Here is a 57671-nt window from a genome sequence, read left to right as displayed (position 1 = left end):
TTTCTATATTGATCCAATATATATCCATAAAAAACTCACGCATTGACAGCGTGAGTTGAAAGATTACGAAAAAATACTCTTTCTACCTCGGCAACCTGATTAAGCGTAAGCCGTTGCTGTCTTTGGTATATATTGAGAACAATCCAATTTTAAACAAATTCTATCTGTTTGTCAAGACTAAGCGCCTACTTTAACGCCCGGACCCATCGTTGATGAGATCGTACAGTTCTTAACAAATGCACCCTTTACAGCTGCCGGGCGAGCACGCAGGATCGTATCGTTGATTGCTTTGAAGTTTTCAACCAGCTTTTCTTCATCGAAAGAAACCTTTCCGATCAGCAGGTTGATATTACCTTCCTTGTCAACACGATATTCTACCTTACCTTTTTTGATGTCTTCAACTGCTTTCTTGACATCCATCGTTACCGTTCCGGTCTTAGGGTTTGGCATCAAGCCTTTAGGACCTAAAAGACGTCCTAACTTACCAAGCTCTCCCATCATTGATGGAATTGCTACCAACACATCAAATTCGAACCATCCCTTAGAGATCTGTTCGATCATTTCTTTACCGCCTACATAATCAGCTCCGGCATCCTTTGCTTCCTGTTCCTGTGGTCCGGTAGCAATAACACAAACACGCTGTGTACGACCTGTTCCGTTTGGCAATACCATTGCTCCACGGATCTGCTGATCAGCATGACGAGGATCTACATTTAAGTTATAAGATACTTCTACTGAAGCATCGAATTTTTCAAAGCTTGCTTTCTTTACCAAAGCTACTGCTTCTTCAATCGTATAAGTCTTGCTGCGGTCAACTAATTTAGCAGCTTCTGAATATTTCTTTCCTACTTTTGCCATTTTACTTTACCGAGCCTTTCTTATTCCATACCTTCTACTTTAACACCCATATTACGAGCAGTACCAGCAATGATTCTCATTGCAGCCTCGATTGAATTGGCGTTCAAGTCCGGCATCTTGTATTCAGCAATTTCTCTTACCTGATCAGCTGTGATCGTACCCACAGTCTGTTTCTGGTTTGATGCAGCTTTGCTGATCTTTGCAGCCTTCTTGATCAAGATGGCAGCTGGTGTTGTTTTCAACACAAAATCAAAACTCTTGTCTTCGTACGCAGTAATGATTACTGGCACCATATCTCCCGCACGATCTCTGGTTGCATCATTAAATGCACTACAGAACTGAGGCATATTGATTCCGGCACTTGCTAAAGCCGGTCCCGGTTTAGCCCCTCCTGCTGGGAATTGCAACTTCGCAACTTTTACAATTTTCTTTTTACTCACAAGACACACCTCCTATATTTGTTGTCTTATGCAGTGGTACGAATGGTTGCGCATTCTTCCACGCATTACAAAAGAGCACATACGTGCTCCATTACTTTACACTATAAAAGCCTTTAAATCAAGTGTTTTTTTCACTTTTTAAATTATTGGCGCACAAAACCATAACTTTCTAACAGATTTTGTATATCCTCATAGCTGTCATAATCAACATAGGTTCTGTCACGCTTGGCTGATTCGCCCTTCAACGTAATATCTACGATATATGGATAATAGATATGAGGCTCGCTGTAAATCTGTACAGTGACTTCACCATTTTCATAAAGACCACGGTCATGAAGACATATTTCCTGTCCCGCATAATCATCATCACTGAGTCCATTATCATATTTTTTGATTTCAGAGAGAAGCACTTCATACATCTCTGCATCCTTCAAGTAAGCCTGCTCTGCCTGATACTCTGACACCGCCTCTTTTAAAGAGGTACCCAGCTTATTCACAGCCACGCTCGCAGTAACATCCCCTGTCTTTCCGCCACAGCCTGCAAGCATCAAAATAGTAAGCATTATCATTCCCGTTTTTCTCATTTACATCTCTCCTTTACTGATATTATCATTATAAGTCCATCTGATATCAAAAACAAGAAGATATACGAAATAGTAAGCATTTCTTACGCTTTATATATTTCATACCTCCATTTTTACTGAATATAAAAAAACTGTATGGATATGAATCTTCCATATCCATACAGCTAACCCTTAAAATTCCAGCTTTTCCAAGTCTGAATAACTGATATCCGTCGGAATTTCACGTCCGAACAGGATCAGCAATACCTTGGCCGTCTGATTTTCATCATCAAGCGATTCTACCGTCCCTTCACTGCCATTAAATGATCCTGATAAGATCTTGACACGGTCACCCACTTTAAAATCGATCTGAACACGCTTTTCCTTGATGCCCAGACGCCTCAGGATCGCTTCAATTTCAGCTTCCGCTACCGGGAAAGGCTTTGCTCCGCCACCGCTTGATCCGATAAATCCGGTAACGCCCGGCGTATTACGCACGACATACCATGCTTCATCAGTCATGATCATTTCCACAAACAAATATCCCGGGAAAAGATTATATGTCTTTTCAACTTCTTTTCCGTTCTTGTATTCAATTTCAGTTTCTTCCGCAACAACGATCTGGAATAGCGCATCCTGCAATCCCATCGTTTCAATACGCCTTTCAAGATTTTCCTTTACCTTATTTTCATGACCGGCGTAAGTATTGACAACATACCACTGTTTCTTCTCTTCTGCCATTGTACTCACCTAAATTCCCATTGTTCTGAAAAACCATGCGGCAACAAAATCACATAAAACAAAGAACGCCGCAAAAGCTCCCGTAAATAAAATAACCGTAAGTGAAGAACGCGTTAACTCACCGGCAGTCGGCCAGTGTACCTTTTTCATTTCCTCAATAATTCCTTTTATACTGAACCATCTCATAAGTGCCCTCCTATTTTGTTTCCCTATGAATTGTATGACAATTACATTTCGGACAAAATTTTTTCAGTTCCATACGCTTCGTATGTGTATTTTTATTTTTATAAGTCGTATAGTTACGGGATAAACACTGTGTACAAGTCAAAATGATTTTTTCTTGCATACCCTCACCTCGCTAACTGCCTATTTACTTTATCACAATACTTTTTTTTAGTCAATGTAACTCAACAAAAGTTTTTGCATCTTCTTACACACATAGCTCACTCTTTTATTATTAACAGCCATGATCTGGCCGATTTCCCGCTGATTATATCCTTCCAGCTTCATCCTGACGATCATGAATTCATCATCGCGCAACTCACTTCTCAGATAAGCCAGCAGATTTTTCTCATGATACCATTTCATCAAGGCATCCCCTTCAAACTCATGATTTATATTCGGAAAAGTATCGACGTAATAAATTCCCTCCTCTTCCTTGACCTTACTGTCAAGGCGAAGTGCTTTCGACATGCTGGAATTTGCCTGACTACGACGTGAACGAATATACTTTCTGATGCACATTTCCATACATTTCTGTGCAAACACAGAAAACGAACATCTCCCATCATCACAATATCGATAAATGGCATGATAAAACTCAAGCATCGACAGCTGACGCATTTCATCAAGCTCATCACTGATTTCACAGACATAAGCATATTTTTCAACTGTCTTTTTCACAGTAAAATAGATCGTTTTCTCATATTTCTCCATCAGCAGCTGCAAAGCCTCATCATCATTCTGATAGATATAATAAAGTAATTCATAATCGTTCATAGTCCCTCCCGAGTTCGTCAGCTAACGGGGATGGCGTTTTGAATAAATTTCATAAAGAAGGATTCCACAAGCAACAGAAGCGTTCAGCGATGTAACCGAACCTGTCATCGGCAACGCAACCATGTAATCACAGTTCTTTTTAACTAAAGATGAAATACCAAAGCCTTCGCTTCCAATGACCAGCAAAAGCGGCACATCACACTGCATATCCCGATAATCGATGGCCTTTTCCATATCTGCCCCTACGACCCAGAAACCTTTTTCTTTTAAAGCCTGGATCGAACGTGCAAGATTGGTCACACTGGCCACCTTGACAGTATCGATGGCACCGGTCGAGGTCTTTGCTACAGTCGCATTTAGCTGTACGCTGCGATTTTTACCAATGATGACACCATCAGCACCTACACAATCACAGGTTCTCAGGATCGCTCCAAGATTTTGGGGATCTTCCAACCCATCCAGCATGACCAGAAGCGGCTGCTTTGAATCAGGGATGGCTGCGAGCAGCTCTTCCAGCGTATAGGTCTTATACTCTTCGACACTTGCGGCAATTCCTTGATGATAGGTCGTTTTCAAAAGCTGATCCAACTTTCTTTTAGGAATCGTTCTGATCACCGTCTGTTTTTTCAAGGCCAAACTCTCCAGTTCCTTATCCTTAAAGCCCTCTGCCAAAAGAATCTCATAGATTTTTCTATCGTCCTTCAATAGCTGACGAACGACATTTTTTCCATACATATATTGTGCCATATTATTGCTCTCCCTGCTCAACAACTTCGTTCCACAGTTTTTCCAGTTTTCCACACTGCCCGCTCAGATAATAATAACCAACGATCGCTTCAAATCCGGTAGCCATGCGATACGTGATCATATCCGCATTTTTCGCAATCGTTTTTGTCTGAGCATTTCTGCCGCGCTTGATAATTTCCAGCTCTTCTTCATCAAAGAAATTCTTCTCGATCAAAACATTCAGATAATGCGCCTGCGCTTTGGCGCTGACATAATGAGAGGTCATCTTCTGAAGATCATTTGGCTTTTGATAGCCTGCCCGAACGAGCCTTTCCCTGACCCAAAGAGTCATGACCGCATCACCGATAAAAGCCAATGTAGTGCCATTATAAGGAACGATTTCCATTATAAGACCCCTTTTTCCATCAGCTTCTGACGATAGCCGTCTGCCTTTTCAAAATCTTTGACAGCCTTAGCTTCATTCCATTTCTGATACAATTCGTAACTTTCTTCATCCAGCACCGTACGTTCGATACGAATGCCAAGGACATGCATCATTCCTTCAAGAGCTGCCACCAGCTTCGATACGGTATCATAATCGATCTCACGGACACGCAAGGCGCTATTCAACTGCTTTACCGTTTCAAAAACAACACTAAAGGCATTCGGAGTATTTAAATCATCGTTCATTTCATCAAGGAAAGAATTCCACAATTTTTCATCCTTTTCAGCTTTAAAATCTTTGTGAGCCAATTGCATTTTTACACAAGCCTGCTTGTAAGAATTCATCACTTTATTCAATTCGTTACGAGCACTTTCTATGACTTCATCATTAAAATTCAACGGTGCACGATAATGTGCCGATAAGAAAGCCCATCTCAAGACATTGCCGCCAATCTCTTTAACCATATCCTTGATCAGAAGCGTATTGCCTAAAGACTTGGACATTTTTACACCATCCAGATTCAGCATGCCGTTATGCAGCCAATAATTCGCAATGTGTGTATGAAAACAAGCTTCACTCTGTGCAATCTCATTTTCATGATGCGGAAACTTCAGATCCATACCGCCACCATGAATATCAATACGATGACTCTTAAATTCCTTATTGATCATGACCACACATTCTGTATGCCATCCCGGACGTCCTTTTGACCAAGGTGAATCCCAGTTGATACCCTCATCTGTCTTTTTCCACAATGTAAAATCCAACGGATTCTCCTTTAAGGAATTTTCATCAATTCTGGCACCTACCATCAGATCATCGATCCGCTGCTTGCTTAAAGCACCATAATGTTCAACAGCATTAACTCTGAAATAAACATCTCCATCAACGACATAAGCTGCTTTTTTATCTACCAGATCCGCAATAAAAGCAATGATCTCATCCATCGTTTCCGTTACCTTCGGTGTGATATCCGGGATATCCGCATTTAAGCTGCGGCGGTCCTCATTATATCCCTCAATGTATTTCTCCGTCAGCTCCGCTTCACTAATACCTTCTTCTTTTGCCCTTTTTATGATCTTATCATCCACATCCGTGAAATTTGAAACATAGGTAACATCATAACCTAATGCTTCAAAGGTCTTCTTCAGCGTATCATAAACAATGATCGGCCGCCCATTACCGATATGCGGGCGGTTATACACCGTAGGTCCGCACACATACATACTGACCTTCCCTTCTTCAATAGGAATAAATTTTTCCATCTTATTGGTATAGCTGTTAAATAATTTCATCTTTTTCCCTCCTGATAATAAAAAAAGCATCTCTTAAAGACGCTTGATCACGCGGTTCCACTTTAATTGAATATATCCACTCATTTATGTTAACGCCATCCACGTACTTGATTAAAGTCCCTAGAAGGTGCATTTCATCCACTCCTAACAGCTTTTTCCACCCTTCAAGCCTCTCTGAAGTTATTTTATGGATGCTCTTTCCTTCATCACCGGTTTTACTTAATCTTTATACCACAACTCCTATAAAATGTAAACAGAATTACACACGATTCTGTCCCATGAAATTTCTTTTTTCAAATTTATTGACGGGCATACTTTGATCTTTCCTTATTTTCATCTCCACCAAAATAAGATTGTTATTCAAGGAAGCATTCGCTTTTAACAAGACCTTGGCTTCATGGGTGGCAGAGAGAGGGATATAGTCACTGAGATGAAACTGCTTTTTAAGAAGCTGATGAAGCCCGCTGTTCTCGAACACCTTATGAAGAACATGGGCAGGCTTCAGATCAGGAAATTTACGGTTATAGAAACGGTTGGGAAGAGAAAAGGCTTTCAAGATGTCTCCTTGATAGAAAAAAGAGTATTCACACAGATATTAATGACTATCATAACATAAATCACACTTAACTTTTTTCATTCTCTTTCATTTTCTTCCTGTCCATCAAAATTGAAATTTCCTAATATATAAAAAAACCGGGTTGTGTTGCCCCGGTTTTTGTCTTTTATCTTTAATTAAGCTAATTCAGAGAAGTATTTGATTGTTCTAACCATCTGGCTAGTGTATGAATTTTCGTTATCATACCAAGAAACAACCTGAACCTGAGTCGTTCCGTTATCCATAGGCTTAACCATTGTCTGAGTAGCATCGAACAATGAACCATAAGTGATACCGATGATATCGCTAGATACCAACTGTTCTTCAGTATAACCGAAAGATTCGTTGCTTGCAGCCTTCATAGCAGCATTTACCTGATCAACAGTTACATTTCCTTCAACAACAGCAACTAAGATCGTAGTTGAACCTGTAGGAACTGGAACACGCTGAGCAGAACCGATCAACTTACCGTTCAATTCAGGAATAACCAAACCGATAGCCTTAGCAGCACCAGTAGAGTTAGGAACGATGTTCACAGCAGCAGCTCTTGAACGTCTTAAATCACCTTTTCTCTGAGGTCCATCAAGAGTCATCTGATCACCTGTGTAAGCATGAACAGTAGTCATGATACCTGACTGGATAGGAGCTAAATCATTCAATGCTTTAGCCATAGGAGCCAGGCAGTTAGTTGTACAAGAAGCAGCTGAGATGACTGTATCTTCCGGCTTCAATACTGTGTGGTTAACGTTGTAAACAACTGTAGGAAGATCGTTTCCTGCAGGAGCAGAAATAACAACCTTACGAGCACCTGCTTTGATATGAGCAGAAGCTTTTTCCTTAGAAGTATAGAATCCTGTACATTCCAATACAACATCTACTCCTAATTTGCCCCAAGGCAGGTTAGATGCATCAGCTTCCTTGTAGATTTCGATTTCCTTGCCATCTACAGTGATTGAAGATTCACCAGCACTAACCTTGTCAGCTAATGCATATCTTCCCTGAGCTGAATCGTATTTTAATAAGTGAGCAAGCATTTTAGGGCTTGTTAAGTCGTTGATCGCAACAACTTCATAACCTTCTGCACCAAACATCTGTCTGAATGCAAGACGTCCAATACGTCCAAAACCATTAATTGCAACTTTAACTGTCATTTTTTTAAAGTCCTCCTTCTAAACAAACATATTATACAATTTTTAATAGAAAAGTCAATTGAGAAATCTTTCACTTATCCACTTTTTCATGCACCGATATGAACAAAGAGCGAATATAAGCGCATACATTCATCAAAAGACAAACAAACCAATGATTTCCATATATTTATCTTAATATTTTTCATTCATGAACCGTGGTTTTTTTGTCAGTAAATAAGCCTCCTTGCTTGTCTTTACACGAGCGTTATAAAGCTTATTAAAAAGAGGAAAATTGTTGCAGCGGACCATGACGGCACACCTTTTTCTCGGAATCGCCAATGGAAAGAGCTTTTCAATATGCTCGGCCTCGCTCAGCTCCAATATGATCAGATCATTCAGCCCCAAAGCAGCCCTGCACAAACGCAAAAAAGCATTGCTTCCAAGATAGATGATCTCTTTTACCTTCACTTGTTTTTTCTCTGTGGAAAAGCGGATATATCCCATTGGCTTGGCACGATGCCGAACGATCAATATCCTCTCATTCATGCTGTTGGCTTCCTTTATCATCACTTCAAAATCATGCAGCGAACGCACTTTATAACCATCAAAATGTTTCATGAATTCATCATAGACTTCCTTGAGCTCAAAAGCCTGTGCATCTTCAAACACATCGTTCTGACTGACATTTTCAAAATGACGTTCATTTAACTCATAATAGCGATGCTGCGTTCCTTCCTGAAAACCATAATTTTCCCAAAACTTATAAGAGGTAGCTTCCACAAAGGTAAATAAAGCCTTCTTTTCACATTCATCGATCACACTTTTTAAACATTCATCCAATGATGAAGTTTTCCGATAATCGGGATGAACGGCAACATGAGATAAAAATGTACTCTTTAAAAGGCGGTTATGAAACATGATATTCATATCACGCATAAAAACACTGGCGACAAGCTTTTCATCCTTTTCACATAAGATCGTTTTCCCATCATTCATGCCATAATTAAAAAAGCAGTTGATCGTTTCACTGTTTTTTATAGAAAAACTGCTTTGCCAGAGATTATAAATGGCGCTCTTATCTTTTTCACTAGCCTCTTTGATCATCTTTCTCACCTATTTTTCTACTGTTTCCGTATATTCGACATCAATGACATCACTTTTGATCTTTCCTCTTGTCTGATAATTTCGAGGTTCATAATCATCTTCATAACTTCTCGAAGAATAATAGCTTGTCGTATGATCCAGACGTCTTTTTCTTTTGAAATAGCTGATGACCATCAGAACTACAACAATCGGAAGAATGATCGGAAGCAGATTTATAAAAAACGCGATGACTGCTAAAATAATGGCTCCATATATAATAATCGTAATAAAATCTCTCATTCTCATCACCTGCATCAATTATACATGAAACTTTGAAAATTGTATATTACATTTTTGACACAAAGCTTACAGCTTTATCGCCAGAAAAGCACATAAAATGCATAAGAGAAACAATCCCGAAAGAACCCATAACGAAGAATTTTCTCTTTCAGGCTTTTCATTTTGTGCGATCACAATGACTTCATCTTTTTGAAGCTTATGTAAATAGCCTTCAAATTCCACATTTACTCTTGCCACTCCTTCATTGATCAGCTTTGACTGGAGAAGAACTTCATCAACATAGATATAATAGGCATTATCCATCGTCATTTCTTCTTCCAATTGAATGATTTCTGCTTTTTTTAGATATTCACAGGCTTGTTGACGCCCGCTTTCGTCATAAAAAAGCACATTAAAAAAATCAGTCTGAATCTGTGTTTCTTCATTCATGAATACCAGCTGTGTTTCATCACATCTGGCAAGACTTACATTTACCCATAATAAAAGACTCATCCACATAAGATCACCTTAGTTATCTTGAGCCTTTTTATCATTTTAATTCTCTTGTTTTCGATATGTTGCGGCAATCTCAGCCATCTTATTCAAACGGTGACGCATTCCCGACTTCGATATCGTTTCCAAATATTCCTGTTCATAGTATTCACAAAGCTCATTCAGACTGGCTTCAGGATGTTTTTTTCGAAGCAGGGCCGCCTGTTTGATCTTTGTCGGTAAAAATTCCAATGCTCCATAATTTTCTAAGTATTCGATATCCTCATACTGTTTTTTTCCGGCTGCCAGCGATTTCATTTCATTGGCAAAATCACAATTATCCAATCGTGTCAATGAATTCATGAAATCACGCTGGATACGAACATCTTCAAACTCAAAGACCGAATTGGTCGCTTCGATACATTTCAAAAAATCCGCAATTTTTTCACTCGATTTTAAATAAACGACTTGTTGATTTCTTCGAGTGATGATCTTGGCCGGAAGATAAAAGCGCTCCATCAGTCTTTGGATAAACTTTGCCAGCTTTTCATCACCGGTAGCAATCTCTAAATGATAGTTAGTCTTATTAGGCGAATTAACGCTTCCTCCTGCCAGAAAAGCCCCGGCCAGAAAAGCCCTTGCACAACAGTCTTTACCGACCATCTTGGCACTAGGATGGCTTCTGAGCCCGTTTTTATCCATGATCTCAAGATCATTCAGGATCATCTGCGTATTATCAAAGATACGCAAGACATAAATATTGTTTTTCTTCAGATTCATCTTCTTCATGACCGAAAGCTCACTATGGATCTGATAGCGATCCTTCAACAGCTTTAATATTTTCTTAGCCGTAGGAGCACTTTCGCTTTGAATCGTCAGATACATTCCTTGTGCATTGATGTTCAGCGTCGAACACATTTTGATCAAAGCACTGCATTGAGCCTTGGCACAGCACTCCTTCAGCTCATTGGCAGCAACCTCACTTTTTACCGAAGCCGTAAAAGACATCGAATCAACTCTCTTTCAACAATTTAATCGCAAAATCACGGATCTTGATCGGATCATGACGGATAAAATTACCCTTCACATCCAAAAGATCCTCCATGATAATATGATAATCATGCTTATCCTGCTTGAGTTTCACCGGATAAGACCCTTTATTCTCATATTTTTTCAAAAGCTCTTCACTTGCATGATTGGGTGCAACGATCACATTCGGAACGATTCCCTTAAACGTATGCTTCTCCAACGCATCGACATGGTCCTCTACCGAATAATAATCCGTTTCCCCCGGCTGGCTCATGGCATTGCACATATAATACCGCTTTGCCTTTGACTTTTTGATCGCATCACAAATACCATCAATGATCAGACATGGGATGACGCTCGTATAAAGCGATCCGATACCGATAAAAATCACATCTGCCTGAATGATGGCCTCCATCGCTTCAGGATTGGCCTCAACCTTTTCATCATAAAAAACATCAAGGATACGGTTATCAAAATTCGGAATATTGCTTTCACCACGTACTACCGTACCATCGCTCATCCTCGCAAACAGCGTGATCACCTGCGTCGTGGCAGGAAGGATCGTTCCCTTCACATTCAAGATCTTGCTGATTTCACTGATGGCATCCATAAAGCTGCCTTCTTTTTCTGTCAATGCCGTCAATATCAGATTACCTAAGTTATGGCCACCGACATCATCCTCTCCTTCAAAACGATATTCCATCAGATGGGTAAAAAGAGTTTCCTCCTTTGCCAAGGCACACATGACATTCCGAATATCTCCCATGGCAGGAATATGAAACTGCCGTCTTAGCCTCCCGGTACTTCCCCCATCATCAGCTACCGTCACGATGGTCGTTATATTGATATCCGCTACTTGTTTCAAGCCCTTTAAAATGACCGACTGTCCGCTTCCGCCGCCAATTACTACTACATTTTTCATAGATTATTCCCTGATTTCCCGATGCGACTTGTAACAGTTCCATTTTTTGGAATAATGATCAAACAAATAATTCGTAATCGTCACCGAACGATGCTGGCCGCCCGTACAGCCAATTCCCACTGTCAGATGATTCTTGCCTTCTTTTTCATATTCAGGAAGAACATAATCCAGAAATTCAGTAATATGTCGAATACATTCCTGAGTAGCATCAAACTTCATGACATAGTTATACACCGGCGGATCATTTCCTGTCAGATTCTTTAATTCATCCACATAAAACGGATTCGGCAAAAAACGGACATCAAACAAAAGATCACTATCCATAGGAATCCCATTCTTATATCCAAAAGAAACAAATGAAATGCTGAAAGACGGCTTTTCACCCAGCTTCAAATAATCTTCGATCTGATTCTTTAACTGTGAAACCGGCAGATAAGTCGTATCAATTCGATAAATGCTGGCTCTTTCTTTGATAGCATTAAAGTATTCTCTTTCTGATTCAATGGCTTCCTCTAAAGTATTGGCCATATGATTGACCAAAAAAGGATGCTGACGACGAGTAAACTTATAACGCTTTAAAAGCTTATCATTACTGGCATCTAAGAACAAGACCCTTACATTCATGCCGATATTTTCAAAATAGACTAAAAACTTTGTATAATCCAAGGCTGTCGTGGCAAGTGCCACATTGTGATAACGAACATCACTTTTGCCTTTCAACAATTTTCCAAGCTCATGAATCAGCTCAACAGGAAACTGGTCGATGCAATGATAGCCCATATCCTCCAAAACAGACATCGCTGTTGTTTTACCTGCACCTGACATTCCCGTTATCAGTACGATATTCACATCTTCCATAGGCTCACCCTCTTTTCATATAGTTTAGCACATTTTAAGAAATGAGAAAAGAAGAATAGGAAAACAGCTAACAGCCATAAAATGACTATTTATGATGCTTTACAGTCAGCTTTCAGGTATTTTATCTTGATTCAAGTTATAATGGAGATGAAAGATGAGGCTTATATGAAAAAAACATTATATCGTCTTGAAATCTATTATAAGCAGCATGCTACTGAAAGTGAGCGTGAATTTCTGCTTTTCGTCCTCAATCATACCCGTGAAGCAATCGAAATGGATATACACACATTAGCAAAACAAAATTATTGCAGTGCTTCAACGATCGTACGTGTGTGCAAGAAAAATGGCTTTAAAGGCTTTCGGGAATTAAAGCTGGCATTGATGAACGACCTTCAGTTTAATGAAGAGCTGATGCAAAGCAAAATCGAAGATCTGACAAGCACATTAAGGGTCATACCTCTTGTGCTTAATGAGAACATACGTTCCATTCAAAATACATATGCTCTTTTAGATATGGATGAATTAGAAATCATCATTCATCTCTTAGTAAATTCTTCTTTCATCAGTTTATTCGGCATTGGCGCAAGCTTTTTGGTCGCAAAGGATTTCCAGCAGAAATTTGAGCGTATCAGCAAGAGAACCTTTCTCTATGAAGATATTCATTTACAGCTGGTTCATTCTACGAATTTTGAAAAGAAAGATCTGGGAATCATCTTTTCTTATTCGGGGCTGACCAAGGAAATGATTGAAATTGCTCATAATATAAAAGAAAGAGGCGGTATTTTGATTGCTGTTACCAAATATGGAACCAGCAAGCTGCTCTCTTTGAGTGATTATAATTTATATGTGCCTGACAGTGAGGCTTCATTGCGTATCAGTGCGAGCTCCAGCAGGATTTCACAGCTGTGTATCGTTGATATTCTTTATCATGCCTATCTGACAAAAATGCATGATAGCTCAATGGATAAGATCATTTCTACGAATCAATTATTGGAAAAATCTGGAACTTAGTATTAATTTGATGTCAATATATGGTACTTTGTTTCATAATCCTTGTCGTTTATTGTAAATGTAAGCGTTTATGTTTATAGTGAGGTCAGGAGGTAAAGCGGATGATTGATTTATCAAAGATGGTAACTGAACAGACAAATCCTAATACGAAGAATTTCAGTTCTATGAGTATTCAGGAAGCTATCAAAATCATGAATCAAGAGGACTACAATGCCGTAAGATGTATTGAAAGCCAATATGACATGATTGCGCAGGTCATTGCACTGACCAGTGAAGCACTTGAAAGCAATGGCCGCATCATTTATATGGGTGCAGGCACCAGTGGCCGCTTAGGGGTCTTGGACGCTGTGGAATGTCCGCCGACATTTAATGTTGACACGAATACCGTGATCGGTTTGATTGCCGGCGGGGATGCAGCTTTTGTAAAGGCTGTTGAAGGCGCTGAGGATTCTGAAGAGCTGGGTGAAGAAGAATTACGTAACATACAGCTGTCTGAGAAAGATGTCGTAATCGGCATTGCTGCCAGTGGTCGTACACCTTATGTCATTGGAGGATTAAAATACGCGCAAAGCGTACATGCGGCAACATGTGCGATCGTATGTAATCCACATAGTGAAATTTCAAAGATTACCCCATTAACAGTTGAAATCGTAACAGGACCGGAAGTATTGACGGGTTCCACCCGTTTAAAAGCTGCAACTGCTACTAAAATGGTACTGAACATGATTTCAACGATCAGTATGATCCGTATCGGTAAAATCTATCAGAATTATATGGTAGATGTAAAGATGAGCAATGAAAAGCTGTTCTCACGCGGCACAAACATTGTTTGCAGCGTTACTTGCTGCTCAAAAGAAACAGCGTTACATGCGCTAAAGGAATCTAAAGGAAATGTCCGCCTTGCAATCGCTATGATTTTGCTTGACTGTGACTCTTCGCAGGCTAAGGAAGCCTTAATGAAAGTGAACGGACGTATTCAGGATTTAATTGACGAGGAGGAATAAATATGTCAAACTTGGATCTTGCGAAAAGACTTGTGGAATTACTTGGCGGCAAGGAAAATGTCGTCAAAGCAGCAAATTGCATGACTCGTTTGAGAGTTGTATGCAAAGATGTATCAAAAATAGATGCCGAGGGGATCAAAAATACCGAAGGTGTTTTAGGACTTGTGATCGATCATGACAGCTATCAGATCGTATTAGGCCCGGGAAAAGCAAAAAAGATCACGGATATCTGTATTCAGGAACTGGGTCTTCCAAAAGAGAGCGGTGATTGGCAGGAAAATAAATCAGCCATTAAAAGCACTCAAAAAAGTAATAAGCTTAAAGATGTCATAAAACTGATTGCGGAAATCTTTATTCCGCTGATTCCGGCTGTTATTGCTGCCGGCTTATTTAACGGTTTTGCTTCTCTGATCGGTCAGCTGATGAGTGATGGTATGCTTTCCGGAGATATCTTCAGAATGATCCAACTGATCTTCTCACTCTTTGGAACTGCCTTTTTGGGTTATTTTGCCATCTTCACAGGTATTCGTTCCGCTGAAGTCTTTGGAGCAACACCGGCACTTGGCGGTATGATCGGTGGTATGAGCATCGGAGCCGCTTTGATCGATATCTCTACGATGTTAGGATTATATAATGAAGCAGTCCCTTTGGAATCTGTATTAACAACAGGTAAAGGCGGTATCATTGGCGTTATTTTCGGTGTATGGATCTTATCGATCATCGAGAAAAATATCCGCAAACGTGTACCGGATGTCTTAGATCTTATCATTACACCATTTACAAGTCTGTTGATTGCCGGTGTTATCTTCATCTTTGTGATCATGCCTTTGGCAGGCTTTGTCAGTGATGGCCTCGTTTCAGTTTTAAGCATCATCATCAACTCAACGAATCCATTCATCCGTATCATCAGTGGCTTTATCTTATCAGCGATCTTCCTGCCGATGGTATTGCTTGGCTTGCATCATGGCCTGATCCCGATATACGCCGTACAGCTTGAAGCAATGGGTGGCGTATCATTATTCCCAGTGCTTGCCATGGCAGGTGCCGGTCAGGTTGGAGCTGCTATTGCTATCTATATGGTGGCCAGAAAAGTTGGCAACAAACGTTTGCAGGGAATCATCACAGGTGCTCTTCCAGCAGGTTTCTTAGGTGTTGGAGAACCATTGATCTACGGTGTTACATTACCGATGTTTAAACCGTTTATCACAGCAGGCTTAGGTGCAGGTTTTGGAGGCGCTTATATCATGTTTACACAGGTGCTTGCCAATGCATGGGGTCCTAGCGGCATGGTAGCCATACCTCTGATGCAGGGAACAAGCGGTATGATGAATTACTTTATCGGTCTTGTCATCTCATATGCAGCAGGCTTTATTATCACTAAAATGGTCATTAAAGACAGTGACGTACTAAGCGTTTAATATAAGTCAATGATATTTATAAACATGTGTAAAATCCTAATAAGATCTTATACATGTTTTTTTACTATTTTAGATAATGATATATTTTAGTTAAAACGGATATAATTCTCTTTACTACAAAGTTTAAAACATTTATTATAAGTTTATATCGGAGGTTTTTATGAAAGACATTAGAGGAATAATATTTGATGTAGATGATACATTATATTCACATAAGCTAAACAGGGTACCTGAACTTACAAAATATACAATAAAAAAATTAAAAGAAAATGGATATATTTTAGGCGTGTGCACGTCACGTTTTCCAAGGGAGTTTTCTTCTTTACCTGAACATATTTTTGATGACTTTGATATGATCATCGCAGGAACAGGATCTATTTATATCAGAAATGGAAAAGTCTTACACATTGAAAAAATTGATGAATCTGATGCAAAGACGTATATAGATTATCTTGATCAGCAAGAGAACCTGTATTATTTATGGACACCTGTGGAAGGTAACCCCCATTTTTCCAGTGAACCGAGTGAAAGAATAAAAAAACATCATTTAGACTGGGACGGTGAATGCCCAACTGTTCAAAAATGGAACGGAGAAACATTATGTACTATTGTCTACTATGACGCAAATGAAAAACAGACACAAGAAATTATCGATCTGGTTGGTGAAAACAGTTTAGAAACCTGGGGTAATAATGGCCATATGAATCCTAAAAATATTGATAAAGCATATGGTATTAAATATTTCAGTAAATATTATGGTTTAGATTTAAATGAAATTCTTTGCTTCGGAGATGGCCAAAATGATATTAGCATGCTTAAGACTGCCGGAATGGGCGTAGCCGTAGGAAATGGCAACGATGAATTAAAAAAATATGCCGATTTTGTTTGTGATCCAATTGAAAATGCCGGCATTTATACTTTCTGTGCAGATCATAACTTAATCGATCCGATTGATTCAACCATATTCTTTTTTGATATTGATGGCACTACTTTTAGAAATGATATTCAGGCATCACCTGAATCCACGATATCCACCATTCATATGTTGAGAAAAAAAGGAAAAAAATGTTGCATCTGTACAAGCAGAAGCAGTGATGAAATGATTCATTTGCCTGAAGATTATCTGAATATGTTCGATGCGATTATCCGTTTGGCCGGCGGACATATAACAATAGATGGCAACGATTTTTATCAAGAAATAAATCATGATGAAGTCTGTCAGGCAGTAAAATATTTGGATAAAAATCATATTCCCTATCGTTTTGTAACTATTGATGAAAAAAGCTACCTTTATAATTCTACTGAGTTTGTACGTGGATTATTTAGATATCAGTATGGCATGGTCCCACCAGAAAAAAAATATGAAAATGAAAAAGTCATTCATCTTCAATATTATCCTTTTGAAGAATCCCAAAATGATGATTTGAATAAAATATTTACAAATTCATTAATAACTCATTTAAAAATTTCTCATGAAGTTACACAGGGAAATATTGATAAGGGAAACGCCATCCTAAAAGTAGCAGAATATTATGGTCATGATCGTGAAAACACTGTGGCTTTTGGCGATGGTGAAAATGATATCACAATGTTAAAAAAGGCTCAAATTGGGATTGCAATGGGTAATGCGTGTCAACAGTGCCTGAATATTGCTGATTATGTAACGGATAGGATTGAAGATGATGGATTATATAATGCTTGTAGACATTTTAAGTGGATCGAATCATAATCACATCGGATTATGGTTCAATTAATACCCTATTTCATCATATGATTCAAACTTTTCCTCTAACTGGTCTGGTCATGATGCCAGATCTTTTTTAGACTCCCTGCCCTCATCATAAAAATCCAATTATCTGTATATCTTAAAATAAAGGATTGTCTGTTAGAATAGCAGTCAATCCTTTATTTATTTTTATTCACAGTGTTCAGCTTTTTTACTTCAATAGATTTTGTGAGGTCTTTTTAAAACTGATCATCTCTTACAATGACAATCGTATTTGAATGAAGCCATAAAAAGCTTGCAGGAAGCTGAGTTGAAATTTCTAAAAAAGACCATGTATCGCAAGATGCTTTACATAGTCATTTTCTTAATCTCTATCAATTGACTTCTCTTTTTCAAAACCATGAGGATATCGCTTTGCAAGCTTATCAAGATTCATCTGAAAGATACTCTCCAAATCATAATCAAGCGCATAAGCTGTTTCCGCAAGATACCAGGCTACATCTCCCAGCTCTTTCGCTAAATTTTCCCGATCAAGCTTATGTCCCTGCGCCAGATGCTTTTTGACGATATCGATCGCTTCTCCTGACTCACCACAAAGACCCATGACTCCATTGATCAGGATTTCTGATTTAGAAAGCGATGGATTCAAAGTACGCAGGGCCTTTTTTTGATAATCATTTACCTTCATCATGCTTTTTAATGTAATGAAAGGCACTTTGTGCGGCAATTGCACCATCACCAGCTGCTGTTACGACCTGACGAATCGTTTTCTTACGTACATCACCTGCCGCAAAGATACCATCAGCAGCTGTTGCCATTTCTTCATCTGTGATGATATAGCCATGCTCATCACAAATACCGAGATCCTTTGCATAAGCTGTGACCGGATCAGCACCTACATATGGGAATACCGCACTTGTTTCCATGACATATTCCTCATTTGTCAACACATTTTTAACCTTGATGCCATTCACTTTTTTACCGTCATCCAAAATTTCCAAAGGAATGATCTTTTTCATGATCTCAATTTTATCATTGGCATAGGCTTCATCCTGAATATTCTGATCTGCCCGCAGTTCATTTCTTACCAACACATTTACTTTGCTGGCAAATTGCGTTAGATAAGAAGCCTCTTCCAATGCACTATTACCGCCGCCGATGACAGTAATCACTTTATTTTTAAAGAATGCACCATCACAAATGGCACAATAGGAAACACCACGGCCAACATTTCTTTCTTCACCCGGAATATTCAGCTTTCGCTCCAAGGTTCCAGTTGCAAGAATCAATGCCTTGCCTGTAATTTTGCTGCCATCTGTACAAATGACGCTCTCCCCTTCTATCCTGCTCACTTCACAAGCAATATATTCAGCTCCTAAGTGAGTCGCATGATTCAATAGATTCATAGCCAATGTCGTTCCTTCCATTGACTCAATGCCCGGATAATTTTCGATATGTGCTGTCTTTACCAGCTTTCCTCCCGGTGCATAAGATTCAAGCACCGCTACCGATAAACCACTTCTTGCACCATAGATGGCAGCACTTAGTCCTGCCGGACCTCCGCCTACCACAACAAGGTCGAATTGTCGCTCCATTCTCTTTCCTCCTTTAACAGTTCACAAAACTGTTTCCATTCTGTAATAATTGCGCAAGGATGCAACTTCTCGATTGCCTCTTTCCTTTCCTCGTCAAAAACAACGCCTACTGAGAAAGCTGACATGTTTTTAGCGGCCATGATATCACTTGGAGCATCCCCACAATATATGAGGTCATCATGACCTTTATTTAAAAGGGCACATCCCTTCAATAAGCCATCCGGATCAGGTTTCGCCTTTTCCATCTGTTCCTTACATACCACAACTTCAAAATAACCATCGATACCGCAATATTTTAATCCATGCTTCACCGTTGCTTCTACCTTATTCGAAACAACACCGATCGGATAACCGTTTTCTTTACAATAGTCCAGCATTTCCACAACTCCCGGCAATACCTTGACCATCTCATCATGATGGGCACTATTATACTCACGATATTCCTGTGCATATTGTTCGATCGTCGCATGATCAGCTTGCGGATAAAGCTCCTTCAAAGTAACCTCCAACGGTGGTCCCGGTAAGTTTTTATATTCCATGGGACTTAATTCTCTTTCTAATGGATGAAGATCTATCACATGCTTATAGCTGGCTGTTATCAAAGGTATCGTATCAATCAAGGTACCATCTGCATCAAATAAGATGACCGGCTTTTCTTTCTTAAACGGATAAAAGTTCTTAAAGACACGATCATATACACCTAAAAGACCTAAAAGACCAATCACCATCAACGCAACAGAAACAAGCTGAGCCGTCTTTAATGGCCCTACCATCAGTGAATCTGTCCTGAATCCCTCAATAAAGAAACGAACCATTCCTTCCCACATAAAATAAGCATACATGAGATCACCACGTTTTTTTCGTCCATAACGGTTAAAAACAAAGCGAATCAAGATATATCCGATCAGATTGCCAATTCCTTCATAAAGAAAGGTAGGCATTCGATATGCTCCATTGATATGCATGCCTTCTTTGATAAAATCAGGAAGCCAGTTCAAGCTTTCAGCACTTACGATCGGACCAAAGGCTTCTTGATTCACAAAATTGCCCCATCTGCCAATCATTTGCCCGATCAGGACGTTCGGAAATATCGCATCGCCAAAACGCAGAAGATGAATCTTATTTTTTCGGCAATAATAAATCGAAAATATGACAGCAGCGGCTACACCGCCATGAAAGGCAAGACCGCCCTCCCAAATATATAATATTGAAATCGGATCATTGATATAACGCTTCCACTCAAACGCACAATACCAAAGACGTGACCCGATATAAGCAATCGGCAAAAGATAGAAAAGGAAATCCTCAATTTTATCTTTATCCACCTTCATCTTCAATAACGTATGACGTGACAGATAATATGCAACGATAAATCCAAGAATGCTTAACAGTGCATACCATGTGATTGACAGAGGACCTATTTCAAGAAAGATCTGTCTTGTTGGAAAAAAGCTCATGATTCATTTCCTCCGTTCTTATTCATCTCAATATAGCGAAGAATCCTTTCCTCAAACTCTTTAGCGCTGTCCTGTCCCATACTGCTGAGCAGATAGTTCGTCACCGCTGACTCGATGATTGCCGCCATCGAACGTCCCTCTTTGACCGGAAGCTCCAGCTTTGGAATAGAAACACCCAAAATATCCTTAAATTTCTTTTTTTCTATACCGACCCGGTCATAATCCTTTTCAACCTGCCAAGGCTCTAAATGAATATTCAGATCGATCTTCGTCTTATCTAATACGCTGCTGATACCAAACATCTTGGATACATTGATGATCCCTACACCACGTATTTCCAGCATTTCCTTTAAGACCTCCGGTGACTGGCCGATAATTTCCTGATGGATCAAAAAACAATCCACCCGATCATCCGCAATCAGCAAATGACCCTTTTTGATCAATTCAAGCGCTATTTCACTTTTTCCCATACCGCTCTCTCCTGTAAGCAGTACGCCTTTTCCATATATTTGTACCAAGACCCCGTGAAGTGATGTCATAGGAGCCATCTTCTCATCCAGAAAGGTAACCGCATCAATGACGACACGATATGTTTCTTCCTTCGTACACAGCACCGGAAATTTTTTCCGCTGCGCTATTTCACGCAAAAGATCCGGACACTGTGCACCATGAGTAATGATGATACAAGGCGTTTCATCCTGGGTCAGATACTCAAAGCTCGTATATTGGGCCTCATGGCTCATTCCCTGGATATAACCCATTTCCTTATTACCTAAAATAACTATCCGCTCACGCTGAGAATGAAGATAATAGCCCGTCAGCTCCAGCCCGGGACGATTGGTATCCGCAACAACGATCTCTCTTTGCAAAGAGAGCTCATCACCGGTTACTTGAATGTAATTCAAATGCTCTTTTAAATCTTTTACAGTAACGCCCATCTTATCCCTCCATGACTTTCTTCAGATACTGGCCTGTATAGCTTTTCTCGCAGGCCATGACTTCATCAACGCTTCCGCTGACGACCAGCTGACCGCCTTCGTCGCCGCCCTCCGGACCGAGATCAATAATGTAATCCGCACATTTGATGACATCCAGATTATGTTCGATAACAACGACCGTATCGCCATTATCAACGATACGCATCAATACTTCCATCAATTTTTTCACATCATGTGTATGCAGACCGGTCGTCGGCTCATCCAGTACAAACAACGTCTTGCCGGTCGCCTTCCGCTGAAGCTCGCTCGCCAGCTTGACACGCTGTGCTTCACCGCCCGAAAGCGTCGTTGCGCTCTGTCCCAGCTTGACATAACCTAGCCCGACATCCTGCAGCGTTTGCAGACGATGAGCAATCTTTGGAACATTTTTGAAAAATTCGACACTTTCCTCAACGCTCATCTCCAATACATCATAAATGTTTTTTCCCTTATATGTAACAGCCAGTGTTTCTTCGTTATAACGTTTTCCCTCACACACATCACAAGGAACATAGACATCAGGAAGAAAATGCATCGAAATCCTTAAGATACCATCTCCCTGACAGGCCTCACAGCGGCCACCCTTGACATTAAAAGAAAATCTTCCTTTATCATAGCCACGCATCTTCGCATCATTGGTCTGTGCAAACAATTCACGAATATCATCAAATACACCAGTATAAGTGGCCGGATTGGAACGCGGCGTACGACCGATCGGATCCTGTGAAATATCAATGATCTTATCAATGTTTTTCAAACCTTTGATCTTCTTACATGCACCGGGTTCAACACGTGTTCTTCCCAATGCCGCCTGAACACCCTTTGTTAAGACTTCATTGACCAGTGAGCTCTTTCCGCTGCCACTCACCCCGGTAACGACACAAAGCGTACCCAAAGGTATCTTCACATCAATATTCTTCAGATTATTTTGTGTAGCACCTACGATCTCCAAATATTTTCCATTGCCTTTGCGACGTTTTTCAGGAATCGGGATTGACCATCGCTTGGAAAGATAATTACCGGTGATCGAATTCTCATTCTGCATGATTTCCTGAGGTGTACCACAAGCAACCAATTGACCGCCATGAACACCGGCATAAGGTCCGATATCAATGATATAGTCACTTTCCATCATCGTTTCTTCATCATGTTCTACCACGATCAATGAATTTCCTAAATCACGCATGGCCTTCAGCGACTCGATCAAGCGTGCATTATCTCTTTGATGCAGACCAATGCTCGGTTCATCCAAAACATAAAGGACGCCCGACAGATGACTTCCGATCTGAGTTGCCAGGCGAATACGCTGTGCTTCACCACCTGAAAGCGTTCCGGCCAGACGATCCAGCGTCAGGTAATTCAAGCCGACATTGCTTAAAAACTGGCAGCGTTCCCGGATTTCCTTTAAGATCAGCTTGCTGATTTCCTGCTGCTTCGGAGTCAGCTCCAAATGATCCATAAATTCCAAGGCCTGCTTGATCGACATCTGGGTCCATTCATAAATATTCTTGCCACCGACCCGGACGCTCAGCGCCTGACGGTTCAGACGTTTGCCGCCACAGGTCGGACATGTAGATTCACTTAAAAAACTGCCATACCACTCTCTTGAAAACGAAGACGTCGTTTCCGCATATCTTCTTTCGATCAATTTACAAACACCTTCAATATACTCGGTTTTATTGTAGCTGTTGCCATTTTTAGAAGTGATCGTATAAGAAATCGGTTCATCAGCACCTTCACAAATGATCCTCATTTCCCTTTTGGTCATCTGATTCAACGGCTTATCGATATCAATATGATAATGATCCAGCAAGGCCTTAAATCTCAGCCATTCAATATTCTCTTTCACAATGATGTTTTTATAGTAAGCAATACCTCCCTGACGAATCGTCTTCGTCTTATCAGGCATCAGATAATTCAGATTTACCTTTTGAGTAATACCTAATCCCTTACAAGTTTCACAAGCTCCCAAAGGGGCATTAAACGAGAAAAGACGTGGCTCCAATGTAGGCACGCTGAATCCGCATATCTTACAGCTGAAATTCTCAGAAAAAAGGATCTCTTCATTGTTGTAGCACACTAATGCCATCCCTTTTCCAAGCTTCAATGCATTTTCCAAAGAATCATTCAGACGTGAACGATCATCAGACTTCACGATACGATCTACCACAACATCGATCGTATGCTTGATATTCTTATCCAAAAGCTGGACATCTTCAATATATTTGATTTCGCCATCAACACGAACACGCACATATCCCTCAGAACGCAGCGACTCTAAAAGTTCCTTATGCGTTCCTTTCTTATTCCTCACTACCGGCGCACAGATCATGATCCTTGTCTTATCTTCGATTTCCATGATACGGTCCACCATCTGCTTGATCGTCTGTCCCTCGATCGGCTCATTGTGATCCGGACAATACGGAACACCGATACGTGCATACAAAAGACGCAGATAATCATAGATCTCCGTTACCGTTCCTACCGTACTTCGCGGATTGTTATGCGTCGTCTTCTGATCAATTGAAATAGCCGGCGACAATCCTTCGATACTATCAACATCCGGTTTTTCACTATTACCTAAAAACTGACGGGCATAAGCACTTAAGCTTTCCATATATCTGCGCTGTCCTTCAGCATAGATCGTATCAAAAGCAAGCGACGTCTTGCCGCTGCCGCTGACACCTGTCATGATCACAAACTTATTACGCGGAATCTCAACATCTATATTTTTCAGATTATTCTCTCTGGCACCCTTTATAACGATCTTATCATTTGACATAGCTTCCTCCAAATTCCTTCTTATTATACCCCAGTTTATCCGGCATTGAAATAAATTTGATTCACGATCAAAGCGTTCATACCGAAACAAATTTACTGAAAGCTCACAAGAAACATCATTATTATATCATAATTACGATATAAAAATATATTTATTTATATAAAATATCATTTTAACACAGTTTATGATATGAAATCGGTAAAAATCACATATTCATCAAAATGATATCAGCCTTCACCCTCACCAACGATTCCTTAACATTTCTAAGCTGCAATATAAACAAATCAAAAACATCCCTTCTCATAACGGATGAAAGATCGGCTTCATCTTCTCAAATGTCGCAAACTCCTTAAAACCTATTTCCCTGACAATCTCTTTAACCTCTTCAATTTTAAAACCAACATGCTCTTCTTTATGCGTATCACTGCCAAAAGTCAGGATCCTGCCGCCTAAATCATGATACATCTGCAAGATTTTTTTAGAAGGTGTCAAATCAGAAAGATGATATCTGAGGCATGAAGTATTCACTTCAATGCCTTTGCCATCCGCAATCGCTTTTTTTAATATCGCCATCAAAATCTCTTCGACCTGATCATCGTCATATTCCCCATAAGGATCATCCCGCTTGATCGCATCCAGATGTCCCAAAACGCTGTAATCCGTATATAACTGCATACATTGGTAAACTTCCTGATAATAAGCTTCATTGATCTCCTTCTGGCTCTTACCCTTTTGAAACTGCTGATTCCAAAATTCAAGATCCTGTATCTGATGACAGGACAGAAGGATAAAATCAAAATCATAGTCATCAAAATCCTTTTGGAAAAGTGGTACGGTATGTGTCTGTACACCAAACTCAGCTCCCCATTTTAAAACGATCCGATCCTGATACTTGCTGCGGCATTCCTCATATTTCAAACGGTATTCACGTAAAGGACAATCCTGATGCGCCTGAATATTGTGATCGACATGATCTGTAAAACAAATTTCCCGGATTCCTTTTTTAATGGCATAACGGATCTCATCTTCCATATCAAACTGTGAATCCGGGCTAAATGAAGTATGCATATGATAATCTGCAAGCATATCGATTCCTCCTATTTGTACATTTTATACTCAATATCAGCACTTTTCAATTCAATCATTTTTATTTTTCATATGATTTGCATATCTTTTACACCTTCACTGTTTATTATTATCACAAGGAGTGGTATGATACTGAAATGGAGGACATATGAAGAAAAAATATATTTTATTCAAGCTGTTTTATTCAACCTTATATCTAAGTGCCTTTACCTTTGGCGGGGGCTATGTCATCGTGACCCTCATGAAGCAGAAATTTGTGGATGAACTGCATTGGATCGAAGAAAATGAAATGCTTGATCTGGTGGCCATTGCCCAAAGTGCTCCCGGACCCATCGCTATCAACGGTGCCATTTCTGTCGGCTATAAGATTGCCGGCTTTCAGGGAGCCGCCGTTGCTGTTTTAGGCTGTGCCTTACCACCGCTGATCATTCTATCAATCATTTCTTTTTTCTATCAGATGTTCATCGAAAACCAGCTGATACAATTGATGCTCTTTGGTATGCAGGCCGGTGTCGGGGCTCTCATTGCCAGTGTCGTGATCGACATGATCCTAGGAATGGAGAAAACAACTCTTTCTTATGTGATCCTGATCTTAGCTTTTATCGCTAATTACTTTTTTGATATAAATGTCGCCTATATCATCCTCTTCTGTATCCTGTTAGGCCTCATACTTAGCAGAAAGGAGAAAAAAGCATGATCTATCTGCAACTGATCCTCAGCTTTCTTCAGGTAGGACTGTTTTCCTTTGGCGGTGGTTATGCTTCTATCGCCCTGATCGAAGAACAAGTCGTTTCTGTCCATCATTGGTTAAGTTTACAGGAATTTAACGATCTGATTACCATATCACAGATGACGCCCGGCCCGGTAGCCCTCAATTCCGCTACCTTTGTCGGCACCAAAATCGCCGGTATCCCGGGTGCTATCATCGCAACAGCCGCCTGCATCCTGCCAAGCTGCATCATCGTAGGTCTGATCTCTTATTTCTATTTCAAATATAAGAATCTTTCAATCATCCAGACGATCCTCAAAACACTGCGTCCTGCTGTTATCGCTTTAATTGCCTGTGCCGGTCTTTTGATGATCACCTCCAGCTTCTTCCCTGACGGGATAACATTTAAAATCACTTCCCTTATTAATTTTTGTCTTGCCTTATTCCTTTTGCGGAAATTTAAGTGGAATCCGATCCTTGTCATGCTCATCAGCGGATTATTTGAAGTCGGCACTTATTATCTTCTCTAACATAAAAGCCTCATTCCGAGGCTTTTATTTACTATTTTCAATATATTCATCAATTTCCTGTTCGATAATTTCAAAATGAACCGTACCGGCATCCAGCAGTGCCTGGTTAAATGAAAGAACATCAAAGTTATCCCCTAAAGCATCTTCTGCCTTTTCCCTTAAAGCATAGACCTCATACGTTCCCAAAGAATAAGGCGCATACATCGCCGGCCGCAACACAGCATCCTCATAAAGATCCTGCGCAATATCAGATACCAAACCTATGCTATCTAAATAATCAGCAATATCATCACTCTGCCAACCGTTATAATTTACCTGCAAACCGATATATTCATTCAACATTCGATTTAGATAACTATATAAACGCATGTATTCCTGAAAATCTTCAGAACCGATATGACCGATCCGATAAGCATCCATGCCCACATATTCGGCCCATCCTTCACTGCTTCCCAAATTATCCAACAGATAATAAATTTTAGGCTGCCCATTCTGTACAGCATAATTATTCTGATAAAGATGTCCCGGGAATCCTTCATGTGCCAAGGTTGAAAATAAATCAACCAGATCCGTATTTGAAGGATTTACTTTAATGACATTTTGATCCGGTGCATCAATCGGCGGTATGACATAATAAGCCGAAACAAGATTATTTGCGACAGAAGCATCTAAATAATCTACACGATATTCTACCTGTTCGATTGCCGGGAATTCCTCATCTAAACAACCCTCCAGATAATGTACGAGATCCACCGCATTATCGGCAGGCAATTCCACATTTTCTAATTCCGCATCAATATCCGTACGAAACATGATATTGATCCAGTTGTAGATCGTATCCTCTATTTCTTCTTCAACGATTTTGATCCACTCATCAACACTGCGCTCTTTACCTACCTGTGTTTTCAAAAGATATTCAAAATATGCTTTGCCTGTTTCTCTTTCTGCCAATGACCCCTGATTCTCAGCTTCCGGAAGCTGTTCATATAAGGTGATGATATTTTCATAAGCCGGCTTTACATCATTAGCGACAGCTTCTGCCACCTGGGCTTCATAATCGCTCTTCTGCGCTTCGCTCAATTCTTCCAGCTGCATTACTTCATCATGAAAATACTTTTCGATTTCTTCACTTTCTAAAAAGTTCCTGCACTGTTCAAGGATCGCTTCCTTTTCACTTTCTTTCTGGATATAGCCTTCATCCGCCATCTGTTGAGTTGCTTCAATGCCTTCACCGATATAACGATCGACATCTTCCAATAAAACGATAAAATCCTCAACATCTTCCTCATTCGAAATACGATATTCCGTCAGATTCGTAATCAGGTTATCATTGACCTTATTTTCACCAAAACAGAATCCATATTCCATATAATAATTTTCATATTCAACATTATATTCCAATTGAATTTCCAATAAGCGATAAATTTTCTGCTGGTCATCCGTCAGCTTTTCCTTCTCAAATTCATGAAGCTTATCCAGATCATCTTTTGAATCCTCAATCGACTGCTTCGTGGATTCCAATGTCAAGCTTCCCCAATCAACCTCAGGCTTTTCATATCCGCCTGCTTCAGAATCTGCCAGCATATAATGAAAAGTCAGAAAATCAGCCTCGATCTCATCTTTGAACAGCTCATCAAGATATGAATCAAACTGAGCCTGTACCTCAGGATCTTCTTTATTTTCTTCTGTCCTGTTGCATGCGAAAAGCGTTACGCTCGTACACAACACCAAAATAATTTGTAGTAATTTTTTCATATGTCACCTCACTTTTTTATTATACATAATCATAGTAAAAAAAGTAAGGTCCTTTTATTTGAAATAACTACCTTTCCAAGTTGCTCAATTTTCCATGTGCAAGCATGAGCTGTCTTTTAGTCAATCGGTTAATCAGGTAACGATCATGGGAAACGATCAGCAATGTCCCCTTAAATTCTTCAAGAATAGTTTCAATGATCTCAATGCTCGAAAAATCCAAATGGTTCGTAGGCTCATCAAAAATAATAAAATTAACATGATGAGCCAATATCAGTGCCAGCTTCAAGCGTACCCTTTCACCACCGCTGAGATTTTGAAGCCTTTTTGCCATATCCTCAGCATCAAAACCAAATTTATGTAAATAACGCCGGGCCTGTTCCTCATGCATAGCTGCTTCATAACAAAAATGATTCAAAAGACGCTGTTTTTCATCATCAAAACGGATGATTTGCGGCAAATATCCGATATCAACATCATTTCCCAATCGAATACTCCCTTCATCCGCTTGCAGTTGTCCCATCAGAATACGTATCAATGTACTCTTGCCACTGCCATTACTTCCACACAAAGCAATTCTATCCTGCCAGTAAACAGAAAGATCAATATGTTCCAAAAGCATTTGATCACCATACCTTTTACATAAATCTTCAATGACCAAAACCTCTTTGCTGCTTCTTTGACATGCCGGCAAGGCAATCTTCATTTTCCGATTTGCATGCTTTGGATCTTGCAGTCTTTCAATCTGTGACAGCTTTTTTTCCAATTGCTTCGCCTTCTTATAAAAGCTTTCATTATCCCCTTCATACGCCCATTGGCGATAGCGCCGTATGGCATTCTTCAATTTCAAAATCTGCTTCTGCTGTTCTTCATAATCATGCTTCAGACGTTCAAAACGCAAAGCTTTTTCTTTTTTATAATCATCATAATTTCCCAAATACATTATCATTTCACCATGCTCGATCTCATAGATCTTCGATATCGTATGATTCAGGAAAAGACGGTCATGGGAAACGATGACCACTGTTTTTCGAAGCGAACTGATATATTTCTCCAGCCACTCGATTCCTGCCACATCTAAATGATTCGTCGGTTCATCCAACAATAATACATCCGATTCTTGGATAAGCAGGTAAGCTAAATTGACACGCATCTTCTCTCCACCGCTCAATACGTTATAATCATGGTCAATAAGATGGGCAATCCGTAGCCCCTGTGCCATCTGATCCACCTTGTAAAGCAGATCATAGCCGCCAGCCATCTCAAAACTTGCGCATAAATTGCCATATTTTTTCAATAAATCATCTAAAAGCAGGGCATTATCAGGATCGGAAATTTTCATTTCCATGCGATGCATCTGATCCTTCATTTCCAAAAGATCACGGTGGCTGCTCATCAAATAATCATGAACGCTTCCCTCATAATCTTTAAAATTCTGTTCCAAATAACTGATCTTTGTATGTTTTGTTATGATGATCTGACCTTGCTGATATTTCTCTTTTCCGGCCAATAGTTTAAGAAACGTACTTTTTCCACATCCGTTTTCTCCTACGATTCCTATATGTTCACCATCATTTATTTTTAACGTGATATCATCCAATAAGATATCATCACTATATTTTTTAGTTATTCCATTAATATGTATCGTCATTTACTTTCTCCTCCCATATGAAGCGGGAAAAAGAAAAAGTCCGGCAGAGCCGGACTCATATCATACATATGACAAAAGTGCAATTCTGCTTTATCTGTTTTCCCGCATTTTGGACGCACTCGTCCCATCAGAAAGAAAAACAGTGAAAACAATGGTACGACAAAAAGCATCCTGTTTCTTGATACGATCATAAATCTTTGTCATACCTAGCATTGTCCTTCGCCTCCTTTAATGTTATGCAGCCATAACATTCATCTTCATTATTTATACCATATCTTTCATTGACATGCAAGATTCATAGAATTTTCATTACCCGTTTATCTATACAACAAACGATACGATCAGCACATAAGCAATAAGCGTCACGATCATATAAAGTGAAAGGTAGGTTGATAAAAAGCTCTCATCCGTTTCATCCTTAAATAAGGGCTGTACTTGAAGCTGATTCGCAAAACCTGTCGGACATGAAAAATATACCAAAACAGCTATCATAAAATATCTATTTTCCATCAAATGAGGAAATAAGAAGAAAATACCCAAGACGATCATAACGCTTGTCACGATACGAATAAGAGATAATCGTAAGATAGGCATCAACATTGAAAATTTTAAGCTTAGCTCATACCCCATTGAAAATAAAATCAATCCTGTCAAAGAAACGGTTGCCATCGAAACCGTATCTGTATAAATCGTTAAGACATTGATTTTATCCAATAATGAATATACACCCATGAAGTTTAATATAAGACCGAAAACCAGTGCCAAGACAAAGGAATTTGTTAATATTTTCTTTATAATTTCTGATGAAGAAGCGTTTTTGGCTGACTCTTTTGATACAAGTATCGGAATCAGCACAAAGCCAATGATGATACCAGCCATATCAAAAGTAATCGTATTGATGGCATATCCCTCGCCTACGATTGATGTATATAGAGGCAAAGCTACACTGCCGCCTTCCACTGTCCATAACATATAGGGTACTATTTTGGAATAGCGTTCACTGATCCATTTGCTGCATAATTTACCTATCACAAAAGCAGCGCACCATGCCAATAATGCATATAAAATCACTAAAAACAATGATGGCTGGATATCAGAGGTAAAAATTGCATTAAATACGACGATAGGCAAAACAATACTGAATAATACCTTCTTTACCCCTTCTTTTTGATCAGGACTGATCCAATGATACCTTCTCGATAAAAATCCCAGTAAAAGCATAAAAAATACAGGGATTATAGTTTCCAACACTTTCATGACATACCTCCTTTTTAAATAATATGGGGTACCCTCACATCAGGAAACCCCATTGATTCATTCACAGACTATTTTTATAAATCTGTATCAGTTCTTCTTTGCTGAGCTTGTGATATCCGGCATCATTGATCGGCGTATTATCAGCTAACTCTTCGATCATATCCTCGCTGATGCCTACCTTTTTGATGCTCATCGCAACGCCTAATTCAATCATCCAATCTTTTAAACGATTTAAACCTTCCTCAGCAATTTGCTCATTTGTTTTATTGCCTGGATCAACACCCCAGACATTTACGGCAAACCGAGCAAATTTAGGCGGATAATATTTAGCCATCAAACGATAATATGGAATGGAAATACATGATAATGTCATCCCATGAGTAGCATCCGTAAAAGCAGCAATTGCCTGACCCATCATATGGACCTCCCAATCACCTGTTTTTCCCATCGCAATCAAATTATTCAAGGCCCATGTGGCCGCCCACATCAGATTCGAACGTGCTTCATAATTTGTAAGATCACCCTTAGCAACCTTTGCATTTCGAATTACCGATCGCATCAGACCTTCTGCGATATCATCTGATACATTATCATCTTCATTGGAAAAATATTGTTCCATGATATGTGACATAATATCAAAAGTACCGGAAGCAAACTGATAATAAGATACAGAATATGTATATTCCGGATTCATGATCGCAAACTTAGGATAGGCATCCTTTCCAAATTTGTAACCGATCTTTTGTTTCGTTTCATGATTGGTTATCGTACCATTATCATTCATTTCTGAACCAGTGCCCACCATCGTTAAGATACAGCCAACCGGAATCACTTGATTCGTACACTCTTCCCTTCCAATATAAAACTTCTCCCAAGGATCACCGTTACAGTAAGCACTGCCGGCAACGGCCTTAGCATAATCAATTACCGATCCGCCACCCACAGCCAACAGCAAATCCGTCTTATTCTCTTTGACAACTTCAATACCTTCATAAACCTTCTGAATCGTAGGATTCGGCATGACACCGCTTATCTCACTAATTGATTTACCCGCCTGTTTCAAAATTGCAACGACTTCATCATACAAACCTATTTTTTTAATAGAATTTTTGCCATAGACCAGAGTTACATTTTGTCCATAGTTTTTTAATTCCGGTAACAGATGTTGAATCGCTTCTTTACCAAAATATATTTTCGTTGGATTAAAATATTCAAAATTACCTAACATAATTGCTCCCTTCTATTCTAAATAGAGGATGATCTTCATATCATCATTTAAATTAATAGACATTAAAACCCAATTCCTTTAATTGCTTTTCATAACAATCCTGAACCTCATTAAATGACATATACTCCCTATGCTGATATGGTAATGAACCTTCATACCAAGGGCCGACGACTTCTGCCTGTCCAACTTTTTCAAAGCGTGGATAACCCAGAAAGCCTTTTGTTCCCCACTTGCCTGTCATATGAATTTCTTTTCCGGCAAAACGGAACACAATTTCTTTATAGATACAAGTAGAATCATTTAGATATGGGATGCGATAAAAGTCTGCTTCAACCTCAACTTCATCAGCATACACCGGCTCTTCACCTTCCAGATGATAATAGGCCCATACCTTTCCATCAGCAATGATATCAATGACAGCTTCTTCCATACGGCCATCTTCCCGGATACCGATCAATTCATTATTCATATTGACGCTGCCATATTCCATAGAAAAACCAACATTTTTTTCCTTTTGAATCGTATAAGAATGAGAGCATCGGCCAACACCATGAATAGGTTTTCCTTCAAATTCTCCTGTAAATTTTGCCGCCTGATAAATCACACATGCATTAGGCCATGCATTAAAATGATCGATAACTGCCATAGGATAATATTCAAAATTCAACTGTAATATATCCGATTCCTTAACAAACGCATGATCGGTATAATATACAATCTCCATCTTACCATCCAAGGAACTACATCCATAAGCCGGTGGATCATCTGCTATCTTATGATAAGGAACGATCGCATCGTTCTTGCACGGAGCAGCCAACTGATAGGTATACCCCCCTTTTTGATAATCCAAGGGTCCATCTCCCAATTTAGAAATACCCACGAATCTATTTTTGTCCGGATCTAAATGGCGATAATAAAAGTAAGGCTGATCATCTACAAAAAACTGGCAGAATACAGGATTTAACGATAAGGAGCAATATCCATCACGTTCATTATGAAAGACATCCGGTTCCATCTTTAGATAATCCTCTTTAAAGGATGTAAATTCTGTATAAGGCGGGTATGTGGCATTACTTTTAAATACGATCTTATTTGCCATTAGGAAAGATCATCCCCATTCGTTTTGATTACCTTCTGATACCAATAAAAGCTATCCTTTCTGAAACGATCAAACGAACCATTTCCATAATCATCTGAATCAACATAAACAAAGCCATATCTTTTCTTCATTTCACCTGTTCCTGCTGATGTCAGATCAATACAGCCCCACATCGTATAACCAATCAAATCAACACCATCTTCAATTGCATCGCTCATGGCTTTGATATGTTCACGAAGATAGGCAATTCGGTATGGATCATGCACCGTACCATCTTCTTCAAGCTTATCATAAGCACCGATACCATTTTCAACGACCATAATCGGGATATTATATCTTCCATATAATACATTTAATAAATAACGCAAGCCGGTAGGATCAATGGCCCAGCCCCAGTCATTGCTTTTCAGGTATGGATTTTTTACACCGCCTAACATACTTTCAGATTTCTGTACGGAATCATCTGAGGTTAATACTAATGTCTGATAATAGGATAATGAAAAGAAATCAACTGTACCCTCTTTTAAAATCTGTCTGTCTTCTTCTGTAATATCAAGCGTCACTCCGCGATCCTGCCAATATTTTTCGGCAAAGAACGGATATTCTCCACGCACCTGAACATCTCCGCAATAATAAGTATCTGATTGCCAGTTTCTTTCTGCTTTAAAAACATCCTCCGGATTACATGAATACGGATAGGCAGGATTCATTGCAATCATATTGCCAATCTTAAATTCAGGATTAATCTCATGACCAATTTTTACTGCCCATGCTCCGGCAACAAGCTGGTTATGAAGTCCCTGAAGACGAACCTGAGGATCATCGACCTGATGTACATAATCTTTGGTTCCTTCATTTCTGACACCTAATACGAGATAATTGCCAATTCCATTATCCCAAGTAGCAAGATTGATTTCATTAAATGTCAGCCAATATTTTACCTTGTCCTTATATCTTGTAAATACCGTCGTAGCAAAACGTTTGAAACAATCAATAGCTCTACGATCCGCAAAACCGTTAAATTCATTCGTCATTGCAAGCGGGATTTCATAATGAGATAAAGTTACCAGTGGTTCAATTCCATACTTGCGACATTCATCAAATACCGCATCATAGAATTTCAAACCTTCTTCATTTGGTTCACTTTCCATACCTGTCGGATAGATTCTTGTCCATGCAATCGACATTCTATATACTTTAAAACCCATTTCAGCCATCAGGGCAATATCTTCTTTATAATGATGATAGAAATCACTTGCAACTCGATTTGGATAATACAGGCCTTCTTCTGTATCCTTGGTTATTCTTCTCGGCTGGGTATGAGAACCATTGGAAAAGACATCATCAATGCTTAATCCTTTTCCACCTACATCATAAGCTCCCTCAAACTGATTAGCGGCAGTAGCACCGCCCCATAAAAAATCTTTTGGAAATTTTGACATTTTTCTTCTCCTCTTCTTTTTTATAACAAAGGGATATCTGATATTTATGAATCATAAGCAGGTATCCCTTAACAAGCTCTAAACCTTCATCAATAATTTCTTATTATGCTTCAGCCTTTTCAGCTGCGTTTTCCTTTTCAAGCAATTGTCTGTCATATGCCTGAACGAATGGCAGCCAGATCAGCGCATTAACAACGAGCATAACGATATGGCAGATCACAGCGGCTACAGGAGTCGTACTTGCTAAAGCTGAATTTAACAGCGGTGGTGTCGTCCAAGGAAGAACCAAACCACTGAATCTTCCAACCAAACCTGTGGCAATCGCAACATACCAGCATGTTACATTCCAGAAGGTCGACAAGACCATCGGAATGATCATCAATGGATTAAACATACAAGGAAAACCAAATAGAATTGGTTCACCGATACCAAAGATTGCCGGAATAAAGCCTACTTTGGAAACCTGTTTGATTTGTTTTGATTTACAGAAGAACAATCCTAACAGACAAGGAATCAATAAGGATGCCTGTCCTCCTGGATCCATGATCATATGAAATTCGAAATCGATGATATTCGGAAGTGCTTCACCTGCCTGCAAAGCAGATAAATTCTCAGCACTAGCTACTAACGTTAATGGTGAAACAATCCCCATGATCGTATTCGCATGCAAGCCCGGCCATAAGATTGCAGATGCTAAACAACAGATAATTACATAACCACCATACGATAAACCAATATTAGCTAGTGGAACTTGTAACATAGCATAAACAAATCCGGCAAAAGTTGCATAAGAAGTACTACTGAAAGCTGCATCGATCATACCTGCAATCACACATAAAATAATCGCAGGCACCAATACGGCAAAACCTTCTTCAACAAACTTCGGAACACTGTTTGGCATTTTTATCATCACATTATGTTTTACAAGAAATTTAACACCAGCAGGTACTAAACACCCTACTAACATTGCTGTGATCAAATTAGAGGTTCCCACCGCATTCGCACTGATATTTCCATCTGTCAATGGAGAAACAATGAAAAATATAGCTGCAGTAATAGGAATAGTTGCAATATTTTGTTTTAAATCAATTCTATTTCCATAAAAATATGACAATAAAAGAACTGTCCATAATGAATATGCTCCTGATGTTAAAGTATTAATTTTGGTCAAAACACTCACTAATTCGGGAACCGAATTGATCCATGATTGCCAGGGACCAATATCAATACTTAAGAACATCGTAGCAAATGAACCAATAATGATCAAAGGCATCGTTGCCTGCATTGTTTCAGCAATAGCAGCAATCACATTATTTGCCTGTAATTTTTCTCCGATTGGAACAAGCCATTTTGATATTCCATCTGTTAGTGAATCCAGAAAACCTTTCTTTTTTACATCTGTAGACATTTTTACCTCCTTTTCAAGCTTTCACTTCGTTTAAAATCAGATTCAAGACATTTTCCCCATTCATCATGCCATAGTCCAAAGGTTCAATGACAATGATCGGCGTCTTTTTATCATCTAACAATTTTACGATTACATCTTTTTGATAACGCAGCTGCGGTCCTAATAAGATTACATCTGCATTTCCAACAACATTTTTCGCATCAGCAATGGAATACGCATTAATGACCATTTCAATATTTCTTGTATCCGCAGCCTTCCTGATGTTTTCTGCAAGCATACCCGTGCTTGCTCCAAATTGACAAAGTAATACTACATTTAGCATTTTTTAATCTCCTCTTTTAATTCAACAAACAATTCAGCCATGGTGATCAAAGTTTCCGCTACTGATAAATGATTTGATGCATGTACTACTAAAAGATTGATTTTAAGATTCTCATCTCTAGCTCCCAAAGCAATCAGATCCGTATGGTATCGATGTGCTTTTAAGGCCGACTCTTTTGCTTTTTCCAATTTTTCGGCAGCTTCATTAAACTTGAATTCTCTGGCTAATCCCACGCACTCCATCGCCAAGCTTTGGGCGTCCCCTGCATACGCGATAATATTTGCGGCAATTTGATTGATATCCAAATCATTACCTCCTTTCTAACCAAGCTAGCTTTTCTTTACGCTTACATTGTACATATTTCCTCATAAATATTCTTTCCACGCATTTGCACAAGGGTGTGCAAATCAATGCATTTTTATAAAAATAAACATATACTATAATAACTATGTCAAAAGAGGTGCGATTAATATGGAAAAGAAGTATGAGATCTTAAAATACCTTCTCAATCAGACCACCCCTGTAAGCAGCAGCGTCATACAGGAAGTTTTTGGCATCTCCAGAAGAAGCATCATAAACTATACAAAGCAATTAAATGAAGAATTCGGAAATATCATAAAATCATCTAATTTGGGCTATGAGATCATCAACAAAGAAAAGGTTTCTACCATATTTAATGACATTTCAGACACTTCATTCTTTGACAGCTATGAAAAAAGAAGCAAATATATTCTAGAAAAGCTTCTTTTAAATAAAGAAGATGTAACCATTGAAGATTTTATGAATGATCTCTATATTTCTGAATCTACCTTTAATAAAGATTTAGCACGTTTACGAGCAGAATTGAAAAACAGTGATCTCTATATCAATACTAAAAACGGACGGCTTTTTATCGTAGGTGAAGTTAGAAAAAAACATAAATATCTTTTATCGTTACTTAATAAAGAATTGGAGGATTCGATGTTTTCAATCGTTTCTCTACAAAATTTCTTTGAAAAAGCAGATATTCAGAAAATAAGATCGGTCATCTTAAATAATTTAGAAAAAAATGATTATAAGCTTGATGACTACTCGATCCTAAACTATGTCCTTCATCTTGCCATTTGTATTGAAACAAGTCAAACGAACAATCCTATATCATTTTCCAGATCTGTCGATCTGCCTTTTGATACTCATTTTCAAAAGATCATCGTATCTATATATGAAGATCTGAAAAAGGAATATCCTGATTCTAACTTTACCTTGGATCAGATATTCGATGCTTCTGTTTTAATGTCGACACGGGCTACTTCGTCTAAAATGACAAATCTGACATTGGATGAAATTGATAATTATGTCGGTAAAGAAATTAAAGATTTGCTTATAACGATTATTCATAACGTATATAGCAATTACGGCATTGACCTTAATAACGATGATTTTATCGTAAGATTTGCTTTTCATATCAAAAATCTTCTGATTCGCCTTCATGAAAATATGCAAATCAGCTCAAACAACTTTATCAGCATAAAAAATGATTATCCGTTTCTTTATATGATTGCTGTTTACATATCTTCGCTCATATCACAAACAGCACATTGCGATTTACCCGAAAATGAAATATCTTATATTGCCCTTCATTTAGGTGTGCTTATGGAAACAGAAAGGCAGAACATTCAACATGTGAATTGTGAAATTGTTATTTACGATTATCATGATTTAGGTAAAAACATATTTGATAAGATATCTGCCAATGTGAATAATATTCATCTTACCGATATCGTATCTTCATATGAAGACATTGATGAATCAACCGATTTGATCCTAACTACTTTAGAAACAAATCCTGCTATTCACATCCGTCAGGTTCATATCAATGTCTTACCAACAAAAAAAGATATTGAAAATGTTGCTAATGCTGTAAGAAAAATTCAAGAAGAGCTTCAAGAAGAAGAATTTGCGAAAAAAATCAAACGATTCTTTAAAGAAGAACTAATGTTTTTCAATACAGATTTTTCATCCGGCAATCATGCCATCAGCTACATATGTGATGAAATGGAGAAGCTTGGTTATGTCAACTCTGATTTTAAAGAAGATATATACAGACATGAAAAAGAATTACCCACAGAATATAACAATATCGCCATTCCTCACCCTTTAAGTGACAGTGATGTTCATATCCATCAATCTGCCATTGCTGTCTGGATCAATAAGAAGCCCGTTAAATGGGTGAATAATGAAGTGAATTTTATATTCATGATTTCTCTTCGCTCAGAAGATCGATCGTTATTTTTAGATATTTTTAATGTTATTACAACTGCTATGACAAATAAAAAGATAACGGAAGAACTGCTTGATTGTAATAACTTTGCTGATTTTATACGTTTAATCTATAAATAAACGTTGTTTACATAAATAAAAACCCTGTAATATAGGATCACTTCCTAATTACAGGGTTCATTTTAAACATTTTTATTTTACATGAATTTCCATCCAATTGGTAATTTCTTCTAATCTTCTTAACCGATGCTCTGGTTTACCGCTTCTTGATAATTCATGGTTTTCACCTATAAATCCACAAATTCTCGTTTCAACACCTTTCCATTTAAGTGCTGAAAACAATTGAATGGCTTCTGGAAATGGGCAGCGATAATCTTCTGTTGATTGAATAAATAAGGTTGGCGTTACTGCATTTTCTACATATTTTAATGGCGAACGATCCCAGAACAATTCAATTGCTTCGGCATTCAAATCAATACCATTTTCATAAGTAGTATCATAAGAATAATCTGAGTAATAAAAATCAGCGACTCTGTTTGAAATAGAGCGTTGCGATACAGCCGCTTTAAATCGATCCGTATGCGTAATGATCCAATTCGTCATATATCCTCCATAAGAACCACCCGTCACACATAATCGATCCTTATCAATCTGTGGATAAACCTCAATCGCACGATCAACAAACATCATCAGATCATCATAGTCAGTGGCACCGTAATGCTTCAGATAATCTGCAAATTCATCACCCCTGCCATCAGAACAATGCGGATTACAAAAAATCACAAAATAACCTTTTGATGCCCATAGCTGCATTTCATGATAAAACACTTCACCATAAGCTGTCTTAGGCCCACCATGAATATCCAAGATCATCGGATATTTCTTATCAGGATCAAAATCAATCGGTTTTAATACCCATCCGCGGATTTCATGAAGATTAAAACAAGAGATTCTCTTTGGCCTTGCGATATATCTATCTTTCAGGACTTCTTCATTGATATTGGTTAACTGAATGACCTCATCCTTTTTCACTTGATAGATTTCCTGTAGTTTCATATCCTTCATAGCAATGATATACAAGCGATCATCAATAAAGGTAAAATCATCAACAGAACCTTCAAAGTTTGTCATATAAGTAAATTCTTTTCCATCAAAACGATTCAAAACAGACCGCTCATCAACAGTATTTAAAATGTATAAATCACCATTCAAGGTCAAACTGTTTTTACACTGGCCATAACGGCAATCACTGCCAATCGAATTATAAAACATCCATTCACTCTCATATACACATTTCAACTGGCCATCTTTAACTTCATAAAAAGACTTACCTGAAATACATGTTTTCTCAGAAGCCAAAGCATGTAATTTTCCTTTGATCATAACTATTTTACTAATAAATAATGATTCATTTTTATAAATACAAGATAACTCTTTTGTATGAATATCATATTGGTAAATGGAAGACCACATTTTCTTCATTGACTGATAATCATTCGCCAATAAAAAGATTTTTCCACCATCTATCAGAACTTGTTCCACATCCATTGTACATGGTGTAATTCTGGTGATTGAATGATCTTTCTTATCTATTAAGAATCCATTGTTACGACTTCCATTAATGAATCCGGCCCCATTATAGAAAAACGGATATTCATCAAGCACAAGATAATCCTTATTCTTTTCTTTTTGTGCATGATAAGCTTTCTTGGCATCTTCATCCATGAGATGATAGTCAGGACAATCCACAAAACTTGTCGCCGTAACGAAATAATACTGATCTGTATAGCCATGCATTTCCTGAATCATTAGCGGTAACTCACATTCTTCTGTAAGTCCTTGATCATAACAAAACACTTTTGTTTCATAAAAACCTTCACTTTGTCCTTTTAAAATCATTAATGCATCATCAACCACTGCATATCTCACTCTTTTATCTTCAAGTAAAATATGATCTTCTTTCGTTATGGGATCAAAATGATGAAGACGTTGTGTATAATCATTATTTCCGATATCGGCCAAGGTATCGATATAGATCAGCTTATCCTGATAAGTATTTAATCCTGATAAATAACGATACTTTAACATTAAATCAAGCTCAATTGGTTTCATATGACATCCTCCTATCTATATTATTTATTTAGTTATTTTACTCTTACATTTGATTGAATGTCAATTATCGTTTAATATCATAAGTATTTTTAAAAAATCTCAAATCCTTATTGTCATTTTACTTAGGTAGGACTATAATTCCATTAACCATTGAAACATAAAAAGGAGGAAAGTAAAATGTTAAGCAAAAGAAGAGAAAAATGTCTTCAGGCCATCAGGCAAAGTGGATTAGATGGTGTCTTATATGCTTTAGGGCCTAATTTTCAATATCTTTCAGAATCACATCATTGTTTGTGGCAAAGAAATGCCATGAATACATTTGCTCCTATTTCCGGAGCTTCCATCATGCCAGAAGCTTTGATTTATGTAAATAAAGAAGGAAAATCAACGATTCTGACGATTCCTAAGCACAAAGATACGATGAATACCTTATTAAATGATGTTGTTGTCAGTTATATGGATCAATTTGAAGATGAATTAACTCATATCATCGATGGTAAGAATATTGGTATTGGAAAAGACTGTGATCAGTGGATCAAAGAAACCCTTTCTCATATCGATGAAACGATTACTACAGTTGATACGGATACGTTATTTGAAGATATTCGCCGGATCAAAGATGAGTATGAAATCGCTCATATGAAGAAGCTGGCACAATTTACGGATGAAGCTGTAATGTACGTATGTAAACATCTAAAACCCGGAATGACCATGTTTGAAGCTGAACGGATGATTGTCGATTATGGTTTACAGCACGGAATACAGGATTTGTCTTTCTCTCCTACTTGTGGCTTTAAGACAAGAAATACGGCCAATGCGCAAGAAATTGAGCCTTTTGAAAATGAACGAAAACTCGTTGATGGCACCATGATTGCATTTGATATTGGATATATGGATCAGGGATATTGCTCCGATTGGGGTCGAACCGTGTATTATGGAAAAGCTCCAGAATTAGTAAAGAACGGTTACCACGCTTTACAAGAAGCTCAGGTTTATATGGTTTCTAAAATCATACCGGGAGTGACACGTTTTGGTGATTTATATGGTTATATCTGTGATAAAGCGGAAGAATTAGGATATTATCAATACTTACGTTTTAAACGGGAAGAAGAGGGTGGCAATGGTCATCATATAGGAACAGAAACTCATGAAATGCCATGGTTAAAAAATAATGTAGATCTGATTTTACAGCCGGGAATGATTTTCTGTTCAGAGCCAAAGATGTTCTTTAAAAATGAAGGTTATATGCGTGTAGAAGATATGATCCTAGTTACGGAAGATGGCGCTGAATTCCTTACCAATTTCCCGCGTGATTTATTTGAAATTGATTTTTCAAAAAATCTATAAACAAATCATAAAGGCTTTGCACTAGATGATGAAAGACTAAAAGGAAACGGTGGTGGTAATTACTGGAAAGAGCTTTTTGGATCGCATTCGTGATATTCGTTTATCTGAGAAGATGCTTTATCGCCAAGTTCTTGATTTGTATGCTGCCAGTGTGATAACTTAACGCTTAATGTACTAGTATCAATTTATTTTGATAATATGCATAATATGTCTGTTCCTAAAAATTTATGATCGGGTAAAGACTTTATATACAACATTTTGAAATGCATTCAAGGCCCCAAATACCTTCTAAATAAGGACTTAGGGCCTTTCTACATCTTTAAAACTGTTGAACACACCTTTGATCAATCTTGGAAATGCTGAGAGAAGATTTGCTGGAAAGCGGGATTCCTGAAGACCATATTATCAGTATGCACTATACATCTGAAGATTTTGATGATGAATGGCGCTCCCTATCTGTAGAAGCGGTTTACAGCTATCTGACCTGGTTAGAAAAAGCATTTATCATCTGTCGCTGTCGGCGATATGATTTGCAGGGAAAATCCGTATTAAAAACACAAGAAAAATTTTATCTGGCGGATGATTCTCTGAAATATCGTATTATGGGATTTAACCCAAAATCAATCGACGAAAAGGGTATGATGTTAATATTGGAAAAAATAGAACAAAAGAGATTGATTTTTATGCAATACAACGAGATGAGCATATTTATGTACAGGTATGTCGTGAACTGCCAGAGGAATCAGATCGAGAAATTGTAAATCTTCTTGAAATATCAACGATATAAAAATCATGTATTTAACGGATTTCCTGCTGAGTAATGGTTATTGAATATAATTTTGTATGAAATTTGTATGAAAATTATAAAAAAACATAAAAAAACTGCCTTATTTTAGGCAGTATTTTTACATATGGTGCCGACGAAGGGACTTGAACCCCCGACCTACGCGTTACGAGTGCGTTGCACTACCAACTGTGCTACGTCGGCATAGCACTAGTATTCTATCACTTTTTTTGATTATCTGCAATGCTTAACTTTCACATGAAGCGGAATTTCTTTATTTTTTAACTCAAACAGCTCACTGACACTTACAACCTCAAACCCTTCTCTCTGCATTCTCTTCAATATTTCTTCCGTTGCTTCGATCGTAGAAGTATATCCATCATGCATGATAATGATATCACCATCTTCGATATGCATAAAAACATTGTCTTGAATACTCGCTGCATTTCTAATCTCCCAATCTCTGGAATCAACGCTCCACATAATGAAAGGCACATCAAACTCTTCCAAGATATCCTTATTGATATCCCCATAAGGAGGACGTACCAGCATATCTCCCTGCTGCCCGCTTAAAAATTTCAATAAGCTTTCATTTCCATAGATCTGCCGTTCTCTCTCTTCTTGGCTTGCTTTTGTCAGCCAGATATGATCCAAGGTATGATTACCAATTTCATTGCCCTGTTCATAAATGCTTTTCACCAATTCTTTATTTTCATTGGCATGATTCCCGTTAATAAAAAATGTCGCCGAAGCGTCATATTTATTCAACAGATCGATCAATGCCTGTGTCGTAAGCTGACTGGGTCCATCATCATATGTCAATCCCACATATTTCTTTTCTGTAAAGACAGGCTGAGTTGCAGGCTCACGATAGAAAAGCACACATATAAAGATCAAGATACAAGCCATTCCTAAATTAAATATCTTCTGCTGCAGCTTTTTCATTTTTCACCTGTTACAGTATATGAAAAAAGAGAATCATAAATCCTCTTTTGTCGTAATTTTTATATTGGTATATGCACCCAAAACCACATGCACCTTCGTATTGCTTAATCTTTCAACTACACTGGCATCATCACTAAATACATCTTGCCCATGGATGGCTTTTTTCAAGCACCCGCAAATTAAATCTCTTTTAAAGCATTGTGGCGTTAACGCTGCCATCAATGTTGAACGTTCGGGAGTATGATCGACAATATCGTGATCAACCACCTTGATCGTATCCTTGACAGGAACCATCAATAAAGCAGCATCATAGTTTTCCATGGCTTCCTTGCAACGCTTCAGCTCATCCTGTGAAACATATGGACGGGCACCGTCATGAATCATGACCACTTCTTCATGAGCAGCACTGACCCCATGATAGGAGCTTTCCTGACGGGTAGCTCCCCCATAGACAAAGTGAACCCGATCTTTAAAGAGTCTTTTCATATCATCCTCATCATTTTTAGATATGACTAAGATGATTTCATTACAGGATGCATCCTGTTCAAAGACCTTGACCGTTTTTTCAATAATCGTTTCCTCATCCATTTTATATAACAGCTTATTATAGCCAAGACCTACCCTTGTTCCTGACCCTGCTGCCAGTATCACTGCACTGTATCTCATGAATACCACCCATATTCATTTTACCATATTTCACTTATTTATCCAGTTTTAATTCACTGATAAGACATTCACTGTGATGAAGTCCGACACTTGCCGGTCCTTTGATGATCTCTCCGGTCAGAGAAAAGCGTGAACCATGACACGGACAATCCCAGCATTTATCATGCTCATTGAATTTAAGCGTACAGCCTAGATGTGGACATAACGTATCCACGATATAGAGCTTATCGTCCTGACGATAGATTCCATATGGATGACGGTCTAACTGAAAACTGACGGCCTGATGATTGTCCGGTATCATAAGCTTGGAATCATGCATCTTTGATTCAATCAGACTTTTTAAAACCTGATAGTTTTCTGTAATAAAATTCTTACTGAAAACAAGACTCTTTCTCTTCAAAGAAAACAATTCCCTTCTCTTTGTCATCTCATCCTTCAAAATATCCTTGACAGTCAGAGATGCGACATAAGCATTTGTATTTCCCCATTTATTAAAACCTGTGATCACAATAAAATCATCACATCGATCAACGATCGGCAGATAATCCGTCACCTGATAATCCTGTGAGCTCCATGTGCTCAATAATCGGTGATTGGGATACTCTAATACCAGATCACGTTTAAAGCTTTGCCATTTGATATTGGAATCATCACTTAAAGCATGATCATAGCCTCCGATAAGCATGAAGTTTTTCATATCGTTTTTCGTCTTTGTGATTTCATCTTCACTTAATATCATTAAATTCTTTTTATCTGATGGCTTCAAAGCCGCAAGATAACTCTGTTTAGGCGCTGTCATCGTATAAAAAAACTTAAACTGAAAGGGCATGACCTGGGTAGCAAGGATACAGTGCTGGAAGCGTATCGTATGATCCTTGGTCTTAACCACATGATCATGGATATGCATCATCGGTGTTCTTTCATAAATTTCACAGATTAAACGCGAAGCTAATTGAATACAAAACTGATAAGGATCGAAGCTTGCCTGTTTCAAAAACTTAGCTCCGTAACGGATCCCTTCGATTTCATTTTCTCTGACAATTTCATAAGGAATCGAACATGTATCATAAGCTTTGATCTCATCTGCAATCTTTTTGGTCATATAAACAGATTTACAACCGACAACAGCTTCCTTTTCAGAATATTCACAGTCAATGTCATATTTCTCAATAATTCCTTTTATCTCCAAGATCGCCTTATCATTTTCCTGATAATAAAGCCTTGTCTTCTCTTCACCATGAATCTTAAGTATTTCCTGATAATTCAATCCATGCTGACTGGTGATCTTACCAGTATTTCTGCCGCTTGCCCCACTGGCAATCTCATCACTTTCAATGATGACAATATGCTCAAACATATCCTGCAGCTGATAAGCACACAATAGTCCGCTCATACCTGCTCCAACGATCAATACATCACATTCCAGATTTCGATTTAATTTCTTGATTCCTGTTTCTCTGTTTTTGATCCATTCACTTTTCATAAGGCACCTCATTCATAGGGTGCCCTCTTTTCATAAAAATATCATCACTTTACGACAACACGCCAATACTCCTGTGAAGCTGGCATGTTTTTGGATCTTTATTTCATATAATAAAGTGGCTATTGCCTATAAAGGAGAACACAATGAAATATGTTTGTGGTTATATTTATGATGAAGTCATAGGAGATATTGAAAATAATCTTGCGCCTGATACAAAATGGGAGGCGTTGGACGATGAGTGGGTATGTCCTATATGTATGGCAGATAAAGAACAGTTTTCAGTTTATATTGAATAAGGATGTTTTCTTTTGTTGATTATGATAAAATATTTTTGTAATTAACGGAGGCTTTATGGCAGAAGAAATTTATATTAAAAAAATAGAAGATATCATTGGGGTCGTGCTTGATCAAAAATATGATGTCCGCATCGATCGGCATCGTTCCTCATTTCTATACCGAGGGTTACCGAATGATTCCTTTACATTGACAACAAGCATTGAAAGAAACTGCAAAGAAAAGTGGACGGATTTAGAAAAACCTATTCTGAGAAACTTTACAAAATATGCTGCGATGCATATGCCGGATCTAAAGGATTCGGTATGGAAGCAGTTGATCATCGGACAGCATCACGGTTTACCTACCCGTTTATTAGACTGGACGTATTCACCTTTGATTGCGATGCATTTTGCGACAAGTGGCGAACACCTTCATGAGATGGATGAGCATAATGGTCTTATCTGGAAAATTGATATCGAGGAATTGAATTTGCTTCTTCCTCAGAAATATCAGGAAGCTTTAAATCGTGAAAAGGCATATTTATTTACCACGGACATGATGCGCAATGTCGTCCATGATCTGGAAAGCTATGACAAAGATATGTCAGATCAGTCCATGGTCTTTCTGGAACCTCCTTCTTTTGATGAACGTATCATCAATCAATATTCCTATTTTTCAGTAGTTCCTAAGAATATTGGCTGTATTGAAGATTTTTTAGATAAATATACACATAAAACAGTAAAATATATCATTGATAAAGATTTAAGATGGGAAATCAGGGATATGTTAGATCGTCTCAACATCAATGAACGTATCATCTTTCCTGATCTTGATGGTTTATCAAACTGGTTAAAACGTCATTATTTTGTGAAAGAATCACGCTAATCAAAAATACGCATAAGGAAGACACTTCGCAAAGAGGCTGTCTTCCTTTGACTTTTATAACCAGTGAATGAGCCGTGATTACATAAGCTATAATAACGATGATGAAGCTGCAAAGGCATCAATTGTATAATAATTCTTGCAGATGTGAACATTCAGAGTCAGGAATTTTAATAATCTTTACTCTATAATGGACATACACAGAAAGGAGGGAAATCATGGATTGGCTAACCGGAATACAAAATGCGCTTAACTATATTAAAAAAGCGCTTATGCGCTTAATTTACTTCATCTGGATAAAGCATCATTCTCTTATAAATCATATATGAGATTGCTGCCGCTATAAATTCAGTGATCCAGAAAGCATGCCATACTCCTTCTGCTCCAAAGATCAGGCTTAATACAAAAGCAACAGGAATAATGATGAATACATATCGCAGTGATGAAATCACCAGTGATGGCACTCCCTGTCCCAAACCTTCTAAAGCACCGCTGATAATGACCGATACCGAGGAAATAATAAATCCAATGCTGATATAGCGTAAAGCAATGCTGCCGGAAGCAATCGTGGAAGCATTCGTAGAGAACAATCCGATCAGTTTATCCGGAATTAGCCAGCATAACAGGGTTCCCACGCTCATGATGATGATACTTAAGCTTAGAGATACCAAGACAATTTTCTTGACGCGGGCATATTCTTTTGCACCGAAATTATAGCCTACGATCGGACGCATTCCCTGCACGATACCGTTGGTCGTAAGATACAGGAAGGTTTGCAGTTTATAATAAACACCTAAAACAAGCACATATGTATCAGAAAAATTAGCAAGGATGCTATTTAAAGCGGAAATCAGCAGAGAAGGTAATGCAAGGTTAAAAATTGCCGGAATTCCTACCCCATACATTTTTTTCGTGATTTCCTTATCGAAAGTATCTTTTTTCAAGGTAAGATGTATCTGAAAATGATAAAAACGATAACATATGATGTAAATAACCAGACCTAAGCTTTGCCCGATACCGGTCGCCCAGGCAGCCCCTCAATGCCCATGGCAGGAATGAATTTCCAGCCAAAGATAAAGAGCGGATCAAGAATGATGTTAGCTACACAGCCGGAAAGCATGCAAACCATCGTGATCATCATTTTACCTTCTGCCTGATATACTTTTTCCATTGACATTGAAATCGCAATGACAATCGCAAAGCTAAAAGCGATTCGTGAATAACGGATACCCATATCTATGATCTGGGCATCAGAAGTAAAGAAATTTAGAAAAAACGGCATCACTACGATACAGCCAATCGTCAGCAAGACACCATGAAGTGCATTATAAATCACACTTTGAGTTGCCGCAGCATCAGCCTTTTGATAATTTTGTGCCCCTAAATGATATGCAATAACTGCATTTGCCCCAATAGAAAAACCTATCGTTACTGCATTGATCAGATTCTGAATCGGGAATACGAGTGAAAGAGCTGTCATGGCATTTTCACTTATCTGTGCAACATAATAGCTGTCAACGATATTATAGAGAGATGATACCAGCATGGATATGATCATTGGAAAGGACATCGACAGTACTAAAGGAAGTACCGGTTTTGTTTTCATAAATGTTTTCTGCATGTTCTACCTCCTGACAAAAAAAATAAAGCTATATCTGCCTTGTTTATCTCATCCACAAGGAAATCTATAGCTTTCGCACGAAAGATTCTAACATGTAAGCCTTCTTTTGTCAACGAAATAAGAAACAAAAATGCCTTGCAAATAGCTGCAAAGCATCTCTATATTTATTTATTAAAGCTAAATTCAAATACGGCACTTGGATCATCATAGTTTTCATTTGAAACCCATAAAACTGTTTTTTCAGTCAGATTATAAACAACGCTATGAACGGTACATCCGTTACCATCATCATTATCCCATGTTCTTCTGCCGACCATTGCTAAGATATCCATCGCACCATATGCATCTTCAACGATTCCATTTGTCTTATTTAACTCTTCATAGATCTTATCATAGCGGTCAACACCCTTTTTATCTTCCACAGGTGAATGATCATAATAACCCGGCTGAATGATAAAGTTGGTAATTACCTGATAATCCGTACTGCCTTCCAGCTCCCCGATATGGGCATCATCATCGTTATAAGTCACCACAAGCTCACGTGCTGAACCATCATTATCACTGGCATCATCACTGCCGACCCACTCTAAGATTGCACTGCGCCCACTGGCATCCGCAACCATATAATGATAGGACGTATTTGCTGAATCATGAAGATCATAGGACTGCGCTATTTCGATTGCCTCATCAAGATCATCTGCGTAATCTAAAATCAACCGGATCAATGTTGTTGAAGTAAAATCAGGTTTATCCGTATTTTGATTCGTAGGGACTGTCTTTTCACCACTTCCCTGATATGTCATATAAATACCAACACTTACACCGGCATCATTCATGCCATCCAGCGGAGCATAAGGAGCCGCTAATGTTGTGATCTTATTCATGAATCCATTGATATTCTGATTCACATCAATTCCTAAAAACTGTAAATCGACAGTAGAAATCGTTGCATGACGTCCTTCACTTGCCTCTGTAAAGACAATCATCGTATTCGTCTTAGAAAAATCATAATTTCTCGCAAACAGCGCATCTCCATTATTTCCCGTTGCAGTAAAGGATGCACAACCGATATCTGACTCACTGATATTCATCGGAATCAAACCCTTGGTGATCTTATTCGTCACAAATTCGATCAGTTCGCTGTCACTGCTTACACCGCCTTGGGCAACAAAGTCATCCAGATAAAATCCACCCTTTACATGCATTGCATATACGGCTCCGTCATCATGTTCATCATTTCTGTCACGCAGCATTTCAATGCTCATGAATGTAGCAATCTCATTATGCCAAACGGCATACACCCCGATACCTGTACCGGCAATCAAGACTACCAGAATAATGGCAAGACTTACTAGAATTTTTTTGATATTCAATTTCTTATTGTTTTTCATTTTCTGTTTCAATGATCTTATCATCTATATCCATAAATCGTTACGCTATGTATCATGTTTCGTATGGGTTTAAAAACAATTACAAATTCTGTAAAGATAAATGAATACAAACGAGATGATCACATGCTCCTTTCAGTTGAGATGTTGAAAACTCAACTTCTGTATTATATACAAAAGATGTTGAATAATCAACATCTTTTTTTAAATAATCATATTCCTACCTTTAACCCTACATTTCTATATATTAAAACCCGATGGCTAATTACCATCGGGAAAATGTATATTTACATCTTTATTATTCGGGTCGCAATATCTTGCGCAAAGATCTCATCATGTGTCACAACAAGAACACCCATACCATCTTTTGCCAGCTCCTGAATAATGATTTTCACATCTTCAATACTTTCTTTATCTAATGCACAAAGGCCTTTGGAAAACGATCAATCTATTTATCTGTAAAATGCTATCAGTTATTAAATCGTATAAAAGAAACAAAGCCATTAAGTGATGATGCTAAAAGAATTTATGATGAATTTTCTAAATTTGAATGTGCTGATAAAAACGAGATTAAGAAAAGGCTTAATATGGATACAAAATCCTTCAATAAAGCTTTTGATTTTCTCTTAGAAAATTTATATATCACAGCTTATGCAGGAAAAAAACTAAATGCAAACTGGTATTCTTATCTCTATTGTACAAAAGAAAACTTCAACAAGAAAATCAATGGTTTACATTTTAATGGCAACTGTAAAGAAGAGCTTTGGAATATCGTAAAAAAGACAATGGATCAAGCTTCTTTTGATATCCTTTGTAAATGATACCTTTTTGTTAAATATTATGATTCCATCTCCTTCTCTATCCATGCCATGAGCAAATTCACAATTTGAGCCTGCTGTCTTTCAGTAAGCTCTTTTCCTTTAGGGACCCGATACCATTTCTCCAAACATCCACGGCAACAACAAGCACAGGCATGCTGAGCGATAAATACAGGATGTCCACGCATCGGTGTCTGCTTACCATCATTTTTAGACATTGCCAAAGCAAGCCTCTCTCTTATGAAAGCTTCACAATGAGTACGTATTACATCCATTCCTTTATCACGAACATATTCTTTATCTTTTGAAGATAAATGAAATTTTGCTCTGAATGCAGATTGATTTAATCTTGCAAATGTTTCTTCAATCGTTGGCATAGGATTCACCTCTCTACTATTTTAGCACTTCTTTTCATTCTTTCAATAAGACATAACTTTTATAAAATTATCTGTTTATTACAAGCTTTACCCTAAAATTCTCATTCACAAAAAAAGAGATATTCATAAATGATGAATATCTCATACTGATTTTTAGTGATAGATCGTTATGAATTAAGAAAGCTTTTTCTTAGCATTTAGACTTAACATCATACCGATGGATACTAACAGCAGCATCATCCATAACGATATATTACTGTAATCATCTGTTTTCGGTGATTGACTCACATCATTTTGATCTTTTTGTTCCTGTCCTAATTTAGCAATCGTTTCAGTTTTAGTTGCACCACATTTAGTACAGGTATAGGTCATAATTCCCTCAGCATCCACAGTTGCTTTTTGAGTAACCGTACCATCATCCCATACATGACCGTTTGCTGTTATTTCTTGTGTCTGTTCAGTATGACAGATGTCACATGTACGTTTTTGTAATCCGTTTTCTGTACAAGTTGCTTCTTTGACTGTCTGCCATTCACCATAACTATGTTCATCTCCGTCAATAGCATGGAAAACTAAGTGGTTATATTCCCCGGTTGGAGAATTTACATAATCTTCTGCAACAGTACCTTTATATCCAATGATGCATGCACCATCCAAAATAGGCGTTCCCTGTATAGTGGTAACAGATCTTGGCACCCATACATATTTTAAGCTTGGGCAAGCATTTAAAAAAGTAAACGGAATGGTATCTACTCCTTCTTCTATGTACACATACGTCAGATTGTCACATCCGTAGAATTGTGCATTGGCCCCTTCCCATCTTGAACCTGCCGGAATCGTAACTGACACAAGATTATCACAATTATAAAATACATCTGAATACCATAATACATTTTCAGGAAGCCTTATTTCCGTAAAGCCAGCTCCGCCAAAAGCAACATTTTTAACTTCTTCCAGTCCGTCATTGAGATATACCTCTGTAAGCGTTGGATTATCAGCAAAGGCAGACAGTCCTATAACTTTTACTGTTGATGACATGGTTACTTTCTGCAATTGACTGTAATTCACACCATTGTAGGAAGAAAAAGCGATGGCAGGTATTTCCGTAACTCCTTCTGCCACAACGATTTCTTTGATCTGTTCAGCATAAGGTGCCCATTCATAAGGCTGCCCTTCAACATAAGGAATATCCTCTGTCAAAGTAAAGACACCTGCATCATCGAGCGTCCATCCATTTCCACTGGCAACTTCAGCTGCAAATACAGTCGTAGTACCATTAGGGAAAAACAGCAAACCTAACGTAAAGATAATGGCAAGACCCATTAACTTTATCTTACCAAAAGTTTTTTTCATATGATTCCTCTCTTTCTTATTCTTTATGATCCCAGTTTTCAGTAGTGAAATTCACTCACATCTATTTTCTCTCACAATTAATGAGAGTCAATATCAGATGTATATCCGTTATTTTCATTTCGATCAGCTTTGGTTCCCTCAATTTCTTTTGAAAACCAGCTTGCTTTACAGCATTACATTAGAACAACGATCCTTAAGCCAACTTAAAAATTTCTCCATCACCTCTCTGGTATTCTTTAGGGCTTAATCTTGAAGCATGCTATGAATTTACTCACGATACTTAGAGATTATTTCTATCGTTCAGTGAATTGCACATTAAGCTCTTTTTTTATTATAATCATTATGATATACATAGTCAATGGAGTGAAAAACATAAAATTCATAAGCATATTTGAACATTTTTGTTCCATATAAAAAGCTCACAATAGTCAAATACTATCATGAGCTTTATTTTAATATAGCTTAGCCCCGGCAGGAATGCGGTCATCTACCATCAGAAGATTCAAACGTTCTTCGCCATCTTCTTTATGAATCGCCGAAATGATCATACCACAGGAATCAATTCCCATCATCTTACGAGCAGGAAGATTTACAATGGCAATCAATGTCTTACCTACCAATTCTTCAGGTTCATAATATTCATGAATACCGCTTAGAATCGTACGATCTTCTCCACTGCCATCATCCAATACAAATTCAAGCAGTTTCTTGCTCTTCGGTACTGCACGGCACTCTTTTACCTTTACTGCACGGAAATCAGACTTGCTGAAGGTATCAAAATCAACATAATCCTTGAATAATGGTTCAATTTCTACCTTGGAAAAATCAATTTCAGGCAAACTTGCTTTTGGCTGAGATGCTTCGGCTGCACTTGCTTTATGTGCGCTCTTGGCTCCACCTACTAATTTCATGTGTGGGAACAAGAGAACCTCGCGAATCGTTGACTGATCTGTCAATAACATTACCAGCCGGTCGATACCCACACCGACACCACCGGCAGGAGGCATACCATATTCCAAAGCCTCTACATAATCAACATCCATTTCACAGGCTTCGTCATTTCCTTTATTCTTTTCTTCGACCTGCTTTTCAAATCTCTCACGCTGATCGATCGGATCATTTAATTCAGAGAATGCATTTGCATACTCATGTCCGCAGATGAATAATTCATAACGATCTGTAAAACGTGGATCTTTTAGATTTTTCTTTGCCAATGGTGATATTTCCACCGGATGACCATATACATAGGTTGGCTGGATCATCTTTTCTTCGCAGTATTTTTCAAAGAATAAATTGATGATATGACCAACACCTGTATGATGTGCCTCTACTTCAATATCATGTTCTTTTGCCAATGCCTTTGCTTCTTCATACGTCATCGGCTTCCAGAAATCAACACCACATTCTTCCTTGATGGCATCGACCATATGAATACGCTTGAATGGTGCCTTTAAAGAGATGGCCTGTCCCTGATATGTAATTTCAGTCGTGCCCAAGGTTTCCATAGCAACATAGCTCATCATACCTTCGATCAGATCCATCATACCTTCTAAATCACTGTAAGCAACATAGGCTTCTACTGTTGTAAATTCCGGATTATGCGTTGCATCCATACCTTCATTTCTAAACAAACGGCCGATTTCATAAACACCTTCCAGACCACCTACAAGCAATCGCTTCAATGGCAATTCAGTTGCGATACGCAAATAGAAATCCATATCTAACGTGTTATGATGCGTTATAAACGGACGAGCATTGGCACCGCCTAAGATTGGCTGTAAAACAGGTGTTTCAACTTCGATCAATCCCTTACCGTCAAAATAACGCTGAACGGCACGGATGATCTTTGGACGCATCAAAGCAACTCTTCGGGAGCTTTCATTCATGATCAGATCGACATAACGTCTGCGATAACGTTCCTCTACATCCACCAAGCCATGATATTTTTCAGGCAATGGACGTAAGGCCTTTGTCAGATGCGTATAAACCTCAGCCTTGATCGACAGCTCCCCATGATTTGTTTTCATCACGATCCCTTCGATACCGACGATATCTCCAAGATCCGCTTTTTTGAATACATCAAACATCTCATCACCGATCATATCTTTGCGGACATAGATCTGGATCTGTCCATCAATATCCTGGATATGCATAAAGCCTGCTTTCCCCATCAGACGCTTCGTCATGATCCTTCCGGCAATCTTTACTTTTTGATGTAATTCTTCCAATTCCTCTTTTGTCTTATCTTCAAATAATTCACGGATCTGACCCGACTTATGTGTCCGGTCATAACGTTCACCAAAAGGAAGGATACCCTTTGCTTCCAGATCCTTTAGCTTTTCACGGCGGACGATTTCCTGTTCCGTCAAATTTAACTCATGATTTTCCATTCTTTCCCTACCTTTCCAGCCAATTCCAGTCATCATTTTCCAAGGAATTTTTATAATTTACCAAGATGTCTTGAAATTCATCCAATGTAGACATCATCGAAATTTTTTCTTTCACTCGGTGTGAATACCTCAATGATTTCATATACCACGCCGCGTGTCCTCGCATTTCCTTCATGCCGACTCTTTCACCCTTTAATTCACATAGGCTTACAGCATGATTATAAGCTAAATCAAACTTTTCTTCAACACCTGTATCCTGAATAATTTCACCCGTTTCCAAATAATGAACACAACGCTGGATCAGCCACGGATCACCCAGGACACCTCGGCCGATCATCACCATATCACAGCCGGTTTCTTCCAGCATAGCTATCATATCCTCCACACTGCGAACATCACCATTACCGATCACAGGTATTTGAACCGCTTCTTTTACTTTTTTGATATACGACCAATCCGCCTTACCTTCATACATCTGTGTCTTTGTGCGCCCATGAAGCGCAATTGCACTGACCCCTGCGCTTTCAAGCTTCTTCGCCAATGATACACAGTTCTTAGACTCGCTGTCCCATCCGACACGCATCTTGACCGTTACCGGTTTTTTCACATGCTTAATGATCTCATGCATCAGTTCAGCCGCATACTCTTCATCCCTCATCAAAGCACTGCCGGCATTCGATTTTACGATCTTATTTACCGGACATCCCATATTGACATCAATGATATCACAATCTGTCTGAGTATCCAGAAATTTTGCCGCCTGTACCATGCTGTCGATATCATGACCGAAGATCTGCATCGTTAAGGGATGCTCATCCTCCAATACTTCGGTCATCCCCAACGTTTTTTTATTCTCAAAACAAATGGCCTTATCAGAAACCATCTCTGTATAAACCAGCCCAGCCTTAAACTGTTTGCATATCTGACGAAAGGCCGGATTGGTGATTCCGGCCATCGGTGCGATCACGACAGGATTTTCAATTTCTACATTTCCGATTTTCATTTTTCTAATTCTCTTAACTCTTCTTCCGTAAACTGATAACGGGTATTGCACCAGTGACAGACGATCTCACAGCCATGATCTTCCTCGATCATCGCTTGCCTTTCTTCATGACTCAATGTCATTAAAGCCTCTTTCATATGCTCCTTTGAACAATGACATTCGAATCTGATATCCTGATGACTTAAAATAACCGCATCATCAAAGGCTTCTTTAATAATTTCTTCACAGCTCTTTCCTTCATGGATCAGCTGTGACATCGGTTTGATCTGTTTTAAGATACCTTCCACCTTTTCAATATCTTCTTCTGTCGCATTCGGCAGCATCTGGATCAGCATCCCTCCTGCGGCACTGACTGAATTATCAGGTTCTACCAGTACCCCTAAAGAAACAGCACTTGGGATCTGTTCACTAACCGTAAAGTAATAAGCAAAATCATCACCGATCTCACCTGTCTGCAGCTGTACGGTTCCCGCAAAATCATCCTTCAATCCTAAATCCTTGATGACCTTTAACGTTCCCTGATTGCCGACAGCCACTCCGACAGCCAGCTTGCCCGTATCATTATACGTATAAAACTGATGCGGATCACCCACAAAGCCACGCACATTGCCATTGGCAAAGCAATCCACCATGATCGTTCCGATCGGTCCTCCGCCATTGATCTGGATCGTTACTTTTTCATTTTCATTTTTCTGCATGCTGCCCATGATAGAGCCAATGCTTAATACTCGTCCCAAAGCCGCTGCCGCTGTTGGCCAGCAATCATGTCTTCTTCTTGCTTCTTCACACAAATTGGTCGTGGAATCCACGATCACACGTACCCTTTCTCCACACACCAGTGCTTTTACTAATTCATCTTTCATACCTGCTCCTTGACTTAGAAAAGGTGCATCACTGCTGCACCTTTTAATTATTCTTTCGGTGTAACAGGGTCCTGATCTTCCCCGTCATCCACCACGACATTTCCTTCAATTTCAGTTGTTGGTGTCGTTACCATTCCTTCTTCATCGATCTCGATCGTTTCAGAATTCGGGACATGATCCAAGCTGTCCACCACT

At 38.6% G+C, this 57671-nt stretch carries 60 protein-coding genes, 1 tRNA gene and 1 other annotated feature (1 of these 62 cut by a window edge); of the genes, 13 read left to right on the top strand and 48 right to left on the bottom strand.

Annotated elements, in window-relative coordinates:
• Nucleotides 1-18: 18 nt before the first annotated feature.
• Nucleotides 19-144 (bottom strand) — a sequence feature (ribosomal protein L10 leader region).
• A gap of 33 nt (nt 145-177) precedes the next feature.
• The 18 genes from rplA to rapZ all read right to left on the bottom strand — a co-directional run bounded on the left by rplA (nt 178) and on the right by rapZ (nt 12455).
• Nucleotides 178-858, bottom strand: coding sequence for a 50S ribosomal protein L1 (rplA, locus tag ACZYT3_RS02000; RefSeq protein ID WP_294561249.1), 681 nt, complete (start codon nt 856-858; stop codon nt 178-180).
• A gap of 20 nt (nt 859-878) precedes the next feature.
• Nucleotides 879-1298, bottom strand: a complete 420-nt coding sequence (rplK, locus tag ACZYT3_RS01995) for a 50S ribosomal protein L11 (RefSeq protein WP_294561248.1) — start codon at nt 1296-1298, stop codon at nt 879-881.
• A 143-nt stretch (nt 1299-1441) separates the two neighbouring features.
• Complete coding sequence (locus ACZYT3_RS01990; RefSeq protein WP_464087493.1) at nt 1442-1882, bottom strand: hypothetical protein; 441 nt, start codon at nt 1880-1882, stop codon at nt 1442-1444.
• A 171-nt stretch (nt 1883-2053) separates the two neighbouring features.
• Nucleotides 2054-2602 carry a transcription termination/antitermination protein NusG gene (gene nusG, locus ACZYT3_RS01985; protein ID WP_464087492.1) on the bottom strand — a complete coding sequence of 183 codons (549 nt, stop codon included), beginning with the start codon at nt 2600-2602 and terminating at the stop codon, nt 2054-2056.
• Between the two features lie 9 nt (nt 2603-2611).
• On the bottom strand, nt 2612-2788 hold the full coding sequence (gene secE / locus ACZYT3_RS01980; RefSeq protein ID WP_294561245.1) for a preprotein translocase subunit SecE: 177 nt from the start codon (nt 2786-2788) through the stop codon (nt 2612-2614).
• 10 nt (nt 2789-2798) lie between these two features.
• A complete protein-coding gene (gene rpmG / locus ACZYT3_RS01975; protein WP_294561244.1) occupies nt 2799-2948 on the bottom strand; it encodes a 50S ribosomal protein L33 in 150 nt (49 codons plus the stop codon).
• A 47-nt stretch (nt 2949-2995) separates the two neighbouring features.
• The gene (locus ACZYT3_RS01970; protein ID WP_464087491.1) at nt 2996-3601 is read right to left on the bottom strand and encodes a hypothetical protein; all 606 of its coding nucleotides are present in this window, start codon (nt 3599-3601) and stop codon (nt 2996-2998) included.
• A gap of 21 nt (nt 3602-3622) precedes the next feature.
• On the bottom strand, nt 3623-4348 hold the full coding sequence (gene rlmB, locus ACZYT3_RS01965; protein ID WP_464087490.1) for a 23S rRNA (guanosine(2251)-2'-O)-methyltransferase RlmB: 726 nt from the start codon (nt 4346-4348) through the stop codon (nt 3623-3625).
• A gap of 1 nt (nt 4349) precedes the next feature.
• Nucleotides 4350-4733 (bottom strand): Mini-ribonuclease 3, encoded by a 384-nt coding sequence (locus ACZYT3_RS01960; RefSeq protein ID WP_294561241.1) that lies wholly within the window; start codon nt 4731-4733, stop codon nt 4350-4352.
• Nucleotides 4733-6067 carry a cysteine--tRNA ligase gene (gene cysS, locus ACZYT3_RS01955; protein ID WP_464087489.1) on the bottom strand — a complete coding sequence of 445 codons (1335 nt, stop codon included), beginning with the start codon at nt 6065-6067 and terminating at the stop codon, nt 4733-4735. The genes ACZYT3_RS01960 and cysS overlap by 1 nt, the downstream gene beginning before the upstream one ends.
• A 259-nt stretch (nt 6068-6326) precedes the next feature.
• Nucleotides 6327-6623 carry a hypothetical protein gene (locus tag ACZYT3_RS01950; protein ID WP_464087488.1) on the bottom strand — a complete coding sequence of 99 codons (297 nt, stop codon included), beginning with the start codon at nt 6621-6623 and terminating at the stop codon, nt 6327-6329.
• 176 nt (nt 6624-6799) lie between these two features.
• Entirely contained in the window at nt 6800-7813 is a 1014-nt protein-coding gene (gap, locus tag ACZYT3_RS01945; RefSeq protein WP_294561238.1) for a type I glyceraldehyde-3-phosphate dehydrogenase, read from the bottom strand.
• Nucleotides 7814-7984: 171 nt separating this feature from the next.
• A complete protein-coding gene (locus ACZYT3_RS01940) occupies nt 7985-8896 on the bottom strand; it encodes a GNAT family N-acetyltransferase (protein ID WP_464087487.1) in 912 nt (303 codons plus the stop codon).
• A gap of 9 nt (nt 8897-8905) precedes the next feature.
• On the bottom strand, nt 8906-9175 hold the full coding sequence (locus tag ACZYT3_RS01935; RefSeq protein WP_294561236.1) for a hypothetical protein: 270 nt from the start codon (nt 9173-9175) through the stop codon (nt 8906-8908).
• Nucleotides 9176-9241: 66 nt separating this feature from the next.
• Nucleotides 9242-9667, bottom strand: coding sequence for a hypothetical protein (locus tag ACZYT3_RS01930; RefSeq protein ID WP_464087486.1), 426 nt, complete (start codon nt 9665-9667; stop codon nt 9242-9244).
• Nucleotides 9668-9709: 42 nt separating this feature from the next.
• Entirely contained in the window at nt 9710-10654 is a 945-nt protein-coding gene (gene whiA, locus ACZYT3_RS01925; RefSeq protein WP_464087485.1) for a DNA-binding protein WhiA, read from the bottom strand.
• A 4-nt stretch (nt 10655-10658) separates the two neighbouring features.
• Nucleotides 10659-11597 carry a gluconeogenesis factor YvcK family protein gene (locus ACZYT3_RS01920; RefSeq protein ID WP_294561233.1) on the bottom strand — a complete coding sequence of 313 codons (939 nt, stop codon included), beginning with the start codon at nt 11595-11597 and terminating at the stop codon, nt 10659-10661.
• 3 nt (nt 11598-11600) lie between these two features.
• On the bottom strand, nt 11601-12455 hold the full coding sequence (gene rapZ / locus ACZYT3_RS01915; protein ID WP_464087484.1) for an RNase adapter RapZ: 855 nt from the start codon (nt 12453-12455) through the stop codon (nt 11601-11603).
• 165 nt (nt 12456-12620) lie between these two features.
• Between rapZ and ACZYT3_RS01910 the strand changes: the two genes are divergently transcribed.
• From ACZYT3_RS01910 to ACZYT3_RS01895, 4 genes are all read left to right on the top strand, one after another.
• Nucleotides 12621-13466, top strand: coding sequence for a MurR/RpiR family transcriptional regulator (locus ACZYT3_RS01910; RefSeq protein ID WP_294561229.1), 846 nt, complete (start codon nt 12621-12623; stop codon nt 13464-13466).
• Nucleotides 13467-13567: 101 nt separating this feature from the next.
• Nucleotides 13568-14470 carry an N-acetylmuramic acid 6-phosphate etherase gene (gene murQ / locus ACZYT3_RS01905; protein WP_294561228.1) on the top strand — a complete coding sequence of 301 codons (903 nt, stop codon included), beginning with the start codon at nt 13568-13570 and terminating at the stop codon, nt 14468-14470.
• A gap of 2 nt (nt 14471-14472) precedes the next feature.
• Nucleotides 14473-15888, top strand: coding sequence for a PTS transporter subunit EIIC (locus ACZYT3_RS01900; protein ID WP_464087483.1), 1416 nt, complete (start codon nt 14473-14475; stop codon nt 15886-15888).
• A 160-nt stretch (nt 15889-16048) separates the two neighbouring features.
• Nucleotides 16049-17617, top strand: coding sequence for an HAD-IIB family hydrolase (locus ACZYT3_RS01895; RefSeq protein WP_464087482.1), 1569 nt, complete (start codon nt 16049-16051; stop codon nt 17615-17617).
• A gap of 361 nt (nt 17618-17978) precedes the next feature.
• Here the strand turns inward: ACZYT3_RS01895 and ACZYT3_RS01890 are convergent, their stop codons facing one another.
• The 6 genes from ACZYT3_RS01890 to ACZYT3_RS01865 form a co-directional block, all read right to left on the bottom strand.
• Entirely contained in the window at nt 17979-18302 is a 324-nt protein-coding gene (locus ACZYT3_RS01890; protein WP_294561219.1) for a nucleoside triphosphate pyrophosphohydrolase family protein, read from the bottom strand.
• A complete protein-coding gene (locus tag ACZYT3_RS01885; protein ID WP_464087481.1) occupies nt 18289-19209 on the bottom strand; it encodes an NAD(P)/FAD-dependent oxidoreductase in 921 nt (306 codons plus the stop codon). The genes ACZYT3_RS01890 and ACZYT3_RS01885 overlap by 14 nt, the downstream gene beginning before the upstream one ends.
• Complete coding sequence (gene lgt, locus ACZYT3_RS01880) at nt 19179-20666, bottom strand: prolipoprotein diacylglyceryl transferase (protein WP_464087480.1); 1488 nt, start codon at nt 20664-20666, stop codon at nt 19179-19181. Before lgt ends, ACZYT3_RS01885 begins: the two co-directional genes overlap by 31 nt.
• Nucleotides 20663-21604 carry an HPr(Ser) kinase/phosphatase gene (hprK, locus tag ACZYT3_RS01875; protein ID WP_464087479.1) on the bottom strand — a complete coding sequence of 314 codons (942 nt, stop codon included), beginning with the start codon at nt 21602-21604 and terminating at the stop codon, nt 20663-20665. Before hprK ends, lgt begins: the two co-directional genes overlap by 4 nt.
• 1 nt (nt 21605) lies before the next feature.
• Complete coding sequence (uvrA, locus tag ACZYT3_RS01870) at nt 21606-24425, bottom strand: excinuclease ABC subunit UvrA (RefSeq protein ID WP_294561215.1); 2820 nt, start codon at nt 24423-24425, stop codon at nt 21606-21608.
• A 300-nt stretch (nt 24426-24725) separates the two neighbouring features.
• Nucleotides 24726-25511 carry a histidinol-phosphatase HisJ family protein gene (locus ACZYT3_RS01865; RefSeq protein ID WP_464087478.1) on the bottom strand — a complete coding sequence of 262 codons (786 nt, stop codon included), beginning with the start codon at nt 25509-25511 and terminating at the stop codon, nt 24726-24728.
• A 148-nt stretch (nt 25512-25659) separates the two neighbouring features.
• Between ACZYT3_RS01865 and ACZYT3_RS01860 the strand changes: the two genes are divergently transcribed.
• Both ACZYT3_RS01860 and ACZYT3_RS01855 read left to right on the top strand, forming a co-directional pair.
• Nucleotides 25660-26208: a chromate transporter gene (locus ACZYT3_RS01860; RefSeq protein WP_294561213.1), complete on the top strand. Its 549-nt coding sequence runs from the start codon at nt 25660-25662 to the stop codon at nt 26206-26208.
• Complete coding sequence (locus ACZYT3_RS01855; protein WP_464087477.1) at nt 26205-26750, top strand: chromate transporter; 546 nt, start codon at nt 26205-26207, stop codon at nt 26748-26750. The genes ACZYT3_RS01860 and ACZYT3_RS01855 overlap by 4 nt, the downstream gene beginning before the upstream one ends.
• A gap of 24 nt (nt 26751-26774) precedes the next feature.
• Here ACZYT3_RS01855 and ACZYT3_RS01850 read toward each other — a convergent pair whose 3' ends face one another.
• The 10 genes from ACZYT3_RS01850 to ACZYT3_RS01805 all read right to left on the bottom strand — a co-directional run bounded on the left by ACZYT3_RS01850 (nt 26775) and on the right by ACZYT3_RS01805 (nt 37214).
• Nucleotides 26775-28505 (bottom strand): DUF885 family protein, encoded by a 1731-nt coding sequence (locus ACZYT3_RS01850; RefSeq protein ID WP_464087476.1) that lies wholly within the window; start codon nt 28503-28505, stop codon nt 26775-26777.
• A gap of 67 nt (nt 28506-28572) precedes the next feature.
• Entirely contained in the window at nt 28573-30153 is a 1581-nt protein-coding gene (gene abc-f / locus ACZYT3_RS01845; protein WP_464087475.1) for a ribosomal protection-like ABC-F family protein, read from the bottom strand.
• A gap of 90 nt (nt 30154-30243) precedes the next feature.
• Nucleotides 30244-30366: a hypothetical protein gene (locus ACZYT3_RS01840; RefSeq protein ID WP_464087474.1), complete on the bottom strand. Its 123-nt coding sequence runs from the start codon at nt 30364-30366 to the stop codon at nt 30244-30246.
• A gap of 108 nt (nt 30367-30474) precedes the next feature.
• The gene (locus ACZYT3_RS01835; protein ID WP_294561208.1) at nt 30475-31410 is read right to left on the bottom strand and encodes an AEC family transporter; all 936 of its coding nucleotides are present in this window, start codon (nt 31408-31410) and stop codon (nt 30475-30477) included.
• Between the two features lie 61 nt (nt 31411-31471).
• Nucleotides 31472-32638, bottom strand: coding sequence for an iron-containing alcohol dehydrogenase (locus ACZYT3_RS01830; protein ID WP_464087473.1), 1167 nt, complete (start codon nt 32636-32638; stop codon nt 31472-31474).
• Between the two features lie 52 nt (nt 32639-32690).
• Entirely contained in the window at nt 32691-33737 is a 1047-nt protein-coding gene (locus tag ACZYT3_RS01825; RefSeq protein ID WP_071442307.1) for a hypothetical protein, read from the bottom strand.
• The gene (locus tag ACZYT3_RS01820; RefSeq protein ID WP_294561384.1) at nt 33737-35179 is read right to left on the bottom strand and encodes a glycoside hydrolase family 1 protein; all 1443 of its coding nucleotides are present in this window, start codon (nt 35177-35179) and stop codon (nt 33737-33739) included. Before ACZYT3_RS01820 ends, ACZYT3_RS01825 begins: the two co-directional genes overlap by 1 nt.
• A gap of 103 nt (nt 35180-35282) precedes the next feature.
• Nucleotides 35283-36587 (bottom strand): PTS sugar transporter subunit IIC, encoded by a 1305-nt coding sequence (locus ACZYT3_RS01815; RefSeq protein WP_464087472.1) that lies wholly within the window; start codon nt 36585-36587, stop codon nt 35283-35285.
• A gap of 13 nt (nt 36588-36600) precedes the next feature.
• The gene (locus ACZYT3_RS01810; protein ID WP_071442304.1) at nt 36601-36909 is read right to left on the bottom strand and encodes a PTS sugar transporter subunit IIB; all 309 of its coding nucleotides are present in this window, start codon (nt 36907-36909) and stop codon (nt 36601-36603) included.
• Nucleotides 36903-37214, bottom strand: a complete 312-nt coding sequence (locus tag ACZYT3_RS01805) for a PTS lactose/cellobiose transporter subunit IIA (protein ID WP_071442303.1) — start codon at nt 37212-37214, stop codon at nt 36903-36905. The genes ACZYT3_RS01810 and ACZYT3_RS01805 overlap by 7 nt, the downstream gene beginning before the upstream one ends.
• Before the next feature lie 166 nt (nt 37215-37380).
• Between ACZYT3_RS01805 and ACZYT3_RS01800 the strand changes: the two genes are divergently transcribed.
• Nucleotides 37381-39288: a BglG family transcription antiterminator gene (locus ACZYT3_RS01800; RefSeq protein WP_464087471.1), complete on the top strand. Its 1908-nt coding sequence runs from the start codon at nt 37381-37383 to the stop codon at nt 39286-39288.
• A gap of 72 nt (nt 39289-39360) precedes the next feature.
• Here ACZYT3_RS01800 and ACZYT3_RS01795 read toward each other — a convergent pair whose 3' ends face one another.
• Nucleotides 39361-41280, bottom strand: coding sequence for an alpha/beta hydrolase family protein (locus ACZYT3_RS01795; protein WP_464087470.1), 1920 nt, complete (start codon nt 41278-41280; stop codon nt 39361-39363).
• Nucleotides 41281-41457: 177 nt separating this feature from the next.
• Between ACZYT3_RS01795 and ACZYT3_RS01790 the strand changes: the two genes are divergently transcribed.
• The 3 genes from ACZYT3_RS01790 (at nt 41458) to ACZYT3_RS01780 (ending at nt 43388) form a co-directional block, all read left to right on the top strand.
• Nucleotides 41458-42627: a M24 family metallopeptidase gene (locus ACZYT3_RS01790; RefSeq protein WP_464087469.1), complete on the top strand. Its 1170-nt coding sequence runs from the start codon at nt 41458-41460 to the stop codon at nt 42625-42627.
• A gap of 49 nt (nt 42628-42676) precedes the next feature.
• Nucleotides 42677-42790 (top strand): RhuM family protein, encoded by a 114-nt coding sequence (rhuM, locus tag ACZYT3_RS01785; RefSeq protein ID WP_464087468.1) that lies wholly within the window; start codon nt 42677-42679, stop codon nt 42788-42790.
• 193 nt (nt 42791-42983) lie between these two features.
• A complete protein-coding gene (locus ACZYT3_RS01780) occupies nt 42984-43388 on the top strand; it encodes a hypothetical protein (protein WP_464087467.1) in 405 nt (134 codons plus the stop codon).
• Nucleotides 43389-43539: 151 nt separating this feature from the next.
• On the opposite strand, the gene ACZYT3_RS01775 is transcribed toward ACZYT3_RS01780, so the two are convergent.
• The 4 genes from ACZYT3_RS01775 to ACZYT3_RS01760 form a co-directional block, all read right to left on the bottom strand.
• A tRNA-Thr gene (locus tag ACZYT3_RS01775) sits at nt 43540-43615 on the bottom strand.
• A gap of 30 nt (nt 43616-43645) precedes the next feature.
• Nucleotides 43646-44356: a polysaccharide deacetylase family protein gene (locus tag ACZYT3_RS01770; RefSeq protein WP_464087466.1), complete on the bottom strand. Its 711-nt coding sequence runs from the start codon at nt 44354-44356 to the stop codon at nt 43646-43648.
• 33 nt (nt 44357-44389) lie between these two features.
• Nucleotides 44390-45022, bottom strand: a complete 633-nt coding sequence (gene ispD / locus ACZYT3_RS01765; protein WP_294562231.1) for a 2-C-methyl-D-erythritol 4-phosphate cytidylyltransferase — start codon at nt 45020-45022, stop codon at nt 44390-44392.
• A 34-nt stretch (nt 45023-45056) separates the two neighbouring features.
• On the bottom strand, nt 45057-46505 hold the full coding sequence (locus ACZYT3_RS01760) for an FAD-dependent oxidoreductase (RefSeq protein ID WP_464087465.1): 1449 nt from the start codon (nt 46503-46505) through the stop codon (nt 45057-45059).
• A 143-nt stretch (nt 46506-46648) separates the two neighbouring features.
• Between ACZYT3_RS01760 and ACZYT3_RS01755 the strand changes: the two genes are divergently transcribed.
• Nucleotides 46649-46801 (top strand): rubredoxin, encoded by a 153-nt coding sequence (locus ACZYT3_RS01755; RefSeq protein WP_464087464.1) that lies wholly within the window; start codon nt 46649-46651, stop codon nt 46799-46801.
• Nucleotides 46802-46856: 55 nt separating this feature from the next.
• The gene (locus ACZYT3_RS01750) at nt 46857-47666 is read left to right on the top strand and encodes an FRG domain-containing protein (RefSeq protein WP_294562235.1); all 810 of its coding nucleotides are present in this window, start codon (nt 46857-46859) and stop codon (nt 47664-47666) included.
• 275 nt (nt 47667-47941) lie between these two features.
• On the opposite strand, the gene ACZYT3_RS01745 is transcribed toward ACZYT3_RS01750, so the two are convergent.
• The 3 genes from ACZYT3_RS01745 to ACZYT3_RS01735 form a co-directional block, all read right to left on the bottom strand.
• Complete coding sequence (locus ACZYT3_RS01745; RefSeq protein ID WP_464087463.1) at nt 47942-48568, bottom strand: MATE family efflux transporter; 627 nt, start codon at nt 48566-48568, stop codon at nt 47942-47944.
• Nucleotides 48569-48663: 95 nt separating this feature from the next.
• Complete coding sequence (locus ACZYT3_RS01740) at nt 48664-49284, bottom strand: MATE family efflux transporter (protein ID WP_464087462.1); 621 nt, start codon at nt 49282-49284, stop codon at nt 48664-48666.
• 164 nt (nt 49285-49448) lie between these two features.
• Nucleotides 49449-50687, bottom strand: a complete 1239-nt coding sequence (locus ACZYT3_RS01735; RefSeq protein WP_464087461.1) for a carcinine hydrolase/isopenicillin-N N-acyltransferase family protein — start codon at nt 50685-50687, stop codon at nt 49449-49451.
• 431 nt (nt 50688-51118) lie between these two features.
• Here ACZYT3_RS01735 and ACZYT3_RS01730 point away from each other — a divergent pair, with 431 nt between their 5' ends.
• The gene (locus ACZYT3_RS01730) at nt 51119-51493 is read left to right on the top strand and encodes an AlkZ-related protein (protein WP_464087499.1); all 375 of its coding nucleotides are present in this window, start codon (nt 51119-51121) and stop codon (nt 51491-51493) included.
• Nucleotides 51494-51510: 17 nt separating this feature from the next.
• Here ACZYT3_RS01730 and ACZYT3_RS01725 read toward each other — a convergent pair whose 3' ends face one another.
• The 6 genes from ACZYT3_RS01725 to ftsH form a co-directional block, all read right to left on the bottom strand.
• The gene (locus ACZYT3_RS01725; RefSeq protein ID WP_464087460.1) at nt 51511-51867 is read right to left on the bottom strand and encodes a DUF4186 domain-containing protein; all 357 of its coding nucleotides are present in this window, start codon (nt 51865-51867) and stop codon (nt 51511-51513) included.
• 174 nt (nt 51868-52041) lie between these two features.
• Nucleotides 52042-53220: a leucine-rich repeat domain-containing protein gene (locus tag ACZYT3_RS01720; RefSeq protein WP_464087459.1), complete on the bottom strand. Its 1179-nt coding sequence runs from the start codon at nt 53218-53220 to the stop codon at nt 52042-52044.
• 452 nt (nt 53221-53672) lie between these two features.
• Nucleotides 53673-55610, bottom strand: a complete 1938-nt coding sequence (lysS, locus tag ACZYT3_RS01715) for a lysine--tRNA ligase (RefSeq protein ID WP_294560656.1) — start codon at nt 55608-55610, stop codon at nt 53673-53675.
• A 7-nt stretch (nt 55611-55617) separates the two neighbouring features.
• Nucleotides 55618-56613, bottom strand: coding sequence for a tRNA dihydrouridine synthase DusB (gene dusB / locus ACZYT3_RS01710; protein ID WP_464087458.1), 996 nt, complete (start codon nt 56611-56613; stop codon nt 55618-55620).
• Nucleotides 56610-57476: an Hsp33 family molecular chaperone HslO gene (hslO, locus tag ACZYT3_RS01705; RefSeq protein ID WP_464087457.1), complete on the bottom strand. Its 867-nt coding sequence runs from the start codon at nt 57474-57476 to the stop codon at nt 56610-56612. Before hslO ends, dusB begins: the two co-directional genes overlap by 4 nt.
• A 47-nt stretch (nt 57477-57523) precedes the next feature.
• Nucleotides 57524-57671: the final stretch of an ATP-dependent zinc metalloprotease FtsH gene (gene ftsH / locus ACZYT3_RS01700; RefSeq protein ID WP_464087456.1), read on the bottom strand. The gene runs 1883 nt beyond the window's last position; only the last 148 of its 2031 coding nucleotides appear in the window; the start codon falls outside the window, past its right edge; its stop codon occupies nt 57524-57526.

The organism is Traorella sp. mt218, assembly GCF_055420025.1.
The sequence above is the reverse complement of the archived record's forward strand: the minus strand, read 5'-3'. Positions and strand labels throughout refer to the sequence as shown.

Coding starts and splice junctions, on each gene's coding strand:
- rplA (WP_294561249.1), bottom strand. CDS start 858: ATGGCAAAAGTAGGAAAGAAATATTCAGAAGCTGCTAAATTAGTTGAC.
- ACZYT3_RS01990 (WP_464087493.1), bottom strand. CDS start 1,882: ATGAGAAAAACGGGAATGATAATGCTTACTATTTTGATGCTTGCAGGC.
- nusG (WP_464087492.1), bottom strand. CDS start 2,602: ATGGCAGAAGAGAAGAAACAGTGGTATGTTGTCAATACTTACGCCGGT.
- secE (WP_294561245.1), bottom strand. CDS start 2,788: ATGAGATGGTTCAGTATAAAAGGAATTATTGAGGAAATGAAAAAGGTA.
- rpmG (WP_294561244.1), bottom strand. CDS start 2,948: ATGCAAGAAAAAATCATTTTGACTTGTACACAGTGTTTATCCCGTAAC.
- ACZYT3_RS01970 (WP_464087491.1), bottom strand. CDS start 3,601: ATGAACGATTATGAATTACTTTATTATATCTATCAGAATGATGATGAG.
- rlmB (WP_464087490.1), bottom strand. CDS start 4,348: ATGGCACAATATATGTATGGAAAAAATGTCGTTCGTCAGCTATTGAAG.
- ACZYT3_RS01960 (WP_294561241.1), bottom strand. CDS start 4,733: ATGGAAATCGTTCCTTATAATGGCACTACATTGGCTTTTATCGGTGAT.
- cysS (WP_464087489.1), bottom strand. CDS start 6,067: ATGAAATTATTTAACAGCTATACCAATAAGATGGAAAAATTTATTCCT.
- gap (WP_294561238.1), bottom strand. CDS start 7,813: ATGACAGTTAAAGTTGCAATTAATGGTTTTGGACGTATTGGACGTCTT.
- ACZYT3_RS01940 (WP_464087487.1), bottom strand. CDS start 8,896: ATGATCAAAGAGGCTAGTGAAAAAGATAAGAGCGCCATTTATAATCTC.
- ACZYT3_RS01935 (WP_294561236.1), bottom strand. CDS start 9,175: ATGAGAGATTTTATTACGATTATTATATATGGAGCCATTATTTTAGCA.
- ACZYT3_RS01930 (WP_464087486.1), bottom strand. CDS start 9,667: ATGAGTCTTTTATTATGGGTAAATGTAAGTCTTGCCAGATGTGATGAA.
- whiA (WP_464087485.1), bottom strand. CDS start 10,654: ATGTCTTTTACGGCTTCGGTAAAAAGTGAGGTTGCTGCCAATGAGCTG.
- ACZYT3_RS01920 (WP_294561233.1), bottom strand. CDS start 11,597: ATGAAAAATGTAGTAGTAATTGGCGGCGGAAGCGGACAGTCGGTCATT.
- rapZ (WP_464087484.1), bottom strand. CDS start 12,455: ATGGAAGATGTGAATATCGTACTGATAACGGGAATGTCAGGTGCAGGT.
- ACZYT3_RS01910 (WP_294561229.1), top strand. CDS start 12,621: ATGAAAAAAACATTATATCGTCTTGAAATCTATTATAAGCAGCATGCT.
- murQ (WP_294561228.1), top strand. CDS start 13,568: ATGATTGATTTATCAAAGATGGTAACTGAACAGACAAATCCTAATACG.
- ACZYT3_RS01900 (WP_464087483.1), top strand. CDS start 14,473: ATGTCAAACTTGGATCTTGCGAAAAGACTTGTGGAATTACTTGGCGGC.
- ACZYT3_RS01895 (WP_464087482.1), top strand. CDS start 16,049: ATGAAAGACATTAGAGGAATAATATTTGATGTAGATGATACATTATAT.
- ACZYT3_RS01890 (WP_294561219.1), bottom strand. CDS start 18,302: ATGAAGGTAAATGATTATCAAAAAAAGGCCCTGCGTACTTTGAATCCA.
- ACZYT3_RS01885 (WP_464087481.1), bottom strand. CDS start 19,209: ATGGAGCGACAATTCGACCTTGTTGTGGTAGGCGGAGGTCCGGCAGGA.
- lgt (WP_464087480.1), bottom strand. CDS start 20,666: ATGAGCTTTTTTCCAACAAGACAGATCTTTCTTGAAATAGGTCCTCTG.
- hprK (WP_464087479.1), bottom strand. CDS start 21,604: ATGGGCGTTACTGTAAAAGATTTAAAAGAGCATTTGAATTACATTCAA.
- uvrA (WP_294561215.1), bottom strand. CDS start 24,425: ATGTCAAATGATAAGATCGTTATAAAGGGTGCCAGAGAGAATAATCTG.
- ACZYT3_RS01865 (WP_464087478.1), bottom strand. CDS start 25,511: ATGCTTGCAGATTATCATATGCATACTTCATTTAGCCCGGATTCACAG.
- ACZYT3_RS01860 (WP_294561213.1), top strand. CDS start 25,660: ATGAAGAAAAAATATATTTTATTCAAGCTGTTTTATTCAACCTTATAT.
- ACZYT3_RS01855 (WP_464087477.1), top strand. CDS start 26,205: ATGATCTATCTGCAACTGATCCTCAGCTTTCTTCAGGTAGGACTGTTT.
- ACZYT3_RS01850 (WP_464087476.1), bottom strand. CDS start 28,505: ATGAAAAAATTACTACAAATTATTTTGGTGTTGTGTACGAGCGTAACG.
- abc-f (WP_464087475.1), bottom strand. CDS start 30,153: ATGACGATACATATTAATGGAATAACTAAAAAATATAGTGATGATATC.
- ACZYT3_RS01840 (WP_464087474.1), bottom strand. CDS start 30,366: ATGCTAGGTATGACAAAGATTTATGATCGTATCAAGAAACAGGATGCT.
- ACZYT3_RS01835 (WP_294561208.1), bottom strand. CDS start 31,410: ATGAAAGTGTTGGAAACTATAATCCCTGTATTTTTTATGCTTTTACTG.
- ACZYT3_RS01830 (WP_464087473.1), bottom strand. CDS start 32,638: ATGTTAGGTAATTTTGAATATTTTAATCCAACGAAAATATATTTTGGT.
- ACZYT3_RS01825 (WP_071442307.1), bottom strand. CDS start 33,737: ATGGCAAATAAGATCGTATTTAAAAGTAATGCCACATACCCGCCTTAT.
- ACZYT3_RS01820 (WP_294561384.1), bottom strand. CDS start 35,179: ATGTCAAAATTTCCAAAAGATTTTTTATGGGGCGGTGCTACTGCCGCT.
- ACZYT3_RS01815 (WP_464087472.1), bottom strand. CDS start 36,587: ATGTCTACAGATGTAAAAAAGAAAGGTTTTCTGGATTCACTAACAGAT.
- ACZYT3_RS01810 (WP_071442304.1), bottom strand. CDS start 36,909: ATGCTAAATGTAGTATTACTTTGTCAATTTGGAGCAAGCACGGGTATG.
- ACZYT3_RS01800 (WP_464087471.1), top strand. CDS start 37,381: ATGGAAAAGAAGTATGAGATCTTAAAATACCTTCTCAATCAGACCACC.
- ACZYT3_RS01795 (WP_464087470.1), bottom strand. CDS start 41,280: ATGAAACCAATTGAGCTTGATTTAATGTTAAAGTATCGTTATTTATCA.
- ACZYT3_RS01790 (WP_464087469.1), top strand. CDS start 41,458: ATGTTAAGCAAAAGAAGAGAAAAATGTCTTCAGGCCATCAGGCAAAGT.
- ACZYT3_RS01780 (WP_464087467.1), top strand. CDS start 42,984: ATGCTGAGAGAAGATTTGCTGGAAAGCGGGATTCCTGAAGACCATATT.
- ACZYT3_RS01770 (WP_464087466.1), bottom strand. CDS start 44,356: ATGAAAAAGCTGCAGCAGAAGATATTTAATTTAGGAATGGCTTGTATC.
- ispD (WP_294562231.1), bottom strand. CDS start 45,022: ATGAGATACAGTGCAGTGATACTGGCAGCAGGGTCAGGAACAAGGGTA.
- ACZYT3_RS01760 (WP_464087465.1), bottom strand. CDS start 46,505: ATGAAAAGTGAATGGATCAAAAACAGAGAAACAGGAATCAAGAAATTA.
- ACZYT3_RS01755 (WP_464087464.1), top strand. CDS start 46,649: ATGAAATATGTTTGTGGTTATATTTATGATGAAGTCATAGGAGATATT.
- ACZYT3_RS01750 (WP_294562235.1), top strand. CDS start 46,857: ATGGCAGAAGAAATTTATATTAAAAAAATAGAAGATATCATTGGGGTC.
- ACZYT3_RS01745 (WP_464087463.1), bottom strand. CDS start 48,568: ATGTATGGGGTAGGAATTCCGGCAATTTTTAACCTTGCATTACCTTCT.
- ACZYT3_RS01740 (WP_464087462.1), bottom strand. CDS start 49,284: ATGCAGAAAACATTTATGAAAACAAAACCGGTACTTCCTTTAGTACTG.
- ACZYT3_RS01725 (WP_464087460.1), bottom strand. CDS start 51,867: ATGCCAACGATTGAAGAAACATTTGCAAGATTAAATCAATCTGCATTC.
- ACZYT3_RS01720 (WP_464087459.1), bottom strand. CDS start 53,220: ATGAAAAAAACTTTTGGTAAGATAAAGTTAATGGGTCTTGCCATTATC.
- lysS (WP_294560656.1), bottom strand. CDS start 55,610: ATGGAAAATCATGAGTTAAATTTGACGGAACAGGAAATCGTCCGCCGT.
- dusB (WP_464087458.1), bottom strand. CDS start 56,613: ATGAAAATCGGAAATGTAGAAATTGAAAATCCTGTCGTGATCGCACCG.
- hslO (WP_464087457.1), bottom strand. CDS start 57,476: ATGAAAGATGAATTAGTAAAAGCACTGGTGTGTGGAGAAAGGGTACGT.